Source organism: uncultured Thalassospira sp., assembly GCF_963976115.1.
Taxonomy (GTDB): Bacteria; Pseudomonadota; Alphaproteobacteria; order Rhodospirillales; family Thalassospiraceae; genus Thalassospira.
Genome location: NZ_CAXBJJ010000013.1, coordinates 57,672 through 113,928, shown reverse-complemented (window position 1 = coordinate 113,928; position 56,257 = coordinate 57,672). Strand labels below are relative to the sequence as shown.

The 56,257-nt window shown below is 53.2% G+C and carries 63 protein-coding genes (1 of these 63 running past the window's edge); 26 read left to right on the top strand and 37 right to left on the bottom strand.

Annotated features, from left to right (window positions below; all coding sequences use genetic code 11):
* The 14 genes from AAC086_RS17430 to AAC086_RS17365 all read right to left on the bottom strand — a co-directional run.
* Positions 1-2,478 carry the 5' portion of a TonB-dependent hemoglobin/transferrin/lactoferrin family receptor gene (locus AAC086_RS17430; RefSeq protein ID WP_339780594.1) on the bottom strand. It extends 237 nt beyond the left edge of the window, so 2,478 of the gene's 2,715 nt are visible here — the first part of the coding sequence; the start codon lies at positions 2,476-2,478; the stop codon falls past the left edge of the window.
* 171 nt (positions 2,479-2,649) lie between these two features.
* Entirely contained in the window at positions 2,650-3,606 is a 957-nt protein-coding gene (locus AAC086_RS17425; RefSeq protein WP_339780593.1) for a DUF4880 domain-containing protein, read from the bottom strand.
* Positions 3,607-3,705: 99 nt separating this feature from the next.
* Entirely contained in the window at positions 3,706-4,215 is a 510-nt protein-coding gene (locus tag AAC086_RS17420) for a sigma-70 family RNA polymerase sigma factor (protein WP_339780592.1), read from the bottom strand.
* A 306-nt stretch (positions 4,216-4,521) separates the two neighbouring features.
* A complete protein-coding gene (trmB, locus tag AAC086_RS17415; RefSeq protein ID WP_339780591.1) occupies positions 4,522-5,247 on the bottom strand; it encodes a tRNA (guanosine(46)-N7)-methyltransferase TrmB in 726 nt (241 codons plus the stop codon).
* Positions 5,248-5,355: 108 nt separating this feature from the next.
* Positions 5,356-6,531 carry a methionine adenosyltransferase gene (gene metK, locus AAC086_RS17410; protein WP_339780589.1) on the bottom strand — a complete coding sequence of 392 codons (1,176 nt, stop codon included), beginning with the start codon at positions 6,529-6,531 and terminating at the stop codon, positions 5,356-5,358.
* 336 nt (positions 6,532-6,867) lie between these two features.
* Positions 6,868-7,344 (bottom strand): helix-turn-helix domain-containing protein, encoded by a 477-nt coding sequence (locus AAC086_RS17405; protein WP_339780668.1) that lies wholly within the window; start codon positions 7,342-7,344, stop codon positions 6,868-6,870.
* Between the two features lie 97 nt (positions 7,345-7,441).
* Positions 7,442-9,025 (bottom strand): apolipoprotein N-acyltransferase, encoded by a 1,584-nt coding sequence (lnt, locus tag AAC086_RS17400; protein ID WP_339780587.1) that lies wholly within the window; start codon positions 9,023-9,025, stop codon positions 7,442-7,444.
* The gene (locus AAC086_RS17395; RefSeq protein WP_339780585.1) at positions 9,022-9,999 is read right to left on the bottom strand and encodes a hemolysin family protein; all 978 of its coding nucleotides are present in this window, start codon (positions 9,997-9,999) and stop codon (positions 9,022-9,024) included. Before AAC086_RS17395 ends, lnt begins: the two co-directional genes overlap by 4 nt.
* The gene (gene ybeY, locus AAC086_RS17390) at positions 9,996-10,565 is read right to left on the bottom strand and encodes an rRNA maturation RNase YbeY (protein ID WP_339780667.1); all 570 of its coding nucleotides are present in this window, start codon (positions 10,563-10,565) and stop codon (positions 9,996-9,998) included. Before ybeY ends, AAC086_RS17395 begins: the two co-directional genes overlap by 4 nt.
* Positions 10,549-11,670: a PhoH family protein gene (locus tag AAC086_RS17385; protein ID WP_339780584.1), complete on the bottom strand. Its 1,122-nt coding sequence runs from the start codon at positions 11,668-11,670 to the stop codon at positions 10,549-10,551. Before AAC086_RS17385 ends, ybeY begins: the two co-directional genes overlap by 17 nt.
* Positions 11,667-13,046 (bottom strand): tRNA (N6-isopentenyl adenosine(37)-C2)-methylthiotransferase MiaB, encoded by a 1,380-nt coding sequence (miaB, locus tag AAC086_RS17380; protein ID WP_339780583.1) that lies wholly within the window; start codon positions 13,044-13,046, stop codon positions 11,667-11,669. Before miaB ends, AAC086_RS17385 begins: the two co-directional genes overlap by 4 nt.
* Positions 13,047-13,212: 166 nt before the next feature.
* Positions 13,213-14,094 carry a lysophospholipid acyltransferase family protein gene (locus AAC086_RS17375; RefSeq protein WP_339780582.1) on the bottom strand — a complete coding sequence of 294 codons (882 nt, stop codon included), beginning with the start codon at positions 14,092-14,094 and terminating at the stop codon, positions 13,213-13,215.
* Positions 14,091-14,879, bottom strand: coding sequence for a GNAT family N-acyltransferase (locus AAC086_RS17370; protein ID WP_339780581.1), 789 nt, complete (start codon positions 14,877-14,879; stop codon positions 14,091-14,093). The genes AAC086_RS17375 and AAC086_RS17370 overlap by 4 nt, the downstream gene beginning before the upstream one ends.
* Positions 14,880-15,042: 163 nt before the next feature.
* On the bottom strand, positions 15,043-15,465 hold the full coding sequence (locus AAC086_RS17365) for a Fur family transcriptional regulator (protein ID WP_085578408.1): 423 nt from the start codon (positions 15,463-15,465) through the stop codon (positions 15,043-15,045).
* Here AAC086_RS17365 and AAC086_RS17360 point away from each other — a divergent pair.
* Positions 15,431-15,910 carry a sulfurtransferase TusA family protein gene (locus AAC086_RS17360; RefSeq protein WP_339780580.1) on the top strand — a complete coding sequence of 160 codons (480 nt, stop codon included), beginning with the start codon at positions 15,431-15,433 and terminating at the stop codon, positions 15,908-15,910. The two genes, AAC086_RS17365 and AAC086_RS17360, sit on opposite strands and share 35 nt — an antisense overlap.
* A gap of 169 nt (positions 15,911-16,079) precedes the next feature.
* Here AAC086_RS17360 and AAC086_RS17355 read toward each other — a convergent pair whose 3' ends face one another.
* Positions 16,080-16,592, bottom strand: a complete 513-nt coding sequence (locus AAC086_RS17355) for a GNAT family N-acetyltransferase (protein WP_339780666.1) — start codon at positions 16,590-16,592, stop codon at positions 16,080-16,082.
* Positions 16,593-16,727: 135 nt separating this feature from the next.
* Complete coding sequence (gene tsaB / locus AAC086_RS17350) at positions 16,728-17,570, bottom strand: tRNA (adenosine(37)-N6)-threonylcarbamoyltransferase complex dimerization subunit type 1 TsaB (RefSeq protein ID WP_339780579.1); 843 nt, start codon at positions 17,568-17,570, stop codon at positions 16,728-16,730.
* 19 nt (positions 17,571-17,589) lie between these two features.
* On the opposite strand from tsaB, the gene ddpX reads away from it, so the two are divergent.
* The gene (gene ddpX, locus AAC086_RS17345; RefSeq protein ID WP_339780578.1) at positions 17,590-18,147 is read left to right on the top strand and encodes a D-alanyl-D-alanine dipeptidase; all 558 of its coding nucleotides are present in this window, start codon (positions 17,590-17,592) and stop codon (positions 18,145-18,147) included.
* Positions 18,148-18,182: 35 nt separating this feature from the next.
* Here ddpX and AAC086_RS17340 read toward each other — a convergent pair whose 3' ends face one another.
* A complete protein-coding gene (locus AAC086_RS17340; protein WP_339780577.1) occupies positions 18,183-18,776 on the bottom strand; it encodes a TetR/AcrR family transcriptional regulator in 594 nt (197 codons plus the stop codon).
* 154 nt (positions 18,777-18,930) lie between these two features.
* Between AAC086_RS17340 and AAC086_RS17335 the strand changes: the two genes are divergently transcribed.
* Positions 18,931-19,335, top strand: a complete 405-nt coding sequence (locus AAC086_RS17335; protein WP_339780575.1) for a RidA family protein — start codon at positions 18,931-18,933, stop codon at positions 19,333-19,335.
* A 90-nt stretch (positions 19,336-19,425) separates the two neighbouring features.
* On the opposite strand, the gene AAC086_RS17330 is transcribed toward AAC086_RS17335, so the two are convergent.
* Together AAC086_RS17330 and AAC086_RS17325 are read right to left on the bottom strand one after the other, a co-directional pair.
* A complete protein-coding gene (locus AAC086_RS17330) occupies positions 19,426-19,947 on the bottom strand; it encodes an MgtC/SapB family protein (RefSeq protein ID WP_339780573.1) in 522 nt (173 codons plus the stop codon).
* A gap of 287 nt (positions 19,948-20,234) precedes the next feature.
* Positions 20,235-21,197, bottom strand: coding sequence for a LysR substrate-binding domain-containing protein (locus AAC086_RS17325; RefSeq protein ID WP_339780571.1), 963 nt, complete (start codon positions 21,195-21,197; stop codon positions 20,235-20,237).
* Between the two features lie 78 nt (positions 21,198-21,275).
* On the opposite strand from AAC086_RS17325, the gene AAC086_RS17320 reads away from it, so the two are divergent.
* The gene (locus tag AAC086_RS17320; protein WP_339780569.1) at positions 21,276-21,968 is read left to right on the top strand and encodes a LysE family translocator; all 693 of its coding nucleotides are present in this window, start codon (positions 21,276-21,278) and stop codon (positions 21,966-21,968) included.
* Positions 21,969-21,997: 29 nt separating this feature from the next.
* Here the strand turns inward: AAC086_RS17320 and AAC086_RS17315 are convergent, their stop codons facing one another.
* The 7 genes from AAC086_RS17315 to AAC086_RS17285 all read right to left on the bottom strand — a co-directional run bounded on the left by AAC086_RS17315 (position 21,998) and on the right by AAC086_RS17285 (position 28,319).
* Entirely contained in the window at positions 21,998-22,438 is a 441-nt protein-coding gene (locus tag AAC086_RS17315) for a DsrE/DsrF/DrsH-like family protein (protein WP_339780568.1), read from the bottom strand.
* Positions 22,428-23,228 (bottom strand): molybdopterin-synthase adenylyltransferase MoeB, encoded by an 801-nt coding sequence (gene moeB / locus AAC086_RS17310; protein WP_339780567.1) that lies wholly within the window; start codon positions 23,226-23,228, stop codon positions 22,428-22,430. The genes AAC086_RS17315 and moeB overlap by 11 nt, the downstream gene beginning before the upstream one ends.
* A gap of 385 nt (positions 23,229-23,613) precedes the next feature.
* Complete coding sequence (cysK, locus tag AAC086_RS17305; protein WP_339780566.1) at positions 23,614-24,561, bottom strand: cysteine synthase A; 948 nt, start codon at positions 24,559-24,561, stop codon at positions 23,614-23,616.
* A 205-nt stretch (positions 24,562-24,766) separates the two neighbouring features.
* Positions 24,767-25,222, bottom strand: a complete 456-nt coding sequence (locus AAC086_RS17300) for an Rrf2 family transcriptional regulator (RefSeq protein ID WP_085578434.1) — start codon at positions 25,220-25,222, stop codon at positions 24,767-24,769.
* 78 nt (positions 25,223-25,300) lie between these two features.
* Positions 25,301-25,753 (bottom strand): dUTP diphosphatase, encoded by a 453-nt coding sequence (gene dut, locus AAC086_RS17295; RefSeq protein ID WP_339780562.1) that lies wholly within the window; start codon positions 25,751-25,753, stop codon positions 25,301-25,303.
* Positions 25,754-25,818: 65 nt separating this feature from the next.
* Positions 25,819-27,039 carry a bifunctional phosphopantothenoylcysteine decarboxylase/phosphopantothenate--cysteine ligase CoaBC gene (gene coaBC / locus AAC086_RS17290; RefSeq protein WP_339780560.1) on the bottom strand — a complete coding sequence of 407 codons (1,221 nt, stop codon included), beginning with the start codon at positions 27,037-27,039 and terminating at the stop codon, positions 25,819-25,821.
* A gap of 125 nt (positions 27,040-27,164) precedes the next feature.
* Positions 27,165-28,319: a polysaccharide deacetylase family protein gene (locus AAC086_RS17285; RefSeq protein ID WP_339780558.1), complete on the bottom strand. Its 1,155-nt coding sequence runs from the start codon at positions 28,317-28,319 to the stop codon at positions 27,165-27,167.
* 323 nt (positions 28,320-28,642) lie between these two features.
* Here AAC086_RS17285 and AAC086_RS17280 point away from each other — a divergent pair, with 323 nt between their 5' ends.
* Positions 28,643-29,224 carry a malonic semialdehyde reductase gene (locus tag AAC086_RS17280; protein WP_339780556.1) on the top strand — a complete coding sequence of 194 codons (582 nt, stop codon included), beginning with the start codon at positions 28,643-28,645 and terminating at the stop codon, positions 29,222-29,224.
* On the opposite strand, the gene AAC086_RS17275 is transcribed toward AAC086_RS17280, so the two are convergent.
* Positions 29,221-29,349: a hypothetical protein gene (locus AAC086_RS17275; protein WP_339780555.1), complete on the bottom strand. Its 129-nt coding sequence runs from the start codon at positions 29,347-29,349 to the stop codon at positions 29,221-29,223. The genes AAC086_RS17280 and AAC086_RS17275 overlap by 4 nt on opposite strands.
* 77 nt (positions 29,350-29,426) lie before the next feature.
* Here AAC086_RS17275 and AAC086_RS17270 point away from each other — a divergent pair, with 77 nt between their 5' ends.
* Positions 29,427-30,836, top strand: a complete 1,410-nt coding sequence (locus AAC086_RS17270; RefSeq protein WP_339780554.1) for an ATP-binding protein — start codon at positions 29,427-29,429, stop codon at positions 30,834-30,836.
* A gap of 27 nt (positions 30,837-30,863) precedes the next feature.
* On the opposite strand, the gene AAC086_RS17265 is transcribed toward AAC086_RS17270, so the two are convergent.
* From AAC086_RS17265 to hslV, 4 genes are all read right to left on the bottom strand, one after another.
* A complete protein-coding gene (locus AAC086_RS17265) occupies positions 30,864-31,184 on the bottom strand; it encodes a hypothetical protein (protein ID WP_339780553.1) in 321 nt (106 codons plus the stop codon).
* A gap of 30 nt (positions 31,185-31,214) precedes the next feature.
* A complete protein-coding gene (locus AAC086_RS17260) occupies positions 31,215-31,559 on the bottom strand; it encodes a hypothetical protein (protein WP_339780550.1) in 345 nt (114 codons plus the stop codon).
* 112 nt (positions 31,560-31,671) lie between these two features.
* Positions 31,672-32,982: an ATP-dependent protease ATPase subunit HslU gene (hslU, locus tag AAC086_RS17255; RefSeq protein ID WP_339780548.1), complete on the bottom strand. Its 1,311-nt coding sequence runs from the start codon at positions 32,980-32,982 to the stop codon at positions 31,672-31,674.
* 70 nt (positions 32,983-33,052) lie between these two features.
* Positions 33,053-33,622 carry an ATP-dependent protease subunit HslV gene (hslV, locus tag AAC086_RS17250; protein ID WP_339780546.1) on the bottom strand — a complete coding sequence of 190 codons (570 nt, stop codon included), beginning with the start codon at positions 33,620-33,622 and terminating at the stop codon, positions 33,053-33,055.
* Between the two features lie 221 nt (positions 33,623-33,843).
* On the opposite strand from hslV, the gene hisB reads away from it, so the two are divergent.
* The 14 genes from hisB to AAC086_RS17180 all read left to right on the top strand — a co-directional run bounded on the left by hisB (position 33,844) and on the right by AAC086_RS17180 (position 43,189).
* Positions 33,844-34,443, top strand: coding sequence for an imidazoleglycerol-phosphate dehydratase HisB (hisB, locus tag AAC086_RS17245; RefSeq protein ID WP_085578453.1), 600 nt, complete (start codon positions 33,844-33,846; stop codon positions 34,441-34,443).
* A gap of 85 nt (positions 34,444-34,528) precedes the next feature.
* Positions 34,529-34,978, top strand: coding sequence for a DUF2628 domain-containing protein (locus AAC086_RS17240; protein ID WP_339780544.1), 450 nt, complete (start codon positions 34,529-34,531; stop codon positions 34,976-34,978).
* Positions 34,975-35,625 carry an imidazole glycerol phosphate synthase subunit HisH gene (gene hisH, locus AAC086_RS17235; RefSeq protein ID WP_339780542.1) on the top strand — a complete coding sequence of 217 codons (651 nt, stop codon included), beginning with the start codon at positions 34,975-34,977 and terminating at the stop codon, positions 35,623-35,625. Before AAC086_RS17240 ends, hisH begins: the two co-directional genes overlap by 4 nt.
* Positions 35,622-36,176: a bifunctional aminotransferase class I/II-fold pyridoxal phosphate-dependent enzyme/GNAT family N-acetyltransferase gene (locus AAC086_RS17230; RefSeq protein WP_339780540.1), complete on the top strand. Its 555-nt coding sequence runs from the start codon at positions 35,622-35,624 to the stop codon at positions 36,174-36,176. The genes hisH and AAC086_RS17230 overlap by 4 nt, the downstream gene beginning before the upstream one ends.
* Entirely contained in the window at positions 36,173-36,901 is a 729-nt protein-coding gene (gene hisA / locus AAC086_RS17225) for a 1-(5-phosphoribosyl)-5-[(5-phosphoribosylamino)methylideneamino]imidazole-4-carboxamide isomerase (RefSeq protein WP_339780539.1), read from the top strand. Before AAC086_RS17230 ends, hisA begins: the two co-directional genes overlap by 4 nt.
* Positions 36,902-36,916: 15 nt before the next feature.
* Entirely contained in the window at positions 36,917-37,678 is a 762-nt protein-coding gene (hisF, locus tag AAC086_RS17220; protein ID WP_339780538.1) for an imidazole glycerol phosphate synthase subunit HisF, read from the top strand.
* Positions 37,679-37,746: 68 nt separating this feature from the next.
* Positions 37,747-38,079: a phosphoribosyl-ATP diphosphatase gene (locus AAC086_RS17215; protein WP_339780537.1), complete on the top strand. Its 333-nt coding sequence runs from the start codon at positions 37,747-37,749 to the stop codon at positions 38,077-38,079.
* Positions 38,080-38,116: 37 nt separating this feature from the next.
* A complete protein-coding gene (locus AAC086_RS17210; RefSeq protein WP_339780536.1) occupies positions 38,117-38,488 on the top strand; it encodes a histidine triad nucleotide-binding protein in 372 nt (123 codons plus the stop codon).
* 264 nt (positions 38,489-38,752) lie between these two features.
* A complete protein-coding gene (locus AAC086_RS17205) occupies positions 38,753-39,220 on the top strand; it encodes a DUF6314 family protein (RefSeq protein WP_339780535.1) in 468 nt (155 codons plus the stop codon).
* Between the two features lie 150 nt (positions 39,221-39,370).
* Positions 39,371-39,790 (top strand): VOC family protein, encoded by a 420-nt coding sequence (locus AAC086_RS17200; RefSeq protein ID WP_339780534.1) that lies wholly within the window; start codon positions 39,371-39,373, stop codon positions 39,788-39,790.
* 501 nt (positions 39,791-40,291) lie between these two features.
* The gene (locus AAC086_RS17195) at positions 40,292-41,236 is read left to right on the top strand and encodes a glyoxylate/hydroxypyruvate reductase A (RefSeq protein WP_339780533.1); all 945 of its coding nucleotides are present in this window, start codon (positions 40,292-40,294) and stop codon (positions 41,234-41,236) included.
* A 202-nt stretch (positions 41,237-41,438) separates the two neighbouring features.
* Entirely contained in the window at positions 41,439-41,918 is a 480-nt protein-coding gene (locus tag AAC086_RS17190) for a GNAT family N-acetyltransferase (protein WP_339780531.1), read from the top strand.
* Between the two features lie 213 nt (positions 41,919-42,131).
* The gene (locus AAC086_RS17185) at positions 42,132-42,425 is read left to right on the top strand and encodes a phosphoribosylpyrophosphate synthetase (protein WP_339780530.1); all 294 of its coding nucleotides are present in this window, start codon (positions 42,132-42,134) and stop codon (positions 42,423-42,425) included.
* Positions 42,426-42,607: 182 nt separating this feature from the next.
* The gene (locus tag AAC086_RS17180) at positions 42,608-43,189 is read left to right on the top strand and encodes an SAM-dependent methyltransferase (protein ID WP_339780529.1); all 582 of its coding nucleotides are present in this window, start codon (positions 42,608-42,610) and stop codon (positions 43,187-43,189) included.
* 124 nt (positions 43,190-43,313) lie between these two features.
* On the opposite strand, the gene AAC086_RS17175 is transcribed toward AAC086_RS17180, so the two are convergent.
* The 4 genes from AAC086_RS17175 to gshB all read right to left on the bottom strand — a co-directional run bounded on the left by AAC086_RS17175 (position 43,314) and on the right by gshB (position 48,267).
* A complete protein-coding gene (locus AAC086_RS17175) occupies positions 43,314-44,831 on the bottom strand; it encodes a YifB family Mg chelatase-like AAA ATPase (protein ID WP_339780527.1) in 1,518 nt (505 codons plus the stop codon).
* 248 nt (positions 44,832-45,079) lie between these two features.
* Entirely contained in the window at positions 45,080-45,391 is a 312-nt protein-coding gene (locus AAC086_RS17170) for a hypothetical protein (RefSeq protein WP_339780525.1), read from the bottom strand.
* A 177-nt stretch (positions 45,392-45,568) separates the two neighbouring features.
* Positions 45,569-46,951, bottom strand: a complete 1,383-nt coding sequence (locus AAC086_RS17165) for an alkaline phosphatase D family protein (RefSeq protein ID WP_339780523.1) — start codon at positions 46,949-46,951, stop codon at positions 45,569-45,571.
* A gap of 371 nt (positions 46,952-47,322) precedes the next feature.
* The gene (gene gshB / locus AAC086_RS17160; protein WP_339780521.1) at positions 47,323-48,267 is read right to left on the bottom strand and encodes a glutathione synthase; all 945 of its coding nucleotides are present in this window, start codon (positions 48,265-48,267) and stop codon (positions 47,323-47,325) included.
* A 202-nt stretch (positions 48,268-48,469) separates the two neighbouring features.
* Between gshB and AAC086_RS17155 the strand changes: the two genes are divergently transcribed.
* From AAC086_RS17155 to rlmN, 6 genes are all read left to right on the top strand, one after another.
* Positions 48,470-49,180: an outer membrane lipoprotein carrier protein LolA gene (locus AAC086_RS17155; RefSeq protein WP_339780520.1), complete on the top strand. Its 711-nt coding sequence runs from the start codon at positions 48,470-48,472 to the stop codon at positions 49,178-49,180.
* A gap of 611 nt (positions 49,181-49,791) precedes the next feature.
* Entirely contained in the window at positions 49,792-50,472 is a 681-nt protein-coding gene (locus AAC086_RS17150) for an EI24 domain-containing protein (protein WP_339780519.1), read from the top strand.
* Positions 50,473-50,624: 152 nt separating this feature from the next.
* On the top strand, positions 50,625-51,275 hold the full coding sequence (locus AAC086_RS17145) for a polymer-forming cytoskeletal protein (protein WP_339780518.1): 651 nt from the start codon (positions 50,625-50,627) through the stop codon (positions 51,273-51,275).
* Positions 51,276-51,278: 3 nt separating this feature from the next.
* Entirely contained in the window at positions 51,279-51,920 is a 642-nt protein-coding gene (locus tag AAC086_RS17140) for a hypothetical protein (protein ID WP_339780516.1), read from the top strand.
* 240 nt (positions 51,921-52,160) lie between these two features.
* Positions 52,161-52,712, top strand: coding sequence for an invasion associated locus B family protein (locus AAC086_RS17135; RefSeq protein WP_339780514.1), 552 nt, complete (start codon positions 52,161-52,163; stop codon positions 52,710-52,712).
* Positions 52,713-53,063: 351 nt separating this feature from the next.
* The gene (gene rlmN / locus AAC086_RS17130; RefSeq protein ID WP_339780512.1) at positions 53,064-54,374 is read left to right on the top strand and encodes a 23S rRNA (adenine(2503)-C(2))-methyltransferase RlmN; all 1,311 of its coding nucleotides are present in this window, start codon (positions 53,064-53,066) and stop codon (positions 54,372-54,374) included.
* 139 nt (positions 54,375-54,513) lie between these two features.
* Here the strand turns inward: rlmN and AAC086_RS17125 are convergent, their stop codons facing one another.
* Both AAC086_RS17125 and AAC086_RS17120 read right to left on the bottom strand, forming a co-directional pair.
* On the bottom strand, positions 54,514-54,885 hold the full coding sequence (locus AAC086_RS17125; protein ID WP_339780510.1) for a Dabb family protein: 372 nt from the start codon (positions 54,883-54,885) through the stop codon (positions 54,514-54,516).
* Between the two features lie 46 nt (positions 54,886-54,931).
* Positions 54,932-56,212 (bottom strand): murein transglycosylase A, encoded by a 1,281-nt coding sequence (locus AAC086_RS17120; protein WP_339780508.1) that lies wholly within the window; start codon positions 56,210-56,212, stop codon positions 54,932-54,934.
* Positions 56,213-56,257 lie beyond the last annotated feature (45 nt).

The following is a 56,257-nucleotide window of genomic DNA, read 5'->3' as shown; positions in this document are numbered from 1 at the left end:
GCCCAGGATCAGATCCTGATCAAACAGACGTACACCGCTATCGAGCGTATATTTTCGTTTGGGCAATGTATAAACGGTCATTAACCCGCCTGCCTTACCCCAGCTAGCAGGTAATCCAGTTCCATTGGTCGGAGAGGACGGCAAAGCTGCCAATGGATGAATAATAGGATCGTAATTTCCTTCGAGGTCAGTATCGGTGAATGACATTGCCCCGGAAATGTAGAATTTCTCGACGTCATACCCAAATTCCAGTTCAGTGCCGGAAATGTAAACCGGGTCCTCCAAATTCACATAAGACTCCGCCTGTGCTGCAAGCGTCCAACCCAAAATCGGTGGGCCAAAAGGTTGGGGTGTCGGCTGCGCAACAGCTGCCGAGACAATATAATTGTCAATTTTTGTCCGATAATGAGAAAGCTTTGCCCGGAATCCATCGTTCTTTGTCAACACATTATCAAATTTCAAATTGACACCGAACTCAGTCGTAAAAGATTCCTCAGGTTCAAGATCAGGATTTGCATAAAATGGAACGGGTACGCCAGCAACATGTCGCCCCTTGACCATGCCCTCCATGATTGTCGGAGGACGATAAGCCTGACGATAGGAACCAAAAAACTGAATCCCATTGAAAGGTGACAGCCCCAAACTTACAGAAGGGGAAATTTTATGTCCGGAAAGATCAATATCGAGCGGCGTCCCTCCATCTTCACACTTATTGGCCGCGTTATATTGCTCGCACCAATAGGAATCGCCATCAAGCTGGAAGCGGTCATATCTGATCCCTCCTTTCAGCTGGACCAAATCACCCCAATCAAACGTTCCATCTAAAAATGCCCCTTGAACATCGCGTTGGCCACTTGGCGTCGACCCTTCAAGTTCAAACCCTTCCCCATTACCTCCAAGGCCCAGCGTTTCCGACCGAGTTTTTGTTTTGTCCTGGAAAGTTTCAACCCCGTAATCAAGGCTGAAGATACTGTTCTGTTTCATCAGTTCATCCAGATAAAATGAACTTTTGTTGGCCGCATCAAAACCGTAGGTATCTATCTTGTATTTAGTGTTGAACGCATCAGTCGTAACACTGCCACTGGAAGAGTAACGTGCTGGCCGAAATTGTTTGTTCTCGGTCTGCGTCCACCAAAGACCGGTTTTCAAATCAATCAGGTCTGTATCCGGGTTCCAGGAATGTTTTGCCGTTACCGTATGAGAAGTCGCCTCATCAAAGTCGTTGTACTGCGCATCTTCACCAGTCGCTTTGCCAAACCTTGTCGTAAAGCCGACATAACCAAGATGTAATTCCTGATCTTCTGAAAGGGCGAGATTTGCTTTTAAGAGGCCGGAAGATTGCCGTTGTCCGGTATATTGCTGATTTTGGCCATTCGCTTCAACAAGGTCATCTGAATTATCAATATACAATCCCGGATTATTCTTTCCGCCCTTGTATTCACCAACCAGCTTTCGACTAAAGGCCGCTGCGACATCGAATTTCGGTGATACTCTGGCGGCAATGGAGGCATCACCAGCAAAACTATAAGCATTGGTCCCGCGCGATACATTGACTTTGCCGCCTACATTTTCATCTGCATCAAGAATATCATCGGTGTTAAGCGTCCGCATGGTCACAATGCCCCCGGATGTTCCAGCCCCGCCAATGCCAGACATATCGCTTTTCTCAACCGTGACATCCGCAAGCAATGCAGTATCGACATACATTCTGTTCGCAACACCATGACCGGACTGATTGAAGTTTTGACGTGCACCATCAATGTTCATATTGACCCGCCCCTGATCCTGCTGCCCTCGAACGTTTACAGACAATCCCGGTTGCTGCCGATTACCTGCAACATCGACACCTGTTATGGGGTTGAAAATGTCCGAAGCATCCCGCCCGGGTGTTTTACGCATATTTTCCTGCGTAATGACGGATACCGAACCCGGCGTTTCATAAACCCAATCAGGATTACCGGCATATCCAATATCGTCGCTCGTCTGCGACGTAATCGTGATAGGAGCGGTTGTTACACCGTTGCGTGAAGACGGATCACTTTTTGCGACAACAATGGAAACGGTGTTGCCGTCAAGCGGTTGCCAGCTCAGGTCACTTCCGGCAAGTATCAGATCAAGCGCACCGGTTGCCGTCATTTCACCGTGAACAACACCGATGACATAGCTGGTGGGCAAATTACCATCAACCACCACATCGATCCCGGAAATCCGGGAATATTTCACCAGCGCTGATGTCAGATTTTCTGCCGGAATATCAAAATAGTAAGTCCGGTCTAAACCGCCACTTTGTACCAGTTCGACCGGTGCGGTTCCCGCCCCGTCGCCGCTCGGCCCGGCCAGAACAGGCGCTGGTGCCATGACGATTAAACAACCCGATAAGGCCGTTGCCAAAATCGTGGTTGAAGAAAACTGTGTTTTCCAGTGCCAGCCCTTTATCCCCAATAAAGATGGCACCGCTCCGGCCCCCGCAAAACCCATTTTAGTCATCTCCCAAGTAGAATATGCAAATGCATCGCATTATCGCGATCTACTCAGTAAGACGGGTCAGTGCGGGGAATATCCGACGGGTTTGCCGATTTTTTGCGAATAATTTTTATTATCATAAAAATAACAGATCGAATGCCTTATTCCGACAGCTTTGATCGTCGATCAGGCCTCACGCAAGATGGTCACATAGTCGCCGATCTGATCAACCTTGACCGATAAAACCTTGCCCACAAGGGGCAACACATCGGACGTGCGATTAAGATTGACCACCAGCGTCACGGGCCGTTGTTTCAAGGCATCCCCCAGCACAATAATCCGTCCGGGATGCCAGCGTTGCAGCACATTTGCGACTTTTTCCAACGGGTCGCCGACAAAAACCAGCCGCCCTTGACGCCACGCCAGCCGCATCGCCAGATCAACACCATAAGGCACGCTCAAAACGCCGTTTTCAAAGGAAACACCCTTGCCACGCGTCACATTGCGCGCACCCAGATCAGTTTCAACATCGACCGAACCGCTCTGGGCAATCATTTCGGCTTGGCCGTCATAATGGGTGACATCAAATTGTGCTGCGGCAACCGGGCGCACAAAACCACCCGCCGCGCTCACAAAAAAATCGCGCCTGCGGCCGTCATGCTGAAAAAACACTTCCCCTTCATGCAGGGCCACCCCGGTCGCACCTTTATCGTCCGTTATCAAGGAGAGTGACGACTGGCTTGCCAGTTCGGCCTGCACCCCGTCCATCACTGTAATTTTACGGCGCGCACCTTTGCCGGTTTTAAAATCAGCAAATGGATGATGCGGCAAAACATCGCCATACCAGCCCGCTGCCCCGACAAGCATGGCAGCCAACCCCGCCCCCAAAAAAGCCCGACGGCCTGTCTTGCCATGCGCCGCCGAATTCAGACCGGCCAGATTAAGACTGGAGGTCCCCGTCCACAGATGCTCTATCTCTAAAAAAGCCTGACGATGTGCGGGATCAGATGTCATCCAATGGGCAAAATTCTCGCGGTCGCGTTCGGATTCGGTGCCATCAAGCAACAGCGCAAACCAGTAAATCGCCTGCTCGGCGGCACTGCTGCCATATGGGGGGTGCACGATGGGGCTGCTTGAATCCATTGTCGGGCTTCCGATATGCAAAATGAAAGTCGCATATGCACGCACATGCACCGGGTCATCTATAGAACGAACCGGCAATTCAAATATCTGATCGAAAAATCAGTTTTTTTCGCCTGTATCGGTCGCTTCCTTCACCAGGGTCAGGGCGCGGACCATGCGGCTAAAGGCCGTTTGTGCCGGAATACCCAGTTTTTCACCAATTTCAACATAGGTTTTACCCTCCAGCCGGGCGAGGATGAAAACATCGCGCAACGGTTCGGGCAAAGCGTTCAGGGCTTTTTGCAATTGGCGTAATTCCTGACGCGACCAGACAATCTGATCGGGCAGGGGCGCATCGCTGGCAACAAATTCCAGGCTTTTTTCAGAATCAGGGACAAATCGCAAAATCCGTTCACGGCGGAAATGGTCAATCACCAGATTTTGTGCCGTGCGATACAAATAGGCCTGCGCATATTTGACATCGGGCAAAGACGGGGTCGTAACGACACGCAGGAACGTATCCTGAACAATGTCATCTGCCGTGTACCAGGCCAGTTTACGTTTCTGCACAAAATGCCGCAAACGCACCTGATATTGTCGAAACAGTTGATTGATATCCCAATGGGTCACAAGCCTGACCTTTGAAACGAACCCGCGCTCGGACGTTCCGGCGTTATGATCCGGAACGACGCGGTAATGTCATATCAGCAATATGAAACAGATAACGCATATGAAACTCATTCTCAATAAAAACTTGATCCCAACGGCACGGTAATGCTGTTACCCGATAAAAGACCACGCAGATTTGCCGACACAGGGCAGCATTTGTGCCTCAAAAACGGCCTTATCGTATATATCAAAAGCCAAAAGCCCCTTGCCTGTGACAAAGGGTTTGGAGCATGACAGCAATATATCGGGACGGAAACGGCGTGGTCGTCAAACGTCAGGCGCGGCGCGATTTTTCCGGCGAAACCGCAAATAATTGCATTTTTTGCCCTGACGCAGCGCCTTTTGCTCGTAGCGGGTTTTAACCCAGTCCGCTGGCGGAATACGCCAGTCATCGGGGCTTTCGGCCAGCCATTCAAAATCAGGATGATTGTGCAAATGCTGGAGGGTCCAGGAAATATATTGCATGTCATCGCTGGCGACCCGAAATTCACCGCCATCCTTTAACAGCCGTGCCACCAAAGCCAGGTTTTTAGGCCCCACAAACCGGCGCTCGGCGTGACGTTTTTTGGGCCATGGGTCGGGAAACAGCAAAAACACCCGGTCAAAACAGGCATCGCACAATTTATACAAAAGCGGGCGCGAATCGTCGGGCACCACGCGCACATTTTGCAAGTTGCGGTCGCCAATATGACGGATCAGGCTGCCAACACCGTCCATATAGGGTTCACAGCCGATAATGCCGATATCGGGGTTGGCTTCGGCCTGGCCCGCCAGATGTTCGCCGCCGCCAAAACCAATTTCCAGCCACAGCTGGGATCGATCCGGGGCAAAGTAGGACTGCGGATCAACACCGGCCTGCTCTGGATAATCGATTGCCAGTTTGGGCAACAAATCATCCATCAGCATCTGGCGCGATGCCTTGGGGGGGCGGCTGCCACGGCGGCCATAAAAATTCGGGCGGTCTGGGGTCGGAATCGGTCTGTTGCTACGCATGACTTATCTGGCAATTAAAAATGCAAACGGGCGGCCTTGCTGGGCCGCCCGCCTCATAACATGTCTGGTGACTTTGGCAAATCACCTAATCAGGCCGCATTGGCACGTTTACGCGCCAAAGGCCGATTTAAGCTCGCCCACCAGATCGGTCTGTTCCCACGAGAAAAATCCGCCTTTTTCCGGCTGACGGCCAAAATGACCATAGGCCGAGGTCGGCGTGTAAATCGGCGCACACAAATTAAGATGTTCCCGAATACCACGCGGGCTCAGATCCATCAGTTCGCGTAGAACCTTGCCCAGTTTAACTTCGTCAACTTCACCGGTTTCATGCGTATTGACATACAATGACAACGGTTTTGAAACGCCAATCGCATAGGCAACCTGCAAGGTACATTTGCTTGCAAGACCTGCCGCAACGACGTTTTTCGCCAGATAACGGGCGGCATAGGCCGCCGAACGGTCAACCTTCGTCGGGTCTTTACCCGAAAAAGCACCGCCACCATGCGGTGCGGCACCGCCATAGGTATCGACAATAATCTTGCGACCGGTCACGCCAGCATCGCCATCAGGCCCGCCAATGACAAAACGGCCCGTCGGGTTGATATAGATTTCGTCTTCCGCTGGCATCCAGCCTTCCGGCAGGGCCTGTGCAATGTAAGGCAGCACCGCTGCGCGCACATCATCCTGGGTAAAGCCTTCATTATGCTGGGTCGAAACCACAACAGATGTCGCGCCAACCGGCTTGCCATCGACATAACGCAGGGTGACCTGGCTTTTGGCATCCGGGCCAAAAATAGTTGATTTGCCAGAATGACGGTCTTCAGCCATGTGGCGCAAAATCCGGTGCGAAAACTGGATCGGGGCCGGCATTAACGCGTCGGTTTCATCACAGGCATATCCGAACATAATGCCCTGATCGCCTGCGCCAAGATCCTTGTTGTCCCTGGAATCAACACCCTGGGCAATGTCAACCGACTGCTCGTGAACATAGCAGGAGATATCAGCCGTTTTCCAGCTAAAGCCTTCCTGATCATACCCGATTTGGCGAATGGCTTCGCGGGCAGCTTCGATCATGGTTTCGTCATTGGCAACGCTGGACGGGCCGCGCACTTCACCAGCCAGAACAACACGATTGGTGGTCGCCAGGGTTTCCACTGCCACGCGGGCATCGGGGTCGGCGGCCAGAAATGCGTCAACAATCGAGTCAGAGATGCGATCGCAAACCTTGTCAGGATGACCTTCCGACACAGACTCGCTCGTGAAAAGATATTCGTTATGAGACATATAAACCTTCTCCGGTGAAAAGGGAGTTTCCAAAAAACTGGACCGGAGGGCCGTGATACGAACGTATCGATCAGCGCCCACTTAGCCTTTTTTTGCGTGGTGGCAAGCGGTCCAAATCCGTCCACGTCATCAACATGTCATATCCCAACATGGGGCGTGACCCAAGCTTTTTACGTCTGAAGGTGCAGAAAAAGACACGGCATTAACCGTTAGCGTTGGAAAAACGGGCATATCTTCGCTTCACAACAAGGCACCACGCAAAAAACGCATTCGGGCAAAGCACCGAATGCGTTAAATGTATTTTAGAACAACGTCGCCAGACGAAGTTACGTCCTGTTATTTGCTGTCACTGTCATCAGGTGTTGGCAGGACACCCATGGCCTTGACCAGTTCAAAAACGCGTTTACGCTGTACCGGGTCGGTGATGCGATAATAGGCCCGCACCAGTTCCAGGGTTTCGCGACGGTTCATCGGATCATTATCAAACGGATCCGGGCTTTCCGACATTTCACGACGCTCATGAACAGATTTCGTTGAAATCTCGTCTGGCATGTCGTCAAAAAAGAACGAAACCGGCACTTCGAGTACACGAGACAAATCATACAGGCGCGACGCGCCCACACGGTTAGCACCCCGTTCGTATTTTTGCACCTGCTGAAAAGTCAGGCCGATGGCCTCACCCAGCTTTTCCTGGCTCATACCCAGCAAGGTCCGGCGCAAACGCACCCGGGCCCCAACATGAATATCCACAGGGTTCGGTTTTCCAGTGGCCGTACGGCCACGACCACGACCGCGTGTATTCTTTACAATCATCACACTGTCATCCTTGGGCGACATCGTCGTATCCTTCTCACACTCCAACCTCCGCCCTGTTCTTGTGGGGGACTCTATATCTGGGCGGTCCGGTAAACTATTTTTTCGTCCAACGGGATTCACAAAACCTCTGATATCCCAATACGAGAACGAATATTAATGCGACAATACCGTAAAATGGTATATTGCGCCACATATAATATACCGTGGTATGGTTTTTATCATCCAAAAGGGGTGAAAGGAGAATTCCACGTTTGGTTAGGGCTAGTGACTTCTGGTTTCGGCCATAAGAATCAAAAACAGCCGATACGCCCGTATAGGCTGCACGCGCCAGCGGGATACCTTCTTCAACCGCACGAAAGCGTGCAGCGGCCAGATGCTGATAAGGACCGGCACTATGACCGAACCAGCCATCATTGGTGACGTTCAAAAGCCAGGACGGCCTGTCGCGATCGTCTGTTACAGCACCGGGAAAAATAATTTCATAACATATCAGAGGCGAAAAAGGCGGCAAGTTCTTTACATGCAAAGTTGCCGGACCGTGCCCGAATGAAAAATCTGTGCGTCCTTCGGTCAGCTTGGGAAACGGCAAGATCGAGCGGAACGGTACATATTCGCCAAACGGCACAAGATGAAATTTGTCAAAGCTGGCAACAATCTGGCCTTGATCGTTGATCACCTCGACCGAATTCCACACCTGAAATTTATCACTATCGCGCGGGAAGGTCCGGGGGGCACCGGTGATCAAGACATCACCTGGCGACAAAACATCAGCCATCATCGCCCGTCGGCCCGGATCGGTTTCCAGAAAAAAGGTTGCTGCGGTTTCCGGCCAGATCACAATGCGTTTACGCCCGGCAGGCAAGTCCGCCGGACGGCGCGACATGGACAGCAACTGACGAAAATGCTGATCCTGAAGCGATTTGTCCCATTTTTCCGACTGGGGAATATTGGGTTGAACAATTTGCAATATCGGCGCATCGACCGGGGCATCAGCAACAGAAACATCGGCGGGCGGCAACCCGGCCAGATGCACAGCCCCACCGGCCCACAAGACCACCGCAATCAGCACACCACCAATGGACACAAACCGGCCCGCACGCCCGGCAATCCAGACCGCAGGAAGAGTGGCAAAAAGGGCGGTAACCGCACTGAGGCCATATACACCGATCACGGATGCCAATTGCATCGGGGCCGCGTCAATCGCCCAGATATGGCCCAGCAAATTCCAGGGGAAACCGGTCAAGACATGGCCACGGGCAAATTCGGCAATGGCCCAGAACGATGCCAGCAAAAAGGCCCGTGAAATGCGGCCTTTGCCCAAACGCCAGCTGCCCCAAACCGCAAACATGGGGAAAATCGCCAAACCGCCGCCCAGCCCGAACAAGGCAAACGGAATCATCCAGCCATAAATTTCCGGCTGAACCAGAAAAGCATGGGCGATCCAGTAAAATCCGGCGGCAAAATGCCCGGTGCCAAACCACCAGCCCGCAGCCAGCGCGCTTTTTTGGCTTTTAACCCCATCAAGCGTCCATAAAAGAACGGCAAAAGCCAGCGGCAATGCTGGAATGAAAAAGAAAGGCGGCAAAGCCAATACGGCTGCCGCCCCCGCAAACAGCCACGTCAACCGACGCGACCAGCCATCCATAGCGGCCAGACGCCCGGCCAAGCGATCAATCATTTAGGCGTTTCCTGCGAAATTTCCCCTGGCGGCAAGGCGGGGTCTGTACGGTGCAAATGGATGCGCAACCGGCGAACCCGGCGCGGATCGGCATCCAGAACTTCAAACTGCAAGCCCAGAGGATGCTCGATCAGCTCGCCGCGTGCCGGAACACGCCCGGCCAGCGAAAACACCAATCCGCCCAGCGTATCAATGTCCTCGTCTTCTTCATCGTCAAGCAAACCAAACCCGAGCTTTTCTTCAAGGTCTTCGATCTCGTAGCGGGCATCGGCAACAAAACAGCCATCGGAAAGACGAATCAGTTTTGGTGTCTGATCAATGTCATGTTCATCATCGATCTCGCCAACAATTTCCTCGACCAGATCCTCGATGGTGATCAGGCCGTCAATACCGCCAAATTCATCGACCACCAGCGCCATATGCGTCCGTGACAGGCGCATTTCCGATAACAGATCCAGCACCCGGATCGCCGGGGACACAAACAGAACCCGACGCAACAGCGAACTGAGCTGATAGTCCCGCCCCGCCGCATGGCACGCCAGCACATCCTTGATATGCACCATACCCGCCACATCATCGAGCGTATCGCCATAAACCGGCAGGCGCGAATGGGCCTTGGTCACCATTTCACTGACCAGATCGGGCAGCGATATTTTCTTTTGTACCGCCACAATATCTGGCCGCGGGATCATGACGTCCTCGGCGGTCATATCGCGCAAGGCGATAATATTTTCAAACAGGGACCGTTCATGCAGCGATACCGGTTCGTCGTCTTCTTCCGTTCGCTCGGCCAACTCTTCGAGCGTATCACTCAGGGATGCTTCACCATTGCGCGCGCGCACGGCTTTACGCAGTCCCATGGCAGAGGCAACATTTCCCCAAAACGAGGCACCCTCTGCTTCTTCCTGTAACTCCCCACCAAAGCGGGGCGTGATACTGTCCTTGTCTTCTTCGCGTTCACTTATGTCGTTCATTGTCCCGTTTCGACATCCTGATCTTCAATTGGGGCGTAGGGATCATCTATTCCCATCCCGGCAAGAATATGGCGCTCCAGTTGCTCCATATGTTCGGCTTCATCATCAACCATATGGTCATAACCAACAAGATGAAGTGTGCCATGCACCGATAAATGTAACAGATGGTGCAAAAGCGGCTTGTTTTGTTCGTGCGCTTCCCGCTGGCAGGTTTCACGGGCGATAATAATATCACCCAAAATCAACGGCATATCGGGCGCCAGATCAAACTCGCTGGCCCCGTCATCGCTTTCAAGGGCGGCAAAAGACAGAACATTGGTCGGCGCATCCTTGCCCCGATAATCGCGGTTCAAATCGCGCACACTGGCATCATCGGACAAAGTGACGCTGACTTCGATCATCGCGACCTGATCAAGCAGCGATTTTTCTTCATCCGCGTCCCACAAGGCGCCATCCTGTGCGCTAGCGACCAACGCGGCCTCTACCGCACCCCGAATGGCAACGGCCTCGCCCTCGGACCAATCGCCAGCCTCGGCGGCAACATCAAGATCAAGCTGGGCTGTCATCGCCGACTTTTTCTCGTATTTCACGATCCCCATGCCCCTGACGGTAGCTTTTGCCAATCCGTTCGCGCAGGGCATCGGCCGCGTCATAGGCCTGAACAATCCGGGTCACCATGGCATGGCGAACCACATCACGCTGGTCAAATTTAACCCGGCCCACACCTTCAACCGTGTCGAGCGTTTCCATCGCGTCGCGCAAACCCGATTTAACCCCGGAAGGCAAATCGATCTGGGTAATATCGCCCGTCACCACCATGCGCGATCCTTCACCCAACCGGGTCAGGAACATTTTCATCTGCATCGGGGTGGTGTTTTGGGCTTCGTCAAGAATGACAAAAGCATGCGACAGGGTCCGCCCGCGCATGAAAGCCAGCGGGGCGACTTCAATTTCACCCCGTTCCATGCGCTTGATCACGACATCCCCCGGCAGGGTATCGTGCAACGCGTCATAAAGCGGGCGCAAATAAGGATCGACCTTGTCTTTCAAATCACCTGGCAAAAAGCCCAAATGCTCGCCTGCTTCAACAGCCGGGCGCGACAGAACAATCCGGTCCACCTGGCCCTGGGTCAGCATCTGAACCGCCATTGCCACGGCAAGATAGGTCTTGCCGGTGCCCGCGGGGCCAATGCCAAACACCAGTTCATGGTCCAGCATCGCTTTGACATAATCTTTCTGGCGCTTGGACCGCGGCGAAATGCGACGTTTTTTGGTCTGGATCACCAGTTCCGACCCACCAAACATGCTGACTGTCGGGGCCGCAGGGTCATCCCACGGGTTCCCGTCATCGGGTTCGGACAAGCGAATGGCGGCATCCACCGTTTCAACATCCACCCGGTCAATCTCGTGATCACGCAGGCGCGCATAAAGCTGTGACAGAACCGTTTTCGCCTGGCTGACCTTTTGCGGGGCGCCGCGCATAACAACAATTGATCCGCGACTGGAAATTTCGGTGCCCGTCCCTTCGGCCAAACGCATCAAATTCTGCGCCTGTGGTCCGTAAAGCAGCTGGGACAGTGCATTATCACCAAATTCTATCTGATCAGTATCAAGCGGAGTCTGTTTTTGTTTCTTGATCGGGCTCTTGGCCTTTTCAGGGGTAGCACTCACGCAACATTCCTTTCCGAACTGCCGTCTTCCACCAGTTCACCGGCCAGGGAGAACGGCTTGGCGGCAGTAATTTTCAAACGCACGACACGGCCCAGATCGGCCTTGGTCAGGCCATTCACATGAACCGGCTGCATATAGGGGCTACGCCCGACAAGCTGGCCTTCAAACTTGCCGGTGCGGTCCAGCAACACATCCATTTCGCGGCCAACACAGGTCTGGTTAAAGGCCAGTTGCTGTTCGGCAAGCAGGTCCTGCAACCGGGCCAGACGCTCCGCCTTGACCTCTTCAGGCACCTGCAATTCCATTGCCGATGCCGGTGTGCCGGGGCGGGGGCTGTATTTAAAGCTGAAAGTCTGGATGAAGCCAACCTGGCGCACCAGATCAAGCGTATCTTCAAAGTCCTTTTCCGACTCGCCAGGAAACCCGACAATAAAATCCGACGATAACGCCAGATCCGGCTGGGCTTCGCGGAAGCGTTTGACAATATCGAAATAAGTTTCACGGTCATGCTTGCGGTTCATCGCCTGCAAAATGCGGTTCGATCCAGACTGAACCGGCAAATGCAAAAACGGCATGACCTTGGGCAAATCACGATGGGCGAAAATCAGGTCATCATCCACATCGCGCGGATGCGAGGTGATATAGCGAATGCGTTCCAGCCCGTCGATCCCGGACAATTCGCGCAGCAAGCGGCCCAATGTCCATTCATCGCCATCCGGCCCGGCCCCGTGATAGGCATTCACATTTTGCCCCAGCAGGGTAATTTCGCACGTCCCGTGCGCCACGATCTGGCGGGTTTCGGTAATGATATCCATACCCGGGCGCGAATATTCAGCCCCACGGGTATAAGGCACCACACAGAAGGTACAGAATTTGTCGCAACCTTCCTGAATGGCAATAAAGGCGGAATATCCCTGCTTGGAAACCTGGGCGGGCAAATGGTCAAATTTTTCCTCGACCGGGAAATCGGTATCGATAATCCGGTCATTGCCAATCGCCCGGTTGGCACGTGCCACCATTTCAGGCAGACGATGATAGGTTTGCGGCCCAAAAACCATATCGACAATCGGTTCACGACGCATCAGTTCGGCACCCTCGGCCTGGGCAACACACCCGGCGACGGCGACGATCATTTTGTCAATCCCGTTTTCTTCCTTGGCTTTTTTATGTTTGCGAATACGGCCCAGATCGGAAAAAACCTTTTCGGCGGCCTTTTCGCGAATGTGGCAGGTATTGAGAATAACCATATCCGCACCGGCTGCGTCATCGACCGGCACATAACCCAGAGGGGCCAGCACATCCTGCATGCGCTGGCTGTCATAGACATTCATCTGGCAGCCATAGGTCTTAACAAAAAGCTTTTTTGTCGCGCTCACTTTAATGATCCGTTTCCGCTCGTTTCATATGCCGAAAGCGGCGTGAACCTCACGCCGCGTATCGAACATCTTTGATATCTGAGATCAGGTGGCACAATTTTACGTTCATGCAACCCGTTTTTCGGCGAAACGGTAAAAAAGCCAACATCGCGATAGGCTGGAAAATTCAGCCAAACAGGCGAAAATCTTCAAAAACAACCGCCAGCGGGGTGCATCCAATCAAATCACCCGGTCGCTTCGTCTCTGGAAGCGACACCCCTGCACCAAGATTGGCACCGGTTAAAGCCGCCTGGTGTCCTTGAACAACCAGCGACTCGCAAATACGGGCCATTTCCTTGCGCGATCCGACCTGCGCCAGCGTCATTGGCGGATGAACAACCACTTCCACCGTAACTTTGCCGAGGGCGAGAAACTGCCACAAATGCGGCGCCAAGTCCATATCCCCGTACCAGGAATAAAATGCCCGCAAATCCCGGCCCATCGTTGCACCATCCAGCCTGGTTGCAGCAATTGAAACCGGCTGGACCTTTACTTGCGAACCATCCGGCAGAACACTTTCGGCAACGGCAAAAAGGGTGGATTTAAACGGCAAAACCCGATTGCCATCATTGCTGGTTCCTTCAGGAAACAATATCAGCTTGTGCCCGCTGGCCAGACGCTGACTGATCTCGATGGTTTGTTCGCGTGCACGTACCGGCCGACGTTCGATAAAAGTACAGCGTTGTAATTTTGCCAAAAGGCCAATCACCGGCCAACTCGCCACTTCCTTTTTGGCAATGAAGCTTCCTTTGGTCATGGCGCCCAAAACCGGGATATCCAGATAGGAAGCATGATTGGCAACAATGATCCCGCCCCCCTCCATCAGGGAAGCTCCGGAATACTTCACATCGATATGCATGATCTTAAGGCACAGGCCATGATAAAAACGTGGCAAATCGCCTGCCAGCTTAAGACGGAAGGCAACCGCCACCATCTGAACCGGAAGCAACGACAAGGTCAGCAATGCATAAATCAGCAGCCTGATGGCAGCACAGGGATAGCAGCTCACGATACCCTCGCGGTCCGTTCATAATGCTTGTAATAACGTTCGGTCACTTTTTCGGTCGGCAGGACGATGCAAATATCGGTGGTGTTAAACTGATGATCCACCACCGCCCCGTCGCCGACATAACCGCCCAAACGCAAATAACCCTTGATCAACGGCGGCAGGTCACGCAACGCCTGCCGGGCGTCAATGCCGTCAATGCTGGCGCGCGCCATGCTTTCATAGCGCTCTGCCACCGCCCGCGGGCGCATATCTTCCGGGGCCAGATGGTTATGATGCAAATAGGTCAAAACATCGCTAAACGCGTCAGGGTCTGTGCCATGAAAGGATGCACAGCCAAACATCAGCTTGATATCATGTTCAAACACATAAGCCGCAATCCCCTGCCATAACAGTTGCAGGGTGGGCATGGTGCGATAGCCTTCTTCAACACAGGACCGGCCCAGCTCCATGATCTCGCCAGACTTGACAGTCGAAAGCATCGACTCGATCTGGTATTCATCGGCACTATAAAAACCGCCATTCTGATTGGCGACAGACTGGCGCAGCAAACGGTACGTGCCAACCACGCCATCAGCACCGTCACCCCGGCCATGATCAATTACCAGAAGATGGTCGCAAATCGGATCGTAGTGATCAAAATCCCGTTTGGAGTCGATCATGTCAGCAGTCGGCTGCGCCCCACGTTCTTCATAAAAAACTTTATATCGTAAACGCTGGCTGGCCAGAATTTCCGCTTCGCTTTGAGCAAGGCGGACTTCCAATCGCTGCTGTCGAACGTCGCTCATCGCAACTCCCTTTCGTTCAGTTACATTAATCTTGCGCAAGATTAGCAATAAGAGCGAGTGAAGGCTTTGTTAAGAACACGTAACAAAAATATGAAAAGCCATCCGCAAATTAACACGGATGGCTTTTTTATACACTTCTTGCAAGCAAACAGCTAGAAAACTGTCACTTCCCGTCTTTAACAGGAACGCCATAAAGTTCCAGGCGGTGACCAACCAGCTCGTAACCGAGCTCGCGGGCGATTTCTTCCTGCAATTTTTCGATCTTTTCGTTCGAAAATTCAATCACCCTTCCCGAACGCATATCGATCAAATGATCATGGTGTTCTTCGGTCAGTTCTTCGTAACGCGCCCGCCCGTCACCAAAATCATGCTTTTCAAGAATATCTGCTTCTTCAAACAGACGCACCGTCCGGTAAACGGTGGCGATCGAAATCTTTGGGTCAATTTCGGTGGCCCGACGATAAACCAGTTCAACATCCGGGTGATCTTCGGACTCGGACAATACTCTGGCGATAACGCGGCGTTGCCCGGTCATTTTCAGGCCCGCGTCAATGCATTTTTGCTCGATGGTTGATTCTGCCAACATACTCTTGTTCTCGTTTCCGGTTCCGCCTGTCCCCAAGGCCCGCAGGCTACATACATTCTGGTCGCCTCAATATCGAGAAATCTTTGCCCGGTCGCAAGGCCGATTTCACGAAAATAACCCGACGTGCCTTGCCGTTTTAATTATATATGGTTACCTCGTGACCAGATCGATCGATTACGAGGATGGAATGTCGAGCAGCAGCCAAATTTTAACGCCCGATATCACACTAGATATCACAAACGATGTCTGTCCCATGACTTTCGTCAAAACGCGTCTTAAACTTGAAAAAATGACACCGGGCCAAATTCTGGAAGTCATCCTCAAGGACGGAGAGCCGCTTAAAAATGTTCCGCGTTCAGTAACCGATATGGGCGACGACGTTCTGGACCTGACAAAAACGGCAGATGCAACCGGTACATACCGGCTGACAATCCGAAAAAACTAGACGGTCAGGCGTTCTTAACAGGCAAAGGCCGCCAAACCATGGTTCACAGACGGAATATTATAACAATTTCAACATCAAGACCACACCCTTTATGTGGTTTATTTTACATACAAATTCAAATACTTAGTCAATTTATTTGAAAAAATCAAAACATCTTCCCGATGCGTCTTCAAACCCGCTCCATCACCAGCGCGTCAATCGCGGGACCGCCATTGCGCCGGTAATATCCCCGCCGTCGGCCAATTTCGGCAAATCCCAGTTTCTGATACAGGGCCATTGCCGCTGCATTGTCACATGCCACTTCCAACAGCAAGCGCCCGACACCGTGCTTTTGCAGATGTGACACCACATTTTCCATCAGGATATTGCCAACACCACACCGCCGTGCGGCTGGCCCGACAACAATGGTATTAATTTCGGCTTCATCAAGAACGACCTGAACCAGCACAAATCCCAGTGGAATATCTTCCGCGCACGCACTGCCCTGGTGCTGCCCACTGCCCGGCGCAAAAGCCAGCAGGCCAAAGGCACCAGGTACATTCAGCAAATCGCAAATCGCATTTTCATCCCAGAAATCATCAAACCCGGTTTGATGCAAAGCTGCCGCCACCGGCGCAAAGGCCGGGGTCAACGCAATGACCTCGACACCATTAATCCGGGCTGTATCGGCTATATCGTCCATTGCTGTCACTTTTTTATCCTATGCCCGGCCCCCTTCACCCGTTTCGCTGCGCGCAAAACCACCATATGGTCAGGCACCAACAATCTCGGGCAAAATCCTGCGGCCCGGCCTAAAGCATGTTTCCTTTAATATGCTTTATTCGCCGTCCGGGTCCATACCGTGCAATTTTGCCTGTTTTTCAGCGGCCAGTTCATCCATACGTTTGGCATCAGGGGCGCGCAAATAAAGCGGCACCGGGGCCAGGCTTTCGCCCTTTTCCCACCTTTGTGCTGCAATCCTGGCGACATTGCCCGCACGGGGCAAACCCGGTGCCGTTCCGGCAAAAAAATCACCACCGCCATTGGCCGCTGCGGTCAACAGGCGGGCGGTCGCGTCACCCACCAAAATGGTCGGTCCTGGCGGGGCCAGCATCAAGGCCTGGCGCGGCCCCAAACATTCGGGCGGGCTAATCGGATTTTTGCGGGCATCAAAGGCTTGGGCAAAAATCTCGTTTCGCTTGCTATCAAGGGCAACCAGAATATTGCGACCCTGATGGTCACGTTCGCTGACACCATAGGCCACCGCTTCAAGCGAACTGACCCCAAGAACCGGAATTTTCCGCGCCAGCCCCAACCCCCGTGCCGTTGACAGGCCAATGCGCATACCGGTAAAGGCACCTGGGCCAACGGTAACGGCAATGCCGTCAATATCGGCAAAATCAAGTTCGGCCTCGCGCAGGCTTTGCATGATAAAGGGCAACAGCGACTCGGCCTGTCCGCGCTCCATATTTTCAAACAGCTCGCCTTTAACCTCGCCATTGACCAGCACGGCCGTTGCCAGCGAGGTCGATGCGGTATCAATCGCCAGCAGAGTCGGGCCAAAAGGCTTTTGCGTGCCTTTGTCATGGTCAGGGGTTTGCGCAGCGTCGCGATCTGCGTTATGCGATGCGTTAACCATCTGCCCGGTCAGCATCTTTGTGATGTAGTCGGTAAACGTCAAGAACAGGGAGCCTCCGCCAATGGCGCTGGTCGAAATTACGCCGCAAGAATATGATGTCGAAATTGACATTGTTTATGCCACCGATCGCAATTTTACCGGGGCACCGATTTATAAGCGGCCAGCATGTTATCTGCATCAGGATGCGGCAGCCTGCCTGAAAAAGGCAAGCATCATCGCCAGACGGCAGGGCGTTAAATTTCGCCTGCTTGATGCGTTCCGCCCGCAAGAAGCCCAGCGCGCTTTGTGGAACCACACCCCGAATGCCGATTTTGTCGCCAATCCCGATATCGGATCACCGCATGGCCGCGGTGTCGCCATTGATCTAACGCTGTTAGACGAAAACGGCAAGGAACTGGATATGGGAACCGGCTTTGATGAAATGGATATCAAGTCCTATCACGGGGCCGATGGCCTGTCACACGCCGCCGAAGCCAACCGCCTGTTGCTGCTGGGCATCATGGTCAGCGCCGGATTTGAATATTACGAGCATGAATGGTGGCATTACCAGTTGCCCAAGGCCCGCACACGATATCCGCTCTTTTCCGACAGCTCCCTTTCTGTTCCCATGATGGGTTAACACGCGGGCTTATCTGTCAATCAACCGGGAAATCTTTACGCCCCAACCCGCAAGCCGCTGGCAAGGGCGCGAAACGCCTCCAGCGCTTTGGGTAAAACATCTACCGGGGTGTCGCTTGCAGCGATCCACAGGGCCGCATTTAACGCCGCACCGCTTAACAACCGGGCGGCAGCATCGGCGTCAACCGGTTTTAAAACGCCCTGATCAATCAACTGCGCAACCCTGTTGCGGGTTTCGATCAAACACTGGTTCTGGCTGGGCCATTGCGACGGATCCCCCAGCACAGCCGGGCCATCCAGCAGCACAATACGCTGCACCTCGGGGTTCAGCGCCATTTCAATATAGGCAACCCCTTCGGCCAGCAAGCCGTCCCAAGGGTCGGTTTGCTGTGCCCCGGCTTTTTGGGCCTGTGCCGCCATTTCACCGTCAATCTGATTGACCACCGCCGCCAACAAACCGCGTTTATCGCCAAAATTATGATAAAGCGCCCCGCGCGTCAGCCCAACAGCCGCAGTCAGATCATCCATTGAAGCGGCAGCAAACCCCTTCTCGGCGAAGGCTTTTCGTCCAGCCGCAATTAATCTGGCCCGATTTTCCGCCATCCGTTCTGTTCGTTTTTTGGCGGCCATGCCACATCTCCATTCACATACGATACGTATTTTAATTGACATACGCACCGTATGTACATATTTAACATACATACCGTATGTAAATCACAGACCGGTTAAAAACCAGCATATTGGCAACCGGCCTGTGGCAAAAACCCCAAAGGACTTGCCAGACATGACACAGCGTGAAGCAATTTTTCCCAAAAATCAAAACCGCCATGCCCTTTATGATGCCCATGGCTATTCTGCCGCCATTCGATCAGGCGATCTGTTATTCGTCTCGGGCCAGGTGGGCAGCCGCGAAGATGGCACCCCGGAACCGGATTTCAAAAGCCAGGTCGAACGGGCCTTTGAAAACTTGAAAGCCACGCTTGATGCCGCTGGCGCCAGCTTTGATGACCTGATTGACGTCACCACCTTCCATACCGATCCGGAAAACCAGTTTGAAACCATCATGGCAGTTAAAAACCAGATGTTTCCCCATCCGCCCTATCCCAACTGGACAGCCGTGGGCGTCACCTGGCTGGCCGGGTTTGACTTTGAAATCAAGGTTATCGCCCGCATTCCGACACACCATTAAACAGAATAACGGGCCGGAACATGCCTGTGACATGGCGTGTTCCGGCCCGATATGGCGTGCCCGGGCATTAGAAGGAACATGCCAAAATCTTTAATCATCATCCTTAACTGTTCCAACATCGCCGCCAAACACCCCAACCAGAAATGTCTCGATCGGCTTTAAAACAACCAGCACAAAAAATGTAATCACACTGGCCACCAGCACAATATGCCAGGCCGCCAGGGCGCAGGCGATACCCAGGGCGGCTGTGATCCAGACAGTTGCCGCCGTTGTCAGACCCGATACACTTTTTTCCTTTGGCTGATGCATGATCACGCCAGCACCAATAAAACCAACACCGGTTAATACACCTTGTAAAATCCCCTGCACCACACGTGACAAAGCATCGGGATGGTCGATCATATCTTCGAAATGAACGGCAACGACAGAGACCACCGCCGCCCCAAGCGACACCAGCGCAAGGGTGCGCATACCGGTTGGCTTACCATTGATGTCACGGTTCAGCCCGATCAACATGCCAATCACGGTTGCCGCCAGCAACCGCAAGATCAGATCAATCAGACCAATATCAAAATACTGGCTGGCCGTGGCAAAATAGGGCAGGTCAAACATGCTGGCGTTTTCCGCACTGAGGGGATGAGGATCAAAACCTTCATCTTACAACGCGCCTTGTTGCCCGTGTGTTCCGCCCCCGGACAACACCGCACTTTTGGCACACCGACCGTCATGTTTGCGTATTTGACAATAACGGGCCCAAAACCCGAAATTACCGCATAATCCTTATCCAGATGTCAAAGACGGAACAAAACCGGACCATTTATGGCCTAAACCTCGCAGAGGCCAAATCTGAACGGAAACACACAAAAACTACAATTCCAGGTCCCCAGCCAAAAACCGCCTCATCCACCGCCACGATCACCGTCAATACCTTGCAAATCACAAGATATTACCGATTTTGAGGCATGAACTGTCATCTGTGCTTCTGCGGCCAGCCATTGGGCAAAACGGGTCATGCGGCCATCTTTTTTAGGGTCATCAAGGGTCAGCATCACATAATCCACCCCGGTCGGCGCCATGCCCATCGGGGCACACAGGTGCCCGGCGGCAAGATCATCAATTACCAGGGGCAACGAACCTATGGCCGTGCCAAGCCGGTTGACCGCAGCTTGCAGGGAAAAAAAGAAATGATCGAAATATTGCTCGCTGGCCGGGCGGCCCGTAAAGCCGCTGGCTTTTTTCCAGATATCCCAGGCATCGGGGCGCGTGCGGCTGTGTAACCAGCGGGCATTGGTCAAATCACACGCCAATATGTTTTGCCAACAAACAGGGTCGCATACCGGCCCGGCCAACTCCGCCCATAGCGGGGTGATATAATAATCATCGGGCAGGCCAAAATCACGGCGGCGAATGGCAATATCATGGCCCGCTGCCAGCAAATCAATCGGCCCGCCAGCCATGTGCATTTCTATGTTCAAATCAGGGTTTTGTTCGCGAAACCGACCCAACCGCGGCATCAGCCAGCGCATCGCCAAACTTGGCTCGCACGAAACCGATAAAATCGGCGAATGCTTATCATGACGATGAATATCCTCGACCGCGCGATCCAGATCACGCAGCACGCGGGCGGACGTGTGCAGCAACCGTTCACCTGCCCGGGTCAGGTAAACCCGCCGATTTCGGCGCACAAACAAATCCACCCCCAACCGGTCCTCGATCTGGGCCACCGCCCGGCTGATCGCACCGTGGGTTAAATTCAGTTCTTCTGCCGCGCGCGAAAAACTTTGATGGCGGGCTGCGGCCTCAAACGCGGGCAGGGACGCAAGGGGTAAAAACCCGCGCTTTATGTGAATATTATTCACCATAAATCCTATTTTATTTCGATTTTCCGGAAAAAAACTAACCCTGATAATGGATTTTCTCACAGATTAAGGAAAATCAAAATGCCTGATGGTATCTCGGTTGAAATTGTGGCTGTTGGCATTATCACCGTGCTGGCCGTCATCAGCCCCGGCCCGGATTTTGCCATGGTCACCCGCATCGCCATTACCCGCGGGCGCAAGGCCGGAATATTATGCGCCATTGGCATTGGCAGCGGCATTTCGGTGCACGTCACCTACACCATGATCGGGCTGGGTGTGGTTTTTGCCCATAATATCTGGGTATTAAACACCATCCGCATTCTCGGCGCGTCCTATCTGATCTGGCTCGGAATCAGTGCGTTTTTACCTGACATATGGCAAAGAATGAAATTACGCCTTGGCATCCGATCTGCCAAAACCGCCCTTTCTGCCCCTGGGGGGACAAATACGCTCATTCCGCCGCACGCCCCTGGCACCCGGCGAAACGCTTCATCTTTTTGGGCCGGTTTTGCCTGCAATGCCTTAAATCCAAAGGCAATGTTGTTTATTGTCTCGCTGTTCAGCCAGGTTATTTCGGCTGATACCAGTGCCGCCATGCAGCTTGGTTATGGTATTTTTATCGCCCTGTGCCACATGGTGTGGTTCGCCATTGTCGCCGCCGCCCTGACTTTACCCGTGATACAGGCGAAAATCGGCAAGGCGCGGGTCTGGATCGAACGCGGGGTGGGCGTGTGCCTGGCCGGACTTGGCATCAAAATTCTGGCAAACGGCTAAAGCATATTTCCTTTAATTTATGCCTTTGTCTAGATAAACAGCATCTCGCCGTCTTTGCAGGCATCGTTTAAAAATGTCACCACACCGCCAACCTCGATGGTCAGTTCTGCCCGGCGTTTTTCATGCTCCAGCCCCAGGGCGCGCAATCCCATTTCACAGACCATGAATTTCGCCCCCAGATCGGCACAGGCCGATAACAATTCTTCAAACGTTGCCACACCGCGTTCGGAATAACCAAAATCAAGGCTGGTGGCGGTGGCACCTTGCACATCGGGGCGCAAATGGCGCCAACCCGACGGGGCCAGCACTGCCCGGCTGGCCTCCATGGTGAAAAACAAGGTGACCGCGCGCCCGGTGGCCAGGGCCGCACTTGCCATTACCAAGGCGTAATGAACTTTTTCAAAGCTGCCGGAAAAAACCACCAGCGACAGTTTATCGACTGCGGTTGCCGTTCGGGTATCAATGCTCATGGCAGCTTAAATCCTTGATTGTGGCAGCGTCAGAACAAATCGGGCAGCCGGGATCCCGCGGGACGCGAATTTTGCGAAAACTGGCCGCCAGCGCATCGACAATCACCAGATGCCCCGACAAACTGTCGCCAATCCCCATCAGTTCCTTAAGCACTTCGGTGGCCTGCATTCCGCCAATGGTGCCCACCACGGCACCCAAAACACCGCCTTGCGAGCAAGATGGAATGGCATCCGGCGGGGGCGGCGCATGATAGATACAACGATAACAGGGATGCGGTGCGCCCAAATGCGCCTTGAAGGTTGAAACCTGCCCGTCAAAGCGCAATGCCGCCCCGCTGACCAGGGTTTTACCGGCAAAATAGCTGGCGTCATTTAACAAAAACCGGGTTTCAAAATTATCCGAGCCATCAGCAATCACGTCATATTGCGAAATCAGACCCATGACATTTTCGGCGCTCAGCCGCATTTGATGGGTCTGAACCCTCACTTCGGGGTTCATGTTCACCAAGGTCGCCTTGGCACTGTCAACCTTGGGGGTGCCGATATCAGTCATGCCATGGGCGATCTGACGTTGCAGGTTGGAAAGTTCGACCATATCGTCATCAACAATGCCAATCGTGCCCACCCCGGCCGCCGCCAGATACATCGCCAGCGGCGAGCCCAGCCCGCCAGCCCCCACCACCAGCACCCGCCCGTGCTTCAGCTTCATCTGCCCGGTGCCGCCCACATCCTTTAAAACGATATGGCGTGCATAACGCTGTAGTTCGCTGTCGCTGAAGTCAAAATCCATATTCAGGCCTCACTGGTTACCGTCCTACAGATAGGGTGCTGGCCCCTGTTGCTCAACCACAAAATTGCAGACCAGCTGTTTTATCAGGCGGTTCGTAAAACAGGCATTTAACCGGACATCCTGCCGGACACACCAAGGGGTTTCGGCGCACGCAATACATTGTTAGCTAATGGAAATTCTCGGGATTATTGCCGGACATAAATGCGGACATTTGAAATCGGCAAACGCGCAAAAATACCTTTCCGTCTTGCCTTTCCAGCGACCCTTGCTGGCAAATGGATGCCGGGTCTGTTCCCTGATCCGTCCCCATAAAAATAACGGCCCGGAAACATTTTTGTCTCCGGGCCGAATATTATTCAATCATGCCAACGGGCAAAAGACTGACTTACAGCCCATCAAACAGCGGGGTCGACAGATACCGTTCGGCAAAGGACGGAATGATCACGACAATCCGTTTGCCTTCGTTTTCCGGCATCTGGCCCAGTTCGATGGCAGCGGCGACGGCCGCACCCGATGAAATGCCGGTCGGCAGGCCTTCAATCGCAGCCAGCTTGCGCGCTGTTGCAAAGGCGGTTTCATTGCCAATCGTCATCACCCGGTCAATCAGGCTGACATCAAGGTTACCGGGGATAAAACCGGCCCCTATGCCCTGAATTTTATGCGGCCCAGGTGCACCACCGGAAATAACCGGGCTGTCTTCGGGTTCAACGGCAATAATCTGCACATCGGGGTTATGTTTTTTCAACACATCGGCAACCCCGGTCAGCGTGCCGCCCGTTCCCACACCGGCAACATAAATATCAACCTTGCCGTCGGTGTCTTTTAAAATTTCCTGGGCGGTGGTGTTGCGGTGAATTTCAGGGTTGGCAGGGTTGTCAAACTGCTGAAGCATGACAGCGCCGTCAATTTCATTAACCAGTTCTTCGGCCCGGGCAACCGCGCCCTTCATGCCTTTGGCCGCCGGGGTCAAATCAATCTGCGCGCCAAGCAACATCAGCATCTTGCGCCGTTCCATCGACATGCTTTCCGGCATGGTTAAAATCAGCTTATAGCCCTTGGCCGCAGCGACAAAGGCCAGGGCAATGCCAGTATTGCCCGATGTCGGTTCAACCAGGGTGGCACCCGGTTTGATTTTACCGTCTTTTTCAGCCGCAGTGATCATGGCCAGGCCAATACGATCCTTTACCGAAGCCAGCGGGTTGAAAAATTCCAGCTTTCCCAGAATTTCGGCTTTCACACCTTCGGATTGCGCAATCCGCGAAAGGCGCACCAGCGGTGTTGCACCGATGGTATCGATGATGCTGTCATAAATCTTGCCGCGAAATTCAGTCATGATTTCCTCGCATTTTTGTGTGTATTACAAATCAACACATATTGTATCTGTATTTATTCCGAGTTTACCGCAAGTCAAAGGGCCGACAAGGAATATTTACGGTTTTTGTGAACCGGGATGCAATTTCGTAAATGTGCAATCAATCTGATATGCGAAAATTTCCTGTGGTTTGAAAATATCTCACATTAAAGTTTGGGTAAAAATCTCAGATGATAAAATCTGGCGATTCTTCAATCCCGCTGCGCAACCCGGCATCGCGGGCACGATTACACAAATCTTCGACCGTAATATGTTCAAGCTGCTGCATCATGGTATCTTGCAATTCTCGCCACAAGGGCCGAACCACTTCCTTACCCAAAGGCGACCCTGCCGGATCTTCGATCGGGTCGTCCGATGTTTCCATTGACCGGATCACCGAGACAATATCGGCAAGGGTAATACGGCGGCGTTCGCGCGCCAACCGATAGCCACCACGCGGCCCGCGCACACCGGTTAAAATATCCGCCCGCACCAATTGTTGCAGGGTCTGCTCCAGATAGCGTTTGGGAATGCCCTGGCGCGCGGTAATATCGCGGCTTTGCACCGGTTCACCCGCCGCATTATAAGCAATATCCACCACAGCTTCGATGGCAAACAACATCTTCTTTGAAAGTTTAAGCATCGTCTCTCGTTTGCTCCCCTCGATTATGCCTGTCATCGCAGCCCTGATTTCTGCGCTGAGCACCAATTTAAAGTCAGGTCATGCAACCCCGGTGGACCCGAAACCGCGCTCACCGCGATCGGTTGCGTTCAAATCCGCCACCACATTCCAGCCCACCTGGCTGACCGGTGCGATTACCATTTGCGCAATCCGCATACCGCGTTCAATGCGGAATGCCGCATCGCCAAAATTAACCAGAATGACTTTGATCTCGCCGCGATAATCGGCATCAATCGTGCCGGGGCTGTTAAGTACGGTGACACCATTTTTCGCCGCCAGCCCGGAACGGGGCCGCACCTGGGCTTCAAACCCGGCAGGCAGGGCAATGGCAATGCCGGTTTCAACCATGGCCCGTTTGCCCGGCTCAATCACCAGCACATCTTCGATGGCGGCAACCAGATCAACCGCAGCGGCCTGCGCGGTCGCATAAGCAGGCAGGGGCAAATCGCGCCCGTGATCCAGCACTTTCAAATCAACAGACAAGTCGGTCATATATTTATCCTGTATCGCTTTGTCGCCGATGACGCCCGCAAACGGGCGATTTTCACCGGTATGTCTTAACTGTTAAAATGGCGGGCAATCCGCGCGACCAACGATCTGGCAACGCCGGTCTTGCTTTGCCGGGGCCACTTTTCGTCGTCGGTCGGGTCAGAACCGTCAATCAGATAAATTTCATTGTCATCGCCGCCAAAAGTGCCGGTTTCGGCGGCCACATTATTGGCCAAAATCCAGTCACATCCCTTGCGGTCGCGTTTGGCACGCGCATGATCCACCACATTTTCGGTTTCGGCGGCAAATCCCACCACCAATGACGGGCGATTTGGCCCGGCTTTGCTGATCGTTGCCAGAATGTCGGGGTTTTCGGCAAATTGCAGGGCGGGAATACGACCATCGCCGGTTTTTTTAAGTTTCTGATCCGCCCGCTGCAAAACCCGCCAATCGGCCACCGCAGCGGCACAAATCGCAATATCCGCCGGAAGTTGCCCCTGCACCGCAGCCAGCATTTCCTGTGCTGTTTCAACCTGCACCACGCGAACCCCGACCGGGTCAGCCAAGGTCACCGGGCCACTGACCAGCGTCACATCAGCCCCGGCACGGGCCAGTTCGGCGGCAATCGCGTGGCCCTGCTTGCCCGACGACCGGTTGGCAATAAAGCGTACCGGGTCAATCGGCTCATGGGTGGGGCCGCTGGTTACCACGGCTTTTTTGCCCGCCAGAGGCTTGGGTCCAACTTGTTGGGCAAAGAAATTTTGAACAGCGGCGATAATTTCGAAAGGTTCGGCCAAACGCCCGGTACCGGTTTCGCCGCATGCCAAATCCCCGCCTGCCGGGCCAATACGCAAAATGCCCCGGCTTTCCAGCGTGGCAATATTGGCCCGGGTTGCAGCATGGTTCCACATTTCAACATTCATGGTCGGCGCAACCATAACCGGTTTATTGGTCGCCAAAAGGGCTGTCGTTGCCAGATCGCTGGCCATGCCCGCCGCCATTTTTGCCAGCAAATCGGCCGTGGCAGGGGCCACCAGCACCAGATCAGCCTCGCGCGACAGGCGGATATGGCCCATCTCGGCTTCGTCGGTCAGGGAAAAAAGATCCTGGTAAACCTTGTTTTCGGTTAACGCAGCCACCGATAACGGGGTGATAAATTCGGCACCGCCCTTGGTCAGAATGGCACGGATCGATGCCCCCTGATCGCGCAAACGCCGGATGACTTCCAACACCTTATAGGCGGCGATGCCGCCCGAGATGATCAAAAGTATGTTTTTTCCTGTCAGCACTGTGGTTAGCCATTATTTACGTTATCGAAGTGTGGATAACCTAGCGCGTTGCGGTTCAACACGCAATAGCCGTTATTTCGCAGGAAAAAACGAAATATAACCGTAAATAAGGAAATTTCGCCAGTTCAGCCCGAACTTTTAAGACCTTTGGGCACAGTATAAAGCATCCCCAACCAGCGCCAGCGACCATCCGGGCCACCTGCCGTACAATTGATCCGCCAGCGCCCCAGCGATACCGGGCCATCAAGGCGCACTTCCACCCGTTCCTCGCCAAGGCGGCTCATGGTGGCCGTGCCCTCGGACGGATAACATTTCACGTCGTTGGCAGGCTGTTGCAGGGTAAAGCCAAAGGCGGGCGGGTTGCGTTGCAAGGTATAATTGGCCGGGGTCAGGTCTGATACATCAAGCGGCAATGAATTTGCCGCCAGTTCAAACCGGTCCATCGATCCATAATGTTCATTCAGGGCAAAACGCGGCAGATAGAACATATCGGCCGTTTTATCAAAACCCCCGCTTTGCTGGCCAAAGGCCGCCTTATAGCCAGCATCGCGCACCGCTTTTTGCACCTCGGTATCGGCTTCGCCATAAGGGTAAGCAAACAGCTCGGGGACAAAGCCCAGTTCCTTTTTGAAACGCTGGGCAGATTTTTCAAGTTCGGCCTTTGTCTGCGCCATCGGCACGGCAGACAAATGCGCGTGGCTGTCGCTATGCCCGCCCACCGTCACCCCCTGCTTGACCAAATCACGCAACATGTCCCAGGTCATATAGCTGTCGTAACCGGCATCAAGCTGGCTTGTGGACACAAAAAGGGTAACCGGCAAGCCTGCTTTTTTAAACATCGGCCAGGCGACGGTGTAAAAGGTACGATAGGCATCATCGACCGTAAGGCCAATGGTGCGGTCGGGCAGGGATTTACCCGCGCGGATGGCCGAGACGATCTCGGCTGCATCCATCACATGATATTTTGATTTGCCCAATTCGCCGATATGGGCCGAAAGCTGATCCACCCGGATATTGGTGGAAGGAAAATCACCTTCATCAAACCGATGATACATAAAGACGACCGCCGATGCCGACCCGGTTGCCGATTTGACCGGCGACGCATCAGAACTGGCATTTTGTGCATTTGGCGATGTTTGTGGCGTTTGCGCCTGTGCGGGAACCGACAGAATAAAGGCCAATGCGGTCGCTGCTGTCAAAAGCGCGCCTCGCACATAATGCCCCGTCATCCCGCCTTTCCCAACCTTGTCGGAACCAAGGATACTTTTATCAATCTGCATCTAAATATCCATGCCATTCAATGATGTGTGCATTGCTGTAGGTGATATTTAACAGCGCCATTGTCGCGATATTATGGCAAGGCATAATAGCCATTTTCCCGCTTGGGCGGTATTATACCGATGCTGTGATAAGCCCGTCGCACTATACCACAATGTCACAGGATGCAGGATGCAGGCAGACCGTAGATTCCGGTTAAGGAACAAGACCGCTTCGCAAGACGGGAATACACGGCAAACGGTCACAAAAACCGCCTTTCCATTGCCGTTTTAATTGCCTAGGCTGACTGCTATTGCTTATGCCACGTCGCAGGAAAGCCATCACCATGATTGATCAACACGCCCTTGACACCCTTTTTAACAAGGCCCGCACCCACAATGGCTGGCAGGATAAAAAGGTTGATACCGCCCTTTTGCACAAGGCATGGGATTTGGCCGTTATGGGGCCAACCAGCGCCAATTGCGAACCGATGCGGGTAATATTTGTCCAAAGCGAGGCTGCCAAGGCCCGGCTTGAACCGTTCATGTCCGAAGGCAATGCCGCCAAAACCATGACGGCGCCGGTCACGGCCATTATCGGCCAGGATATGGAATTTTACGAAAAACTGCCCCGGCTTTTTCCCCATGCCGATGCGCGGTCGTGGTTTGTCGGCAATGACGACCTGATCAAGGCCACCGCCTTTCGCAATGCCAGCTTGCAAGGGGCCTATCTGATTTTGGCGTTGCGCGGCCTTGGGCTGGATTGCGGACCGATGTCGGGCTTTAATGCCGACGGGGTTGATGGCGAATTTTTCGCCGGCACGTCGATCAAAACCAATTTCATGGTCAATATCGGCTATGGCGACGCATCGAAACTGTTTGATCGCAGCCCGCGCCTGGCATTTGATGACGGGGCAAGCATCATTTAGGTCAAAAATACCGGCGACTCGGCCTCAAACTGCCCCGGTGTTTCCGGGGCGGCTTTTTTCATATGAAAAACACGAAACATTTCAACGAATTGAAAACTGTCATTTAAAGTTGATTTGATATTCATGCTGACATCATCATGTTAAGCCAGATTGTCATGATATTTGATAAAATTTCTGCCGCTGTTTTGATCTGGAGGATCGCTTGGGCTTCCGGCAATTGCTTGCGACCGCATTCGCACTGAACGTTCCGCCCTCTGCCATCCTGGTATTGCTGGCGGCAACGGATCAGATTACCTGGGGCCTTGCAGTGATGGGCGCACTGGCAGCCTATACCGGTGTAACAGGAATTTTGCGGATTTATTTCAAAGATCTGCGCAGTGTGGCGCGCTATGCCTCAACCCTGCGCGATCATTTTCACGGCAACCCGCCGCAATATCTCTCGTTCGAGGCGGCATCCGAACTTTCATCGCTCTATACCCAGATCACAGCGGCCTTTCGCGAACGCATCCTGACGCTGGAAGCGCAAACCAGCACCGATGCCGAAATTCTCGACCATTTGCCAAACCCGGTGGTGATGGTGAACCGCCAGCGCACCGTCACCGGGTTCAACCAGGCGGCAAAGTCGCTGTTTCATAACCTTGAAACCGGGCATGACCTCACGCGCTTTATCCGCGATCCGGTTTTGCTTGATGCTTTTGATGTTGTGTCATCGGGCCGCCAAACCCTGCAGCATACCGAATTTGTCATTGCCAGCGATGCGCAGCGCCATTTCGATGTGCTGACTGCGCATTTGCCCGCCGAAACCGGCAATCGCAATTTTGTTTTATCGTTTAGCGATCTTACCGAACTGCGCAAGGTAGAACAGATGCGTGCCGATTTTGCTGCCGATGCCGGGCACGAATTACGCACGCCGCTGTCGGTTTTGCTGGGTTTTATCGAAACACTCGAAGGCCCCGCCAAAGAAGACCCCGATGCTCTGGGCCAGTTTTTACCCATCATGCGCGATCAGGCCCAACGCATGCAAAGCCTGGTCGAAGACTTGCTGTCGCTGGCCCGGATCGAGCTGAACGAACATACCCCGCCCTCAAATGATTGCGATGTTGCCGCCATCATCGACAAGGTTGCTGCGGGTCTCAAGGTAAAAGCCGATGCCAAAAACATGGACATCCGCATCACATCCACACTCGATGAAACCGGTACGATCGGCGAGGAAAAGGAACTGGTTCAGGTTTTTCAAAATCTGATCGAAAATGCCATCAAATATGGCCACCAGGACAGCATGGTTGATGTCAAAATCAAACTGGTGCAAAATCCGCCCGCAGCACTCGCGCGCTATCGCCACAACCGTATCATGGCGATATCGGTGTGTGACCAGTCCGACGGCATTGCGCGTGAACATCTGCCCCGCCTGACCGAACGTTTTTACCGGGTTGATACCGCCCGTTCGCGTGCGGTGGGCGGCACCGGCCTTGGCCTGGCAATTGTCAAACATCTGGTACAGCGCCACCGTGGCACCATGCTTATTGACAGCGAAGTCGGCAAAGGCTCGGTCTTTACCGTCTATCTGCCTGCCCGCACCACCGATAATGTGCATAAGCTTTATCGGGCGTAATAAAATGCCCGCTAACGGGGATAATGCTCAGAAAACCAGATCATCGGCATAGACCTGCAGAACCCATTTGGGCAGGATCGGCTCGGCCTGTATCAGGCGTCCGCTGGCAAAGACGAGGACCTGTTTGGGGGGGTGGTTAAGTTTCGAATTGTCATAAACCATACCCTGGTCAGCACGCAAAACAGCTTCGCGGATCAGTGGCTGCCCACGATCATAGCGCGCACGGACCTTGTCTTCCGGAACATCATGTCCCCCTTCCAAGATGCGTTCTTTAACCCGCGCAACCGAAAGATCGGAACTAAACAGGTTCAACACGGCTGTGATAGAGCGTGGATTTACCCGCGCCATTTGGCCCCGCCAGTAAAACAAGGCTGGGTCTCATGTGGCATCATCATCCTTCGCATAGCATAAGTTACCACCAGCATCGAGGCCAACACCCCGGCCCAACCTTCTGCGCTTTGCAAAGAAGGTTTGTTCATGCTCCGATGGTGCCGCCATTTTGGTGGTGAAAGCATCAAGCCAGGCAGCTTCTTCTTCCGCGTCAAGTACCGTCGTGTCAAGCTTGCCTTCCAACACCGCCGTGATCCTGGCATGATCGAAGGTGCCCGAATGCTCAATCGCACGCCCAAGCTTAAGCCAATGGGTGATCTGGCCGGCAACAGACCGGCTATGAATATCCGCCTCGCGGCGCACAAGTGCCATAATGTCGTCGGCAAGTTTCACGGATTACGCCATTGTCACCTCCTCAATTACGATACAAAAGGTAGCAAAAGGCCGGAGCATATACGGCTCCGGCCTTTTGCGGTCGATCACGGATGGCTTGATGCCCCGGCCATTACAGAATGAATTTGGACAGATCAGTATTTTTCGACAGTTCTTCGACCTGGTCGCGCACATATTGTGCGTCAATTTTAACGGTTTCACCCGAGCGGTCGGTTGCGGTGAAGCTGATTTCATCCAGCAGCTTTTCCAGAACCGTGTGCAGGCGGCGCGCCCCGATATTTTCAACCGATTCATTCACGCTGGCCGAAATATGGGCAATTTCGTCAATCGCATCATCGCTAAATTCCAGCGTAACCTCTTCGGTTCCCATCAGCGCAATATATTGCTTGATCAGGGATGCTTCAGGTTCAAGCAGAATGCTGCGGAAATCGGCTTCGGTCAGGGCTTTTAGTTCAACCCGGATCGGCAAGCGCCCCTGCAATTCCGGCAGCAGATCGGATGGCTTGGAAAGATGAAATGCGCCCGAGCAAATAAACAAAACATGATCGGTTTTCACTGTGCCGTGTTTGGTCGCAACGGTGGTGCCTTCGATCAAAGGCAGCAAGTCGCGTTGCACCCCTTCACGCGAGACATCACCACTGCGTTCAGACCGCGCGGTGATTTTGTCGATCTCGTCGAGAAAGACAATCCCGTTCTGCTCGACATTCTCGATGGCTTCGGCGGTGACCTTTTCCATATCAAGAAGCTTGTCTGATTCTTCTTCGATCAGGCGTTCAAACGCATCAGCAACACTCATGCGTTTGGCTTTGGTCTGGCCGCCAAAGGCTTTGCCAAACATATCCGACAGGTTCAGCATCCCCATCTGGGCACCAGGCATACCGGGCACATCAATGGTCGGCATCGAGGCCGAGGCACTTTCCTGCACCTGAATCTCGATTTCTTTTTCCTGCAATTCGCCTTCGCGCAATTTCTTGCGAAATTTCTGCCGGGTCTCGGCCGAGGCATTATCACCAACAAGACTATCAAGTATCCGCTCTTCGGCCTGCAATTCGGCCTTGGCGGTGACCTTGCGTTTCATGATGGAACGGGTCAGATCAATGGAAACTTCGAGCAAATCCCGAATGATCTGTTCGACATCGCGACCGACATAGCCCACTTCGGTAAATTTCGTCGCCTCGACCTTTAAAAACGGTGCATCGGCCAGCTTTGCCAGGCGGCGGGCAATTTCGGTTTTGCCCACCCCGGTCGGGCCGATCATGAGAATATTTTTGGGCAGAACCTCGCCGCGCATGGGTTCGGCAAGCTGCTGGCGGCGCCAACGATTGCGCAACGCCACCGCAACGGCGCGCTTGGCGTCTTTTTGTCCAATGATGTGGCGATCAAGTTCTGAAACAATCTCGCGCGGGCTGAAATGCTGTGTCATATATTTCGGATCCGGTTTTTGTAACGCGGTGGTCCCCGTTATGGGCAACCATTGCGAAGATGAAGACATCCTAGGCGACGTCCTTTGCCTCATCGATTTTTTCAAGCGTGACATTGCCATTGGTGTAAACGCAAATGTCACCGGCAATTTTCATCGCCCGGCGCGCAATTTCCTCGGCATTCATATCCTGATCGATCAGGGCACGGGCCGCCGACAGGGCATAATTGCCGCCTGAACCAATGGCGATAATGCCATCTTCAGGTTCCAAAACATCACCCATGCCGGTCAGAACCAGCGAAATATCACGGTCCACCACCGCCATCATGGCTTCAAGGCGGCGCAGGTAACGATCCGTGCGCCAATCCTTTGCCAGTTCAACACAGGCGCGCATGGTCTGGCCCGGGTGGCGTTCCAGTTTGGCTTCCAGCCGTTCAAGCAGGGTAAAGGCGTCGGCGGTGGCCCCGGCAAAGCCGACAATAATGTCCTGCTTCTGGCCGATACGGCGCACTTTGCGGGCATTGCCCTTGATCACGGTCTGGCCCAGCGTCACCTGTCCATCCCCGGCGATCACGACCTGATTGCCCTTGCGAACGGAAAGAATCGTCGTACCGTGCCAGCTTTGCTGCGATTGATCGCTCATAAAAACTTCCTGAAATTGGCCTTAACTTATTCGATCAAGAGTTAGCACGTAGAAAGTCACGGTCAAGGGGCAGGACAAGACAGGGTGCTAACAGTGTGTTGTTTTTAACCGTCTGGCATTTTTGCGGCCATTAGGTATGCGGTTAAACTGGCAATTGCGGTGCGATGTTGCTAAATAACGAGCTGACAGACGCATTGATTTTGCAGGAAAGGAGCCTTTGCATGCGCAAGGCCCGCGTAGAGCGCAACACCAACGAAACCCAAATCACCGCCGAGGTTAATCTTGACGGTACTGGCATTTATGATGTGCAGACCGGTGTGGGTTTTCTGGATCACATGCTTGAACAGCTTTCACGCCACAGCCTGATGGATTTGACCGTTCGTGCCAAAGGCGACCTGCATATCGATTTTCACCATACCACCGAAGATGCCGGCATCGCGATTGGCCAGGCCTTTGCCAAGGCACTGGGCGATAAAAAAGGCATTTACCGTTATGGCAGTTGCCTGTTGCCAATGGACGAGGCCTTGACCCGGGTGGCACTGGATATTTCCAGTCGGCCTTATCTGATCTGGAATGTCACGTTTAGCCGCGACAAAATCGGCGATATGGATACCGAATTGTTTCGCGAATGGTTTCAGGGCTTTGCCCAGGCTGCGGGCATAACCTTGCATGTAGAAAACCTTTATGGTGAAAACAATCACCATATTGTGGAAAGCTGCTTTAAGGCCCTGGCCCGGTCGTTGCGCGATGCCATCGAAATTGATGCGCGCAAAGCCGATGCCATTCCTTCGACCAAGGGCGTTCTGGGCGGATCATTATAACCGGTCTGTGTGTTTTGGGCCTGACGATCAGGTCGCTATAGCCCAGAACCGATGATACGGTTTTGGGGCGAAAGTCTGAATTTCGATGAAGGTTTACACCGTTCATATCCACCCCGGTCATGCTGATCCGCTTGAGGATGCAGTTCTGATCCGCGAAGGTTTCAATTTTTGGGCATTTTTGCTGTCCGGGCTGTGGGCGCTGTATCACCGGCAATGGCTGGCGTTTATCGGCCTGCTGGTGATCTCGGTTCTGTGCAATATTGCGGTCGGGCTGGCCAATGGCGGCCCGGAAATGGACTTTTTCCTGGCCCTTGCCACCGGCATCGGCTTTGGCCTGATTGCCAATGATTTGCGCCGCCGCAAACTGGCCCGGCAGGGGTGGAAAATGGTTGATATCATTGCAGCACCTGATGAAACCGGCGCATTGCACCGGTTTTTACAAAAAGCCACCGGGATCAGACCCGTCACCCCGGTTAAACCCACCGCCAATTCGTCCTATCCTTTGTCCTATAACGGGAGCATCCCCACCCCATGACCGTCGCGATTATTGATTACGGTTCGGGCAATCTGCGTTCGTGCGCCAAGGCATTTGAGCGCGCAGCCCGCGAAAACAACCTTGCCCTTGATGTGACGGTCACCAATGACCCGCATCAGGTCAAGGCTGCCAGCCATATCGTATTGCCCGGTGTCGGGGCCTTTGCCGATTGCCGCGCCGGGCTGAATGCCGTGGGCGGCATGGTCGAGATGCTTGAGGAACAGGTCATTAAAGGTGGCAAACCCTTTATGGGCATTTGCGTGGGCATGCAGCTGATGGCCAAAGTTGGCCGCGAATTTGCCAATACCGACGGCCTGGGCTGGATTGATGGCGAAGTGGTTGCCATTGAACCCAACGACCCGTCACTTAAAATTCCGCATATGGGCTGGAACGAACTCGTCCTTGATGATGCCGGGGCCCGCCATCCGGTGTTAAGCGGCATCGCCAGCGGCGATCATGCCTATTTTGTCCATAGTTTTCACATGCAAATCGCAACCCCGTCACAACGGCTGGCCAGTGTGAACTATGGCACCGACATTACCGCCATGGTGGGGCGTGACAACATGATTGGCACCCAGTTTCACCCTGAAAAAAGCCAGAAAACCGGATTGACCCTGATCGGAAATTTCCTGGGATGGAAACCATGAACGGACCCGGCGTCACCATGAACCCCAGTGTCTTTGCCGAACATGTGACCGAGCTTTCAGCCGGTGATTTGTCCGACATTGTTGATGCCTGCATTCAGGCGATTGTTGAAGGGGGCGGCTTTGGCTGGCTCACCCCGCCCGGTCGCCCGGAAATGGAAAAATACTGGCGCGGCGTTTTGATCATGCCGGGGCGTCATTTGTTTGTTTCGCGCGTGGACGGGGTTATTTCCGGCGCGGCCCAGCTTTTGGAAACGCCTTCAAACCTGGAGGCTCAACGCCATTCGGCACAGATTACCGGTCATTTTGTCGCCCCGTGGGCACGCGGACGGGGCAATGGCAAGGCGATTGTCCGGGCGATTGAATATTTCGCCCGCAAGCAGGGCTACAGCGTTTTAAAGCTGGACCTGCGCGAAACGCAACAGGCCGCCATCGCCCTTTATCATGGCATGGGCTATGTTCGTTGGGGCATTAATCCCTATTACGCCATGATCGACGGCAAGATGGTCGAAGGCTATTATTACACCAAGAAAATACAGGAAACCGAGCAGTGAATCTTTATCCGGCAATCGATTTGAAAGATGGCGCCTGTGTCCGCCTGCTGCGCGGTGATATGGACAAGGCCACCGTGTTTAACGACGACCCCGGCAGCCAGGCGGGCGCGTTTGTTGCCAAGGGCTGCCATTGGGTTCATGTGGTTGACCTCAACGGGGCCTTTGCCGGCGCGCCGGTAAACGGTGCTGCGGTTGATTCCATTCTCGAAGCGGTTGGCGACCGCGCCAAGGTACAGTTGGGCGGCGGTATTCGCACGATGGAGACCGTGGATTACTGGCTCAACAAAGGCGTTCACCGCGTTATTTTGGGTACGGTCGCCTTGCGCAATCCCGAGCTGGTAAAACAGGCCTGCGCCAAATGGCCGGGCCGCATTGCGGTTGGCATTGATGCCCGTGATGGCTTTGTTGCGGTTGAAGGCTGGGCCGAAACATCGGAAATTACCGCGCTGGAACTGGCGCAGAAGTTTGAAGATTGCGGGGTGTCGGCCATCATCTTTACCGATATTGACCGCGATGGTGCCATGGGCGGTCCCAATATCGTTTCAACCGTTGCCTTGGCCCGTGCCATTTCCACCCCGGTCATTGCATCGGGCGGGGTTTCCTCGCTTGAGGATCTGCTGGCGATCAAAGCCCAGGCCGATGCCGGTATTGATGGCGCCATTTCAGGCCGTGCGCTTTATGACGGCCGCATAGACCTGGCAAAAGCCATTGCCGCGCTGGCATAACGACAGGAAGCCGACATGCTGAAAACCCGTGTGATACCCTGCCTGGACGTCAAAGATGGTCGCGTCGTCAAGGGTGTGAATTTTGTGGATCTGATTGACGCTGGCGACCCGGTCGAACAAGCCCGCATCTATGATGCTGAAGGGGCCGACGAGCTTTGCTTTCTCGACATCACCGCCTCAAGCGATAACCGCGATACCATTTTTGATGTCGTGGCCCGCACCGCAGAAGCCTGCTTTATGCCCGTCACCGTGGGCGGCGGGGTGCGGACCCTTGAAGATATTCGCAAATTGCTGCTGGCCGGGGCCGATAAGGTGTCGATCAACACCGCCGCCGTGAACAACCCGGACTTTGTGCGCGACGCAGCCCGCAAGTTTGGCTCACAATGTATTGTGGTATCGATTGATGCCAAATCCACCGGGCCGGACAAGTTTGAAATCTTCACCCATGGCGGTCGTAACGAAACCGGAATAAATGCTGTTTCGTTTGCAAAACAAATGACCGAATATGGGGCTGGCGAATTGCTGGTGACCTCGATGGACCGTGATGGCACCCAGTCGGGCTTTAACATTCCGCTCACCCGCACCATTGCCGATGCCGTCTCGGTGCCAGTCATTGCATCGGGCGGGGTTGGCACCTTGGACCATATGGTTCAAGGGGTTACCGAAGGGCATGCCTCCGCTGTGCTCGCCGCATCGATCTTTCATTTTGGCACTTATCGCATTCGCGATGTAAAAAACCACATGAAAGCGGCGGGACTTCCGGTGCGCGACGCATAACGTTGCGATATTAAAACGTTTTTTAAATATGCACTGTTTCCACTGTTTTCAAGGGCAGGACGGGCAAGATGACCAAAGCACTGGACGGCGAAATTCTCGACCGGCTGTATGACACGGTTGCCGCACGCAAGGGTGCCGACCCCGAAGAAAGCTATACGGCAAAGCTGTTTAGCAAGGGGACACGCAAAATAGCGCAGAAAGTAGGCGAAGAAGGGGTAGAAACCGTGATTGCCGCCCTGGCCGAAGGGCCGGAAAATGTCGCATCCGAAAGTGCCGATCTGCTGTATCATTTGCTGGTGCTGTGGGCCGATCGCGGCGTAAAACCCGAACATGTCTGGGAAATTCTGGCAAAACGCCAGGGCCTTTCCGGTATTGCCGAAAAGGCATCGCGTCGTGAATAATCCGGGTTACATCCCGTCTGATATCAGGAGCCTTCCGATGGCCGTAAAACCCTATGATTCCGAAAACATTTTCGCCAAAATCCTGCGCGGCGATATTCCGTGCAACAAGATTTTCGAAGACGACCACGTCCTTGCCTTCCACGACATCGCCCCACAGGCCCCAACCCACATTCTGGTGATCCCCAAAGGGGCCTACACGTCTTACGACGATTTTGCGATGAATGCGTCAGACGCTGAAATTCTGGCCTTTACCCGCGCAATTGGCAAAATTGCCGCCGCTGCCGGTGTGGTTCAAGACGGCTATCGCCTGATCTCGAACACCCGCGAGAATGGCCGCCAGGATGTGCCCCACCTGCATGTCCATATCATTGGCGGCAAAAAACTGGGCCTGATGCTGCCCCGGGATTAATCCCCCGAAAACTGGCGTGCCCATCGCACGCCAGTGAGGCCTGCTTTTGCATCGGGCAGGGCAATATCCGGCTTTAAACCCGTTTCAAACCCTTATACCATTTCGAAATCAAAACAAAATTGACGGCGCGCCGTCAGAAAGCCCGGATAACACAGCAAAAACGACAACCCTGTGAAATCACCTCTGGGAGACCGTTTGATTTTAAATCATTTTTCCCCAATGTGCCGTTTTCTCTGACGATGGTGCGAACAATGAAATCCTGATATGTCCGTAAAGCCCGAAATTGCAGCGCAACGCATTTTTACCTGTCTGACCGGAAACTGGACCTTGCGCCGAACAATGGGCGAAATGGGTACCTTTGCCGGAACAGCCCGGTTCTATACGGCTCCTGATAGCCCGGAAAACAGCCTGCGTTACCGTGAAGAAGGCGTTTTACAGCGTATTGACGGCCACCATTTTGACGGCTACCGCGAATATGATTTCGTCTTGCGTGGGCAAGCGATTGAAATGCTGTTTCGCGACCCGGTCAGTTTTGGCAATCGCTATGTCTTGCTGGATTTTGACAATATTTCTGACAATGACATGCTTGCCGCACAGGACGATCACCCATGTGGGAACGACATGTATCATCATCGCATGTTGTGGCATCACGCCGATCATTTCGAAACCAGAATTAAAGTCGTCGGCCCAAACAAGGATTATGAACTTCATACCCTTTATCATCGGCCATAAAGCCCGATCACCCACGCCGGATTCAGACATAACGGGGCAATAATATGGGGTGCCGGGATGATAGTGGCAGAACTTCCGGCTTTTGCATCACCCTCACTCTAATTTACAGTAGTAGCCAACCCTTAACGTTAATTTTCTGGAAATTAAACCATGCAAATTCCACCGTTTCATTTGGCATTTCCAATTAAATCCATTGCCGATACCCGCGCTTTTTACATCGATATTCTGGGCTGTGAGGAAGGAAGATCGACCGAAAACTGGATCGATTTTGACTTTTTTGGCCATCAGCTTTCGGCCCATATTCGCCCCGAAGCCGGGCAAAATGCCGGGACCGGCACGGTAGACGGCGATGCCGTGCCCATCCCGCATTTTGGCGCGGTTCTGGAATGGCAGCAATGGCATGACCTGGCCGATCGTTTGAAAGATGCCGGTGTGGCATTTTTGCTGGCCCCTAAAATCCGTTTTGTCGGCGAACCGGGCGAACAAGGCACCTTTTTTGTCACCGATCCTGCCGGAAACGGGCTGGAATTTAAAACATTCCGCGATCCGGCGATGATTTTTGCCCATTAACAAACAGCCAACGATCCCCGCAAAACCCGGCATTGTCACCTAACCCGGTTCAGCGCCGGGTCGGGTGCTTGTAATATTGCCCGAAAGCATTTTTACCCGTATTTCAAACAGGTTACCGCTGCCAAAAGCAGATTAGAGCATGTTTCCTTTAATAAGACCCATTTTGCCAACGCATTTTGCTGCTCAGCAAGGAGAAGTCCGCGGGGCATAACGGGGTTACGGACAAGGATTTCGACGTCGCCGAGCAGAAAAATGCGTTGGCCCGCAGGGTTTGATTTTGACGGTGTTTGGCGGCGTTACACCGCTTGCCCGATGCGCCGCATCGCGCGGCGCGCTGTGCCTTGCCAAACGACACGTCAAAATTAAACAAAATGGGTCTTATTAAAGGAAATATGCTCTAATTGCCAAAACCCGGAAGTTTGGGGAACGCCATCATCTGGCGTGCGTTATAAAATGACACCCATAACAACAAGCAAATTAAAAACAAACAAGGAGAGCAGCATGTCGGCATCCGCCCCTTACAAAATCCTGATTGCCGCCCAAGGCGAGGAATTAAACTGGAAAGAGGCGATGAACGCCCGGCTGCCCGACGCCACCATTTACACCCGGGACGACACATATAACCCGGCAGAAATCGATTTTGCCCTGTTATGGAAACAGCCCCAGGGCATGATGAAAAGCCTTGCCAATGTGCGCGGTATTTTTTCACTGGGGGCCGGTGTGGAACATGTGTTATCGGCCCCGTCCTTGCCGAAAAACGTGCCGATTGTGCGCCTGGAAGATGCTGGAATGGCGCAGCAAATGGTAGAATATCATATGTATGCCGCCCTGCATTTCATGCGCGATTTTGACCATTACATGCGCTCGCAAAATGAGGGCGACTGGCACCCCCGCGACGTCGCCGAAATTAGCGATTTTCGCGTTGGGGTCATGGGGCTGGGCGCGCTGGGTGCAACCGTTGCCACCCGCCTTTCGGAAATGGGTTTTACCGTTTCAGGCTGGAGCCGACGGATGAAAGTCCTTGAAAGGGTTAAAACCTTTGCCGGGGCCGAAACCCTTGATGAGTTCCTCGCCCAGACCGACATTCTGATTTGCCTGTTACCTCGCACCGACAAAACCGAAGGATTGCTTGATCGGGCGCGGCTGTCAAAATTGCCCGGCAATGCCGCCATTATCAATGCCTCTCGCGGGGCAGTGATTGTCGAAGAAGACCTTCTGCGTTTGCTCGATACCGGGCATTTGCGCGGGGCCTTTCTTGATGTTGCCGTCAACGAACCGCTGCCCTCAGATCATCCGTTCTGGAATCACCCCAAAATACGCCTGACCCCGCATATTGCCGCCGCCACCCGGATCGGCCCGGCGGTGGACCAGATTGCCGAAAACATTGCCCGCATTGACAAGGGTGAAACACCGCTTGGGCTGGTGGATCGCGATATCGGTTATTAAAAAGCCTGCCTGATACTTGGTAATAACCGCCAATATGTAGTGAAAACCCCGATAAAACGGAAAAATATCTGTATTTATCCCCGCAATCACACGATTTGCGGGGATTTTTAGGTTTAAACGCCAAAAATTCGTTTCAATATGGAAAAAATGCCTGAATTTCCGTAAAACACTGGCAATTGATGCATTTTACAGGGTCTTTGCCATGACACAGCCAACACAGCCGGTTTTTCGTTATGCGCTCCGTTCGGATTTACCCGCCATTGTCGCCTTGCTGGCTGATGATGAAAAAGGCAAAACCCGCGAAAACCTGACCAATCCCTTGCCCGATATTTATTTCAATGCCTTTGACGCCATGGAAGCCACCAGCACCGATGCCTTGCCCAACAAATATCTGCTGGCGATTGCAAATGACCAGATTGTGGGCTGCCTGCAACTAACCCTGATCGCAGGCCTGTCGCGCCAGGGGCGCTTGCGGGCCCAGATCGAAGGGGTTCGGGTATCCTCCGCCCATCGTGGGCAAAAAATTGGCGAAGCGATGATTTTACGCGCCATCGATATTTCCCGCGACCTTGGCGCGTCGCTGATGCAATTCACCACCGATAAAACCCGTACCGATGCCCACCGCTTTTATCAACGCCTGGGTTTTATTGCCAGCCATGAAGGCATGAAACGCGACCTTTAAACGCAGGGTTTGACAGCAATTTTCCGTATCACATTTTACAACGGCAAACGGGCAGGCGATTTTTTTGCACAAGGAGCCACAGACAGAAAAACAGGCAGAGCATTGCCACAATTGAGGTTCAGAATCTGACCTTAAGACCCGCCGGTAATAAAGCCGGGAACAGTCGCGATGCTGATACGTTTCAGGTAAATATCGCAATAGCCCGAGGAGAGCATGATGAACTTGTCAGAGTTACAGGACAGTGCGATTGAACGTGGTTTCACCCATACCTTTATCTGCACCGACAGCGGCGTAAAACGTGATGGCGATGGCCCGGTTTATCCGGTTACCGATCTTAAAATTGTCAATAGCAGCAGCGTTGGTACTGGCACCGACCCCGGTGATGACGCAACACTTTACCTGATCGAGGCCACCGATGGCAGCAAAGGCACCCTGATTGTTCCGACCGGTTTTTATACTGATCCGGCCAAGGCAAAAGTGATTGATCAATTGCTGCAACGTCACTAGCGCAGCACTAAATGCCATAACATCTGGCCCGCAAATCGACGCCATTGATGACAAAAACGGTAAAAATTCATTTTTAATCCAGAGAATTTGCCGCAAAATCACCACCTTCTCGCGAACATATAAAAGCGCGTCATAACGAAAGCTGTGTGGTTCAAACCGCCGCCAGAGAGATGGAAAATTCGATGTCCGATTTATTGCCGTTTTTACGCGCCTGGGTAAGTGACCCCATGCGCGTTGCCGCAATCAGTCCGTCCGGTTCAGCCCTGACCGAACTGATGACCCGCGAAGTTAACCCCGAAGATGGACCGGTGCTTGAACTTGGTCCGGGCACCGGTGTTTTTACCCGCGGGCTTTTGGCACGTGGTCTTAACCAAAACGACCTGACCCTGATCGAAGCAGGCCGGGATTTCGCCGAAACATTGGCAATCCGCTTTCCCCAGGCCAGAGTCATTTGCATGGATGCAACCCGGCTTGGCAAAGCCAACCTGTATCCAGAGAAAAATCTCGGCAGCGTCGTTAGCGGTTTACCCTTATTATCGATGAAACCCCGTCAGGTGATGGGAATTTTGGGTGGTGCCTTTCGCTATATGCGGCCGGGCGGGTATTTCTATCAGTTTACCTATAGCCCGCGTTGCCCGGTTCACCCCAATATCCTGGACCGGTTGGGCCTCAAAGCCACCCGTGTTGGCCACACCATGCGTAATGTGCCGCCCTCTAGCGTCTATCGCCTGTCGCGCAATAACGATGGTGTCTGGTTTGGCTAAACCGATCCATCTTTGATAAAAATGCCCCAAAGACTTTGCCTGCCTGCACCATCCCCTCCGCCTGCCTGATATTCCGTTATACCTTATTCATATCTGTATCGTCTGCTTTCGCCTGCCATCGCCGTCATTTGCGGCGATAAACCATTTGTCTGTACATTAACGCTTCGGCAATGTGGCTGCGCGTGACGGTATCGCTATTGCCCAAATCGGCGATGGTGCGTGCGACACGCAACACACGATGATAGCCGCGCGCCGATAGCTTCATGCGCCGGGTGGCGTCTTGCAATAATACGCGGCCTTCCGGGTCGGGGGTGGCGAAACCGGTTAAGACATCCCCGTCGGCCAGCGCATTGCAGGTCACACGGTTACCGGCACCATAACGGTTGATCTGGCGGTCGCGCGCCTGCAAAACACGTTGGCGCACGATAGCTGTGGTTTCGCCATTGGCCGGGGCGTCCAGTTCATCAGGGGTAACGGCGGGGACTTCGATTTGAATATCAAACCGGTCAATCAACGGGCCGGATAAACGCGACTGATAATCCTCGCCGCAACGCGGTGCGCGGCTGCACGCGGCATGTTCATCGCCCAGATAACCGCAGCGACACGGGTTCATCGCCGCCACCAGTTGCACCCGGGCCGGATAGGTGACATGGGCATTGGCGCGCGCAACCGAAACCTCGCCGGTTTCCAATGGCTGGCGCAGAGCATCAAGGACATTGCGCTGAAATTCCGGCAATTCATCCAGAAACAACACACCATGATGGGCCAATGAAATTTCACCAGGCCGCACCCGGTGCCCACCACCAACCAAAGCAGGCATACTGGCCGAATGATGCGGGGCCCGATAGGGGCGCACGCGCACCAACCCGCCTTCAGGCAAAGTCCCCGATACCGAATGAATAACCGTGCTTGCCAAGGCTTCGGCCGGGGAAAGATCGGGAAGCAAGCCAGGCAGGCGAGCGGCCAGCATCGATTTACCCGAGCCCGGCGGGCCGTTCATCAACAAATTATGCCCGCCCGCTGCAGCAATTTCCAAGGCCCGCTTGGCACTTTCCTGGCCCTTGATATCCCGTAGATCGGGCTGGTCGGCCGCAGGTGAAAGCGCTTTCACCGCCACCGGGCGCGGTAATATCTGGCTGCCTTTAAAATGATTGATCAATGAAATCAGGCTGGGGGCGGCCAATATATCAAAATCCCCTGCCCACAGGGCTTCGGCCCCGTTGGCCTTGGGGCAGATAATGCCGCAATCCCGGCTGGCGGCCTCCATCGCCGCAGGCAACACACCGCCCACCGCCGAGATCGAACCATCCAGCCCCAATTCGCCCAACACCACCCACGATGATATATCTTCAAAACTGATGACATCCATCACGGCCAACAGGCCCAAGGCAATTGGCAGATCAAAATGTGATCCTTCCTTTTGCAAATCGGCCGGGGCAAGATTGATGGTAATGCGTTTGGGCGGCAGGGACAGGCCCATGGCCGACAGGGCAGAACGCACCCGTTCGCGGGCCTCGGAAACGGCTTTGTCGGGCAGGCCAACAACGGTAAAGGCAGGCAATCCACTGGCCATTTGCACCTGCACATCCACCGCAATGGTGTTAATGCCGGAAAAGGCCACGGTCGTTACATGTGCAGTCATGATAAAGATAAAGCCTGTCTGATCCCCAAGACCCTCACTTTGGCGCTAAACGGAACAACAGGCAACCAGCACGTGCATATTTGCCAACCCACGCCCAAAACGAACGTCAATGCGGGCAGAAAAACCATCTTGCCGGATGGTTTTTGGCAAACCTCAAAAGGTTTTTTCCGGCAAATGGAACCAGAAAAACCGCATAAAATTCAGTATAAAATCAGAAATATGATCTTATATAACCATCAATGGCAGTTTTATTCTTTGGAATCGGCTTTGCTATCGACAGAAGCGACATCGTTATCATCTTCAACATCATCGTCGTCGATGTCGTCGTCATTTTCATCGGTGGCAACAGCATCTTCGCGCGGCACCAAAAATTCCTTGCGGCAGGGAACGGCTTTGCCGTCAACCACGGTCCAGCCGAAATTGCGCATTTTGCCGAAACTTTCGCGTTTCATGGTAATGCCGCTGGCCTTGTGCAGGCGGACTTCATCGGGGTTTTCCCCTTTGATTTTACGGGCCCGGGCCCAGGCGCGTTCCCGGACAGCTTTGGAAATTGGGGTCATGTCATCCTGATCGTTAAATGCGGCGCAGGCCACAAGTGAAAGATAGCCGCCCTGTATAGACGATTTAAAAAAATGCGACAGAACGATTATCGCGCAATGATAACGTTTATCGCACGATATCCCAACCGTTGCTGTCGGGCGGAAAATCAGCACAGGTTATTTTTCACCGACAAACGGCTAAATCTTCAGATCCGGGGTCAAACCGGACTGTTCCAGGTGCCAATTGGCATGCCAGGATGAACAATGCCGCGAAAGGATCAGATAATTGCGTTCGGCCACATAAATGGATGACTGGCCGGGCAAGGGGCACAGCCGGGTTGGACGCCCCTTTAACGGATTTTCACCCAACCACGCCAAAAACCCCAAACAGCGGGCAAAGGCCTGTGGCGGGGCCTGATGGGCAATGCCCGATGCCACCAATTGATGAACAACCCGCGAACGGGTTTCAAAAACACCCCGGGTGGCAAGGTGGATTTCACCCGACAGCAAGGTGACATCATGATCGTCATTATCGGCAATATCTTCGATCAATTCCAGAAACCGGCACCATTCGCGGCGATGGGAACGGCTTTGCCATTGATCGCGCAGGTCATCCTCGTATTTTTGCGCCCGTGGCATCAAATGCAAAATCGCCTCGACCACCGACAGGCGCGGTCCTATTGCCGGAACACTCGACATCAGTAAAACCCGGTTCGATGGCGGCACATTGCGAACCATTTTTTCCAGCATGGCCCAGCCCACATCCCCCATCACCGCACCCCGCCGCCGTTCAGATCGTAAATCAGGGGCAATAACTGTCACACCGGGATAATCATAACGCCAGCCCAGCGAACGGGCCTTTCGGTCATAAATGCTATCGGGCAGGGCGCTGCCATCGGGGGCGGTACATAATTGCATCACCATAAAAGCATAGCGGGCGGCATCAAACATGCCGCGTGCCACCGCCATTTCCTGAAACCCGCCCGCGTGGCTGCCCCAACCATCGAATATATCGTGATCATCCCACATCATCACCGAGGGCACCTGCGCCATCAGACAGGCAATCCGGGGCAGGGAATAAATCGTGATATAATGATCAAGATAGAATTTCAAAACGGCGTCGGCCATCTCGTCGGTAAAAACCGCTGATTTTTTATGGCTGTTCGATGCCTGGTGCCACGCCGTAATATCGGGATGACATTGCCATACAGCATCCGCGTAAATCTGGTCGCCGCCATGCAACAATAACGAAAACGGTTTTAATTCATGGCGTTGGCACAGATCATGCCACAGAGCATTGCGCTGCGCTATCGGTCGGTCAAGGTCGCCTTCTTCCTGACCATTGCAAGAGACAAAAGCCAGATCCACATCATCGCCAAAATCGGTGGAAACAGGAAAATGATCATCGCCCAGATCATACCAGGCACCGGCATGCCCGGGCAGGCTGAAATCATAGCGCCAATAGCTGCGGCCAAATTTTTCCGCCAGCTTTACCGGGGTAATGCTGCCTTCGCCCATGGGCGATAAAACCGGTGGTGCGTCATCTTGTCGGGTAATCACCAAGGCCGCAATTCTGGCCAATCCTGCGTGACATCCCCGGCCAAACAAAAACGGGCCTACGCGCCCGGGGAAAGATGTTTCGTCACACGCCTTGTTCATACCACCGCCTTTTAAACCACTTATATTACTGGCCCAATGCTGATGATACGAAAGGGTAGCGATATAAGTTCAGTAAAAACAGCCTGCCTGCCTGCTGTGACGGCATCATGGCAAAATTCGTTAGATAACCATCAGGACAGGCATGCGTTTTGGCCAATATGACGGGGCAGAATGACACATAAGGCAAAATCGGCAAAAGCCCCTTTGGCCGATTGCCTCCGCCAAAGGGGTGAATTGATTAATCAGGCGACATTACCGAAAAACGGCCCGCCTGATTTTTTGATCCGGAACGATCAGCCCAGACGGGTTTCAATGGCATCCCAGATCAGGGATTCCAGTTTTGATCCATCGAACCGATTGATTTCCTGAAGGCCGGTCGGCGAGGTGACGTTAATTTCGGTCAGGTAATCGCCAATCACGTCGATACCGACAAAAATCAGATCGCGTTTTTTAAGTTCCGGCCCGATGCGGTCACAAATTTCATTTTCACGATCGGTCAGCATCGATTTTTCGGCAACACCGCCCACATGCATGTTGGATCGCGCTTCGCCATCGGCAGGCACACGGTTAATCGCACCCACCGGCTTGCCATCAACCAGAATGATGCGTTTATCGCCCTTGCGCACGGCGGGCACATAGGCCTGCACCATTAACGGTTCGCGCGACTGAACGGCAAACAGTTCGACCAGGGATGCCAGGTTTTCATCATCGGGCTTAATGTGGAATACGCCAGCACCGCCATTGCCAAATAACGGCTTCACAATCAGGTCTTTGTGCTGTTTGCGAAAATCCCTGATTCGGTCAAGCGACCGCGTGATCAGGGTTGGCGGCATCAGGTCGGGAAACTCGGTCACAAACAGTTTTTCCGGCGCATTGCGCACATGGCCGGGATGGTTGACGACAAAGGTTTCCGGGTGGATCGCTTCAAGCAAATAGGTGGCGGTAATATAATTCATGTCAAAGGGCGGGTCCTGACGCATCAGGATAACGTCGGTTTCACGCGCCAGATCAATGATTTTAGACGCGCCAAGGTCATAGTGATTGCCATGTTCATAGCGCAATATCAGCGGGCGGACCTGTGCCTTGACCCGGCCCTGATCATAAAACATGTCATCGGGGTGATAATAATAAAGCTGATAACCACGTTCAAGTGCTTCAAGACCCATGACAAAGGTCGAATCACCCTTGATATTGATTTCTTCAACCGGGTCCATCTGGATGGCAACAATACGGCTCATCTTCCGGGTATCTCCTTGTCGCGGATGCCAATAAAGGCGTTTTTCCGCCAATTGTGATCATTTGCAGGCACGTCTTGACCAGACTGGTCTTGCACGCCAAATGATGCGATATGTTAAACGTTTGATGAAATTACTATCACCTGCCATTGGCTTTTCGCAATCGCCTTTGCGTAAAGCAAGATTTGATAAACAGGCTACATAAATGGGTTCAGATTTGCGCTTCGCCAGTATTTCCAAGAAACTTGCCTCGGCTCTTCGCCCGCTTGCAACATCAACCCTGCTTGCAGGTGCGGTTGTGGCCGGTCTGCCTTTTGCTGGTACCATGCTGGTGGCAACACCGTCTGCGTACGCGGCCGATGCCGCTGTCTTAAGCGCAAAAGACCTGCAGGATGTTTCCCGGATCGAAGATTACCTGAACGCAATCACCACCCTTAAAGCCGACTTTGTGCAAATCTCGTCGGATGGCGGCTCCGCCAAGGGCACGGTTTATATGCAACGCCCCGGCAAGATGCGGTTTGAATATGACCCGCCATCGCAAATTCTGCTGGTCGCGACCGGTCATGATTTTATTTATTATGACAAGGAAATCAACGCGCCGACCTATTTCAACATCGATGAAACCCCGGCCGGGCTGATTTTGGCCGATCATGTTTCACTAAGTCGTGATGTTAAGATTATCGATTTTCGTCGCACGGCCGAAACCATTCGCGTCAAACTGGTCCGCAAATCCGACCCCGGTGCAGGCAATGTAACCCTGGTGTTTCAGGATAACCCGTTGCAATTGCGCCAATGGGTGGTCGAGGATGCCACCGGTATTGAAACCACTGTGACGCTGTTTAATGCCGAAGAAGGCATGAAACTGGATCAAAAATTGTTCGAATTTAAAAGAATCTGGATTGGTAGCGGCAACTAGTGGCCCTTGATGCTCTCCGGTTTTCGCACCGGTAAAACTGGCACTATAAAATGTTGCCTCAATTCAACAAGATATCGCAACAGATTGGGGCAGATGCGGCTGTGCATGGATTAGAGCAGCTGGAAAACGGCCTGAAACGTGATGTTTTTTCACTGTCATGCGTTAAATTTATAGCCGCCATGCCGTTACCAAGACTGGCAATCTGCCAAAGACCTACCCATATAAACGATTGTCACAAGGCTTCCTGAATTTAAGGAAGACCGGTTCGAGGATACGGTTTCCCCTACCGTTCCCCGACACTCCAGAGTGATGGAGCGCTGGCGTCCGGTTACCCCCCTGGCCGGACGCCTCTTTTTTGTTCGCAGCCAGCCAATCCCCGAAACAACGACGCCAACGCTGACAAAGAATGTTTTTTTTCATCTTTATTAACGATTTTGGCAAAAGCAGCATCCCGGCTTCACGGGCTGTTAATTTTCATTGCCTATCAAGTATGATGCGTGGTGAAAATTGCCTGCCCGGACCGATTGGCAAGGACAAGCAACATAATTGCACCAGACGACACCCGAAATGGCCCTAAAAAACGGCACCAACACAGGACCTGACCCAATAAAATGATCAATGACTTCATGAAATCACTGGCCCAGTTTTCGGACCCCCGGTTTCGCCGTGTGGTCCTGATCGGCGTGGGCGGGGCAATCCTGACAATTCTGGCATTATGGGGTGCGATTGGTTTTACCTTAAATTCGGTCACCCTTTTCTCGGATGGCGGCTGGCTGGAAACAGTTGCCGACTGGCTTTTGGGTGTCGGCCTGGCTTTGCTGGTCTTGTTGCTGTTTCCCGCGATGACGGTCCTGATCAGCAGCCTTCTGCTTGATCAGATCGCCGAAGCGGTTGAAGACAAACATTACCCGCATTTGGAACAGCCCCGGCATCAGCCTTTTTTGGAAGCGCTGATCAACGGCCTTAAATTTTCCCTGACGGCGTTGTTCCTTAATATCCTGATTCTGCCATTGCTGATTACCGGGCCGATTTACGTCATCGCATTCTATGCAATGAATGGCTACTTGATATCGCGTGAATATTTTGAACTGGTCGCGGCCCGCCGTTATGATGTGCAAACCATGACCGCGTTTCGCAAAAGTCGCCAGATAAAGTTATGGATGGCCGGTATCGCCCTGACATTCCTGATGACGGTTCCTTTCGTTAATCTGGTTGCACCTGTCATTGCCACAGCTTTCATGGTGCATTACTGCATCCGTCTTGGCGCCTTCCAGCCTGGTGTGGCCGCCTGACAGTGTAAATTCGATCCGATTATTAAGCAAAACCAACCCTGTGGCGTTACCTCTCGCCAGAAACTGCAAGACAAGGATTGACCAATCCCATGTTCGGTAAGAAAAAAGCCAACAAAACAGTCGACAGCAGACCCGCTTCGTCGGATACATCTTTGGAACCGGCAGTTACCGGGAAACCGGATGCAACGTCGAACCGGCCCGAGGTAAAGACCGCGTCATCACCGGTGAAAAAACCGGTCGACACACCCGAAAAACGTAGCGAGCCGCGTCTGTTTACCCAGGCGCGCACCAAGGATGAACCCGCAATGTCCAGCAAACCCCATTCCACCAACTTCCGCCCGGAAATCCACAAACGTCCGTTGGAAATTCCAACCCGCGGCAGTGCCAACCGCCCCAGCTCCCCGGTTTCGAATACCGACGGCAAAAAGCTGACCGTTGGCCGGGATATTCGGTTGTCGGGTGAAATCGGATCTTGCGACATTCTGGTCGTTGAAGGCCATGTCGAAGCCCAGATCAACGATTGCCAGCGCATTGAAGTGTGCGACGGTGGTACTTTTGTTGGCACCGTCAAGGTTGACGAAGCCGAAATCAGCGGCAATTTCGAAGGCGAACTTAATGCCCGCCGGGTGAGCATCATGGGGACAGCCGACATCAAGGGGGCAATCAATTACGGCAGCCTGCAGATTGAAAATGGCGCCCGCATCAAAGGAAGCCTTGATTATATTGAAGGCAATGATGACCCGTCGAGCCGCCAGGCCCCGTCAGCTGCCATCACGATTCCGCGCAAAAGCGACGATTCCTGATCCGTGCGCGGCGCAGTTTTTTTAACATTCAGGCCTGATTGTTCCGGTGCACTGTTAACCAGTGCCCGGAAACGGCTTGGCGCAATCATTTCTGTGATTTTGCTATCGGTTTTTCTGGCGGCTTGTGCTGGCAATGCCGTTGGGCCGGGGGCGACAAACACCACTTATGGCAAAAACACCCTGAACGGTGCATCCTATAGCGACGGCATCGCGCGGGACCACGGTGCCGATGCGTCAAAAACAGATGCCACATCGGTTACCAAAACCCCGGTTCGCACCCCTAACAGCAGGGCTGCATCGAGGACAACAGACCGTACAATACCGATCAAACCGAATGTAAAACCCAAACAGACCGCAGCGATCCCGTTTGTTCAGATCAAGGCGGCCACCCTTGCCAATCTTGATGGCAAGGCAGTTGAAGCCAGGCTGGGCAAACCTGAAATGCAGCGCGGGGAAGGGTCGGCCAAGGTTTGGCAATATCGGTCTGAACGCTGTGCGCTGGATGTTTTTTTCTATCCGCAGGGCGAAAAAAAACAACCTGTTCTGGTTCATATGCTGGCGCGCTTACGCGACGGAAATGGCAAAATTGACTTGCAGGACTGCCTTGACGAAGTGGTGAAAAACCGCGAATCGCACAAAGGGTGAATTTGGCCCTGGCAGATACAGCTTTAAATACCAAAAAACCTGCGATTCCTTGGTCGAATCTTTACCTTTGCCCGCCACATTGGTCGGTAATGATTTCTTCGGTTTATAGCGTGATGAAAATGGAAGTGTCTAAAACCGGTTTTTACGGTTTAATGCCCTGTTTTGATCGCAATGTATGCCTGTCGGCCCAAAATGCCGGCACCAAAATCCTGATAACCACAGATTAGTTACGCGGATACCATGGAAAAAGCAGTACATCGTCTCGTCAAAAGCACTCTTCTCGGCGCAATTGCCATGATGGTGTCGGTGACCGGCAGCAGTTCGGCCTTTGCGCAAAATTCCCCGGAATTGATCGACGTCTATAGCAAGTGGGAAGCCTATACCTATACCGAAAAAGGCAAAAAAGTTTGTTATATGGGCAGCCAGCCGACCTCGGCCAAAGGTGACTACAACAAGCGCGGCAAAATTTATGTGATGGTGACCCATCGCCCCGCGCTGAAACTGTTTAACGAGGTCAGCTTTATCACCGGCTATACCTACAAGAAAAACAGTGACGTCGATGTTCGGGTCGATTCGAATCGTTTTAAACTGTTTACCTATGACGATTCAGCCTGGGCCGTGAACAGCGAAGAAGACCGCAAACTGGTTAAGGCAATGAAAGCTGGCATCAAAATGTCGGTTGTTGGTTATTCATCCCGCGACACGAAAACCACAGATACCTATTCCCTTTCCGGTTTTACCGATGCCTATAACGCAATTTCAAAGGCTTGCGGCATCAAACCCGTCAATTAAAGCCTGATACAGACCTTGCAGTTTCTCTCCCCGACCGGAAATAGCGGCCTGTCCCTGTTTCCATCCGATGGCTGCAATGTGAATTTTATCGTTTATCATTAACCGTCGCTCCGCTATATGCGGGGCGATTGGTTTTTTAACAAGAACTGACATAGCGTAACCGACCCAAGCGGCCCAACCCTGTTTTCAGGCCCGGCCAAAACATGACAATTCCGGCAGTATTTGCCGTATATAATGTCATGACCATATGACGCGTGGACTGAATATGTTATGGCTGCTGGCGTTCATACCCCGCATTTGCCAGTGCCAAAACACACCAAACACCCCTTGCCAGACAAGAGAGAGACCGGAATGACCGATAGCGATGTCTTACACGCATCTAAAAGCGATATGACCCCTTTGCAGCAAAATGCTGATCAGGTGGCAAACGTTGGTGCGGAAAATTCCGGTATCCTCAATGAAAAACCGGCCCAGGTATCCCAGGCGCCCCAGCCCGGCCTGTCTGATTTTGTCGCCCGTGCCAAAGGCGGACTGACAGCGGATGGCCGCAAGGATTTGATCGGCATGTCGCGCGAGGAACTGACCGAAGTTCTTTCCGGCATGGGCGAAAGCAAATTCCGCGTCAAACAGCTGTGGAACTGGATGTATAACCGGGGTGTCACCAGCATTGACGGCATGACCAATATTTCGGTCAAACTGCGCGAACGGCTTAGCCAGGATTACATCATTGGCCGCCCGGTTTTGACCGCCGATCAAAAAAGTTCAGACGACACCCACAAATGGCTGATGCGCTTTGGTGATGGTAACGAAGCCGAAGCCGTTTATATCCCCGACCGGCACGAAGACCGCGGTGCTGTGTGTGTGTCATCCCAGGTGGGCTGCACGCTGACCTGCAAGTTTTGCCATACCGGCACCCAGCTTTTGGTGCGCAACCTGACACCAGGCGAAATCATCAGCCAGTTCATGGTCGCACGCGACAGCTACGGCGAATGGCCGACCCCGGCCAATGGAATCCGCCGCCTGTCCAACATTGTCATGATGGGCATGGGCGAGCCGTTATTTAACTATGAAAATGTGCGCGATGCCCTGCGTATTGCCATGGACGGCGAAGGCATTTCGATTTCGCGTCGCCGCATTACCCTGTCGACATCGGGTGTGGTGCCTGAAATTGTCCGTGCCGGTGAAGAACTGGGCGTTGGCCTGGCCATTTCGCTACACGCCCCGGACGATGATCTGCGCAACGAAATCATGCCGATCAATAAAAAATATCCGTTAAAAGAATTGATGAATGCGTGCCGCCACTATCCCGGCATGTCCAATTCGCGGCCCATCACAATGGAATATGTGATGTTAAAAGGTGTCAATGACCAGCCCGAACATGCCCGTGCCCTGGCCAAGCTGGTGCAAGGGGTGAATTGCAAGTTCAACCTGATCCCGTTTAACAAATGGCCAGGCTCGGATTATGAATGCACACCGACGGCTGGTATCAAAAAATTTGCCAATACCTTGAATGAATGTGGCTATGAAGCACCAATTCGCTGGCCGCGCGGCCGCGATATTCTGGCAGCCTGCGGCCAGCTTAAATCGGAAAGCCAGCGGTTGCGCAAAGCACGCGCTTGCCAAAGCGATACTGCAAATAACAATACTGTTGCCGCCCAATAAAACCGACCAGGCCATTGGCATTGAAAATATCAAAATAGAAGCGGGCAGGATTTGTTTCCTGCCTGTTTTTATAAATACGATTAACAACAAAACCTGAATTAGATATTTTTAAATAAACTTATTTTATATTAAGCCTGTTTCAGCCCCAAAAGGCCTGAAGTTTCCGCAGTTTTTTATTTTTGGGTCCTGGTGCTGATATCTCATCAATATCGATATTCATCACCATGATGCCGCCCAACCCGCCTTGGGCCAGTTTCGCCAGGCGATGACCAATCTGGTTATGCTCCAGATTGGCGACATAATCATCCCGGGCATCAATACCTGTAAAGTCGATGGTGAAAGCATGGGTGAAGCCCTGATGGAGACCGTCTTTATCAAGGTTACGGCCTCCGGCAAAACCCAGCATACCTTTAATACTTGCTGCAATTTCTTGCATGCCAAGAAACACCGCCTCGGTTTCAGTCCGGTCAGCATGGTAGGGCACCTGTACCAAAACAATATGACGGATCATCGCATTGGTCCCTGATGGCTGTTTTGATTATCGTATTTTGAGAGTTCTATTTTAAAGAAGTATCGCGCGTTTGATCGGGCTGGGTTGTTAAAGTTTTATCAATCACAATGCTGCGAGGTAACAACAGGTAGGTTTGACCCTGCCGGTTCATATGCCCGGCATGCAAGGCAGCCTTTTCACCCGGCCCAAAAAAGACATCGCCGCGCACCGGCCCGCGAATGGCCCCGCCGGTATCCTGCGCGATCATAAGCTGATGAAATTTACGATCTGCATTCATTGCATCGCGGGTTTCAAGCCAGATCGGCACGCCCATGGCATGAAAACGCCGGTCCACCGCCAATGAACGTTCGGTTTCAAGCGGCACGCCCTGCGCGCCAATCGGCCCGGCATCCGGGTCGCCCGGCAAATGGCGAAAAAACACATAGGACGCATTAAGGTTCATCACGTCGTCGGCCTGATCGGGATGATCTTGCAACCATTGGCGAATGGTTTGCAGCGAAACCGTTTTGGGGGTTAATGCACCACGTTTGATCAATTCGCGGCCGATGGCAAAATAGGCTTGGCCATTGGTGCCGGAATATCCCACCTTCAAAATACTGCCATCATCCAGAACAACCCGACCAGACCCCTGAATTTGCAGAAAGAACGCGTCAACCGCATCATCCACCCAAACCAGTTCAAGGTCACGGTTTGCCAGGGCACCTGCCTCAATTTCACTGCGATTGTAATAGGGCACCACTTTTTTGCCGGTAACGCGCCCAACAACCGTCTGACCTTTCAGGGCATCGCGAAAGGCACCAAGATCGATGTCAACCATGTCATCGGGTTTTAGATATAACGGTATTTGAAATTGGTCATGGCGGGTCAGGCTGCCGCGTAATTCAGGTTCGTAATACCCGGTAAACAACCCTACCGGGTCATTATTGTTGCCCGCACGCCAGGGCAAAAACGCGGTTTGGAAAAAAATACGCAAATCTTCGCTGCGAATGGTGTTCGCATCAATCGCCAATGCCATTTCACAGGCAGGCCGCCATTGGGCAACCGTTCCCACCCGGGGGTCAGGCCCGATATCCTTGTCGTCAGCCCGTTTTAATATCCGCGCACAAGAGCGTTGAAACGCAACCAGGGCAGGCTGCATATTATCTGTCTGCCAGCCGTCAAGGTCGCTAAAACGGGCAGGGGACAGGGTTAAATGGTCCGGCTTTTCTGGCGGGGTAATATAAGCGGCAATTTTAGGCCAGAAAAACCAGGTTGCACTGCCTGCAACCATAATTGCAACCAAAACCAGAAACGCACCAAACAGCAGGGGAATTCGTTTTTTCGTCAAAAAAGCCGCCATTTACCAAACCGGGACCAAAACCTGCCTGAAAGC

What these genes read in the sequence shown, in the direction of transcription:
- AAC086_RS17425 (WP_339780593.1), bottom strand. Translation starts at nt 3,606, where the DNA reads ATGGATTCAAGCAGCCCCATCGTGCACCCCCCATATGGCAGCAGTGCC.
- trmB (WP_339780591.1), bottom strand. Translation starts at nt 5,247, where the DNA reads ATGCGTAGCAACAGACCGATTCCGACCCCAGACCGCCCGAATTTTTAT.
- metK (WP_339780589.1), bottom strand. Translation starts at nt 6,531, where the DNA reads ATGTCTCATAACGAATATCTTTTCACGAGCGAGTCTGTGTCGGAAGGT.
- AAC086_RS17405 (WP_339780668.1), bottom strand. Translation starts at nt 7,344, where the DNA reads ATGATTGTAAAGAATACACGCGGTCGTGGTCGTGGCCGTACGGCCACT.
- lnt (WP_339780587.1), bottom strand. Translation starts at nt 9,025, where the DNA reads ATGATTGATCGCTTGGCCGGGCGTCTGGCCGCTATGGATGGCTGGTCG.
- AAC086_RS17395 (WP_339780585.1), bottom strand. Translation starts at nt 9,999, where the DNA reads ATGAACGACATAAGTGAACGCGAAGAAGACAAGGACAGTATCACGCCC.
- ybeY (WP_339780667.1), bottom strand. Translation starts at nt 10,565, where the DNA reads ATGACAGCCCAGCTTGATCTTGATGTTGCCGCCGAGGCTGGCGATTGG.
- AAC086_RS17370 (WP_339780581.1), bottom strand. Translation starts at nt 14,879, where the DNA reads ATGAGCGACGTTCGACAGCAGCGATTGGAAGTCCGCCTTGCTCAAAGC.
- AAC086_RS17360 (WP_339780580.1), top strand. Translation starts at nt 15,431, where the DNA reads ATGCATTTTTGCTCGATGGTTGATTCTGCCAACATACTCTTGTTCTCG.
- AAC086_RS17365 (WP_085578408.1), bottom strand. Translation starts at nt 15,465, where the DNA reads ATGTTGGCAGAATCAACCATCGAGCAAAAATGCATTGACGCGGGCCTG.
- AAC086_RS17355 (WP_339780666.1), bottom strand. Translation starts at nt 16,592, where the DNA reads ATGGACGATATAGCCGATACAGCCCGGATTAATGGTGTCGAGGTCATT.
- ddpX (WP_339780578.1), top strand. Translation starts at nt 17,590, where the DNA reads ATGGCGCTGGTCGAAATTACGCCGCAAGAATATGATGTCGAAATTGAC.
- AAC086_RS17340 (WP_339780577.1), bottom strand. Translation starts at nt 18,776, where the DNA reads ATGGCCGCCAAAAAACGAACAGAACGGATGGCGGAAAATCGGGCCAGA.
- AAC086_RS17335 (WP_339780575.1), top strand. Translation starts at nt 18,931, where the DNA reads ATGACACAGCGTGAAGCAATTTTTCCCAAAAATCAAAACCGCCATGCC.
- AAC086_RS17330 (WP_339780573.1), bottom strand. Translation starts at nt 19,947, where the DNA reads ATGTTTGACCTGCCCTATTTTGCCACGGCCAGCCAGTATTTTGATATT.
- AAC086_RS17325 (WP_339780571.1), bottom strand. Translation starts at nt 21,197, where the DNA reads ATGGTGAATAATATTCACATAAAGCGCGGGTTTTTACCCCTTGCGTCC.
- AAC086_RS17320 (WP_339780569.1), top strand. Translation starts at nt 21,276, where the DNA reads ATGCCTGATGGTATCTCGGTTGAAATTGTGGCTGTTGGCATTATCACC.
- AAC086_RS17315 (WP_339780568.1), bottom strand. Translation starts at nt 22,438, where the DNA reads ATGAGCATTGATACCCGAACGGCAACCGCAGTCGATAAACTGTCGCTG.
- moeB (WP_339780567.1), bottom strand. Translation starts at nt 23,228, where the DNA reads ATGGATTTTGACTTCAGCGACAGCGAACTACAGCGTTATGCACGCCAT.
- cysK (WP_339780566.1), bottom strand. Translation starts at nt 24,561, where the DNA reads ATGACTGAATTTCGCGGCAAGATTTATGACAGCATCATCGATACCATC.
- AAC086_RS17300 (WP_085578434.1), bottom strand. Translation starts at nt 25,222, where the DNA reads ATGCTTAAACTTTCAAAGAAGATGTTGTTTGCCATCGAAGCTGTGGTG.
- dut (WP_339780562.1), bottom strand. Translation starts at nt 25,753, where the DNA reads ATGACCGACTTGTCTGTTGATTTGAAAGTGCTGGATCACGGGCGCGAT.
- AAC086_RS17285 (WP_339780558.1), bottom strand. Translation starts at nt 28,319, where the DNA reads ATGCAGATTGATAAAAGTATCCTTGGTTCCGACAAGGTTGGGAAAGGC.
- AAC086_RS17280 (WP_339780556.1), top strand. Translation starts at nt 28,643, where the DNA reads ATGATTGATCAACACGCCCTTGACACCCTTTTTAACAAGGCCCGCACC.
- AAC086_RS17275 (WP_339780555.1), bottom strand. Translation starts at nt 29,349, where the DNA reads ATGAATATCAAATCAACTTTAAATGACAGTTTTCAATTCGTTGAAATG.
- AAC086_RS17265 (WP_339780553.1), bottom strand. Translation starts at nt 31,184, where the DNA reads ATGGCGCGGGTAAATCCACGCTCTATCACAGCCGTGTTGAACCTGTTT.
- hslU (WP_339780548.1), bottom strand. Translation starts at nt 32,982, where the DNA reads ATGACACAGCATTTCAGCCCGCGCGAGATTGTTTCAGAACTTGATCGC.
- hslV (WP_339780546.1), bottom strand. Translation starts at nt 33,622, where the DNA reads ATGAGCGATCAATCGCAGCAAAGCTGGCACGGTACGACGATTCTTTCC.
- hisB (WP_085578453.1), top strand. Translation starts at nt 33,844, where the DNA reads ATGCGCAAGGCCCGCGTAGAGCGCAACACCAACGAAACCCAAATCACC.
- AAC086_RS17240 (WP_339780544.1), top strand. Translation starts at nt 34,529, where the DNA reads ATGAAGGTTTACACCGTTCATATCCACCCCGGTCATGCTGATCCGCTT.
- hisH (WP_339780542.1), top strand. Translation starts at nt 34,975, where the DNA reads ATGACCGTCGCGATTATTGATTACGGTTCGGGCAATCTGCGTTCGTGC.
- AAC086_RS17230 (WP_339780540.1), top strand. Translation starts at nt 35,622, where the DNA reads ATGAACGGACCCGGCGTCACCATGAACCCCAGTGTCTTTGCCGAACAT.
- hisF (WP_339780538.1), top strand. Translation starts at nt 36,917, where the DNA reads ATGCTGAAAACCCGTGTGATACCCTGCCTGGACGTCAAAGATGGTCGC.
- AAC086_RS17215 (WP_339780537.1), top strand. Translation starts at nt 37,747, where the DNA reads ATGACCAAAGCACTGGACGGCGAAATTCTCGACCGGCTGTATGACACG.
- AAC086_RS17210 (WP_339780536.1), top strand. Translation starts at nt 38,117, where the DNA reads ATGGCCGTAAAACCCTATGATTCCGAAAACATTTTCGCCAAAATCCTG.
- AAC086_RS17205 (WP_339780535.1), top strand. Translation starts at nt 38,753, where the DNA reads ATGTCCGTAAAGCCCGAAATTGCAGCGCAACGCATTTTTACCTGTCTG.
- AAC086_RS17200 (WP_339780534.1), top strand. Translation starts at nt 39,371, where the DNA reads ATGCAAATTCCACCGTTTCATTTGGCATTTCCAATTAAATCCATTGCC.
- AAC086_RS17195 (WP_339780533.1), top strand. Translation starts at nt 40,292, where the DNA reads ATGTCGGCATCCGCCCCTTACAAAATCCTGATTGCCGCCCAAGGCGAG.
- AAC086_RS17190 (WP_339780531.1), top strand. Translation starts at nt 41,439, where the DNA reads ATGACACAGCCAACACAGCCGGTTTTTCGTTATGCGCTCCGTTCGGAT.
- AAC086_RS17185 (WP_339780530.1), top strand. Translation starts at nt 42,132, where the DNA reads ATGATGAACTTGTCAGAGTTACAGGACAGTGCGATTGAACGTGGTTTC.
- AAC086_RS17180 (WP_339780529.1), top strand. Translation starts at nt 42,608, where the DNA reads ATGTCCGATTTATTGCCGTTTTTACGCGCCTGGGTAAGTGACCCCATG.
- AAC086_RS17175 (WP_339780527.1), bottom strand. Translation starts at nt 44,831, where the DNA reads ATGACTGCACATGTAACGACCGTGGCCTTTTCCGGCATTAACACCATT.
- AAC086_RS17170 (WP_339780525.1), bottom strand. Translation starts at nt 45,391, where the DNA reads ATGACCCCAATTTCCAAAGCTGTCCGGGAACGCGCCTGGGCCCGGGCC.
- gshB (WP_339780521.1), bottom strand. Translation starts at nt 48,267, where the DNA reads ATGAGCCGTATTGTTGCCATCCAGATGGACCCGGTTGAAGAAATCAAT.
- AAC086_RS17155 (WP_339780520.1), top strand. Translation starts at nt 48,470, where the DNA reads ATGGGTTCAGATTTGCGCTTCGCCAGTATTTCCAAGAAACTTGCCTCG.
- AAC086_RS17150 (WP_339780519.1), top strand. Translation starts at nt 49,792, where the DNA reads ATGATCAATGACTTCATGAAATCACTGGCCCAGTTTTCGGACCCCCGG.
- AAC086_RS17135 (WP_339780514.1), top strand. Translation starts at nt 52,161, where the DNA reads ATGGAAAAAGCAGTACATCGTCTCGTCAAAAGCACTCTTCTCGGCGCA.
- rlmN (WP_339780512.1), top strand. Translation starts at nt 53,064, where the DNA reads ATGACCGATAGCGATGTCTTACACGCATCTAAAAGCGATATGACCCCT.
- AAC086_RS17125 (WP_339780510.1), bottom strand. Translation starts at nt 54,885, where the DNA reads ATGATCCGTCATATTGTTTTGGTACAGGTGCCCTACCATGCTGACCGG.